This is a genomic window from Streptomyces capparidis, from assembly GCF_054782095.1.
In genome coordinates this window covers 57,164-103,765 of sequence record NZ_BAAGTD010000030.1, presented here as the reverse complement: position 1 = coordinate 103,765, position 46,602 = coordinate 57,164, and the positions used below count along the sequence as shown (strand labels likewise).

Here is a 46,602-nt window from a genome sequence, read left to right as displayed (position 1 = left end):
GAACCCGGAAGCTAAGCTCTACTGCGCCGATGGTACTGCGGAGGGGACTTCGTGGGAGAGTAGGACACCGCCGGACTCACTTTGGGAGCCCCTGGTTCCAGCGCTTGCGCCGGAACCAGGGGCTCTTTGTTGTGTTTTGGCCTGCGTACGCGCTTCCCCGCGCGTGCGAGAGAATGGCTGTAGTACCCGAAGACAGGAGTCACGTCCATGCCTAACCCATCCGAGCAGCGAGGGGGGCGCCCTGATCGCCCCGAGCGGCGTCCGGGCGGTGGCCGTCCCCATGGAGTGCGCGGGGGCGATGGTCGGCGTGACTTCCGTCGTGACGACCGCGACCGGGACAGCCGCGATCGGGACAGCCGAGACCGCGACAACCGGGATCGTGACAACCGGGACCGCGGTGACAACCGGGAGCGGAGCTGGGCCCCGCGTCGGGACGACCGCGACCGGGACAGGGACAGGGGCCGTGAGCGCCCCTGGGACCGGGACCGGGACCGGGAGCGCGGCCGGGACGGCGATCGCAATCGGCCCTGGGAGAACCGGGACCGGGGGAGCTTTCCCCGTCGTGACGACCGCGACCGCGACCGGGACCGCGACCGGGACCGTGGTGGGCGCGGTGGATACGGCGCTCCGCGCAGGGACGACCGGGCGCGCGACACCCGCGACCGGGACCCTCGTGACGCCCGCGACCGCGACAGCCGCGACCGCGACAGCCGGGACCGTGATCGGGACAACCGGGCCCCGGGCGGGTTCCGCAGGGAGCGGGACGGCGGGCGTGAGCGTCCGTGGGAGCGCGACCGGGATCGGGACCGCGGGGACCGGGAGCGGCGTGGTGGCTACGACGGGCCGCGCCGGGACTTCCGGGACCGGGACGGCAATCGGGACGTCAGCCGCGACCGTGACCGTGACCGCGGAGACCGTGATCGTGGAGACCGCGACCGTGGGGACCGTGAGCGCGGTGGGTTCCGGCGGGAGCGGGAGGGTTACCGCGGGCCCCGGCAGGACGAGCAGCGCGGCAGCGGGTTCCGGCGGGACCGCGACGGTGACCGTGACCGCGATCGGGACCGTGGGCCGCGGAGGGAGTTCCGCGATCGGGACGGCAACCGGGACCGGGACCGCGACGCCGGGCGGCGTGGCGGTGGGCGGCGGCCGCTGGTCGCGGGGCGCGGGCGGTTCGCGTCCGACGAGCGCGAGCACCGTCCGGAGCCGGTGCGCCGGCTGCCGATCCCGGAGGACGTCACCGGGCGTGAGATCGACGCCAGTGTGCTCCAGGAGCTGAGGAGCCTGCCGAAGACGCTCGCCGAGGACGTGGCCAAGAACCTGGTGATGGTGGCGCGGCTGCTGGACGACGAGCCGGAGCAGGCGTACGCGTACTCGCGGGTGGCGCTGCGGCTCGCGGCGCGGGTGGCCGCGGTGCGGGAGGCCGCGGGGTTCGCCTCGTACGTCACCGAGCGGTACTCCGAGGCGCTGACCGAGTTCCGGGCGGCGCGGCGGATGAGCGGCTCGAACGACCTGTGGCCGGTGATGGCCGACTGCGAGCGCGGGCTCGGCCGCCCCGAGCGGGCGCTGGCCATGGCCGGGGCGCCCGAGGTGCGGCAGCTCGACCGGGCCGGGCAGGTCGAGATGCGGCTGGTCGCGGCCGGGGCGCGCCGGGACATGGGGCAGCCCGACGCCGCGGTGGTGACCCTCCAGGGGCCGGAGCTGGCGTCGTCCGCGTCGCAGCCCTGGGCGGCCCGGCTGCGTTACGCGTACGCGGACGCCCTGCTCGAGGTCGGCCGGGAGGACGAGGCGCGCGAGTGGTTCGCCAAGGCGATCGAGGCCGACCAGGACGGGGCGACCGACGCCTCCGACCGGCTCGCCGAGCTGGAGGGGCTGAACTTCGTGGACGCGCTCGACCCGGAGGCCGAGGAGGCCCACGAGGGCGAGGAGCCTGAGGAGGCCGCCGAGGAGGCCGTCGGCGAGGTCGAGGAGACCGCGAAGGCGTCCGAGGAGGCCGCTGAGGAGGTCGCCGACGAGAGCGCCGACGAGGCTGCCGAGGTCGATGAGGCCGATGAGGGCGAGCAGGGCGCCGAGGACGGGCCGGAGGCCGGGAAGGCGGACGGGGCGGCGTTCCTCGCCAGCCCGTTCCTGGAGCCCGAGGCGGGCGAGGAGCCGGCGGACGACGACCGGCGGTAGGGCCTGACGGCACGCGGAAGGGGCGGCTCCCCGGGGAGCCGCCCCTTCGGTGTTTCCCGGCCTACTCCAGATCCAGGCTGCGCAGCACCAGCCCGGAGGCGGGCTTGGGGCCGAAGGAGGTGGACTTGCGGGGCATCATGACGCCGTCCCTGGCCAGGTCCAGCACGACGCTCTCCGGCACCGGGTGCATCAGCACGGCCGTGCCGCCGTGGCGTATCGCCTGGGCCTCGGCCGCCTCCGCGTCGTGGAGGTAGCCGATGTCGTCGGAGGAGTCCGGGATCTGCCACACGTGCCGCAGCAGCAGGTGGTGCAGGACCGTCGCGTCCAGGCGGCGCCACGGCTCGGGCTGGTCGCGGGGGACGTGCCGGGCCAGCAGCGAGGAGCCGGGGGACGTCAGCAGGTGGTGGGTGCCGTCGCCGGCGAGCAGGAACGCGTTGCCCGCGGCCGCGGCCTCGGCGAGGCGGGCCATGGCCCGGTGCAGGGGGCCGGGGACGCGGTGCACCCGGAAGGAGCCCGCGAGGGAGTCGAGGGCCCGCGCCACCGGGAGGTGGTGCAGCACGCGGTGGATGGCGCGGACCCGCAGCGGGTAGCGGGAGGTGTCCACCAGCAGGACGAGCCCGCGGTCCCACGGCGACGGGGACGGGTGCTCCCGGCGCAGCCGCAGATAGGTGGCCCAGCGGTGGTGGCCGTCGGCGATGAGCGCCTCGTGCCCGGACAGGCCGGAGGCGACGGCGGCGATCTCGCCGGGGTCGGCGATGGCCCACAGGCGGTGCGTGACGCCGTCCTCGGTGGTGAGGGTGAGCAGCGGGTCGCGCTCCGCGGCGCGGTCGACGGCGGCGGACGTCTCCTCGCGGCCCCGGTGGGCGAGCAGGATCGGCTCCAGGTTGGCGCAGGTGGCGCGCATCAGGGCTGCGCGGTCGGCGACCACGCCGGGCATGACGTCCTCGTGCGGCAGCACCGCGCTGTCCAGGGCGAGGGCGCCGATGACGCCGCGCTGCACCTCGTCGCCGTGGCGCTGCTCGTAGACGTACAGGGCGGGCTCGGGGTCGGGGGTGAGCACGCCCTTGGCCTGCCAGCGGCGCAGGGTGCGGGCGGCGAGCTCGTGCCGCTCCCTGGGGTCGGCGCTGGTGGGCAGGATGAGCCGGACGACGTTGTGCGGGTCGGAGGTCTGGAGGTGCCGTACCCCTTCGGGGCGGACGACCACGTCGTAGGGCGGTGACGTCACCGCCGCCAGGCCGCTGACCTTGTCCGGTGAGTAGCGCAGGCCCCGGAACGGCTCCAGGGCGAGTCCCGTGGTGTTTCGCGCTGGATCGTGAATGGTCGTCACCCTGCGATGCTACGTGTCCGGGCGAAGAGCGAGAATCGCCGGGAAAGGTTGGTCGTCGACGGAGGGTGTGGATCGGATGCGGACCAGGCCGGGGAGCAGCGCGGGGGCGCTGTGCGAGGAGTACGACACCGCGTTGCTCGACCTCGACGGGGTGGTCTACCGGGGGCCCGTGGCGATCGACCACGCCGCGGAGGCGCTCCGGGAGGCGCGGGCGCGGCGGATGCGGCTGGCCTACGTCACGAACAACGCCTCCCGCCCCCCGGAGGCGGTGGCCGGGAACCTGACCGGGCTCGGCGTGCCGGCCCGGGCCGAGGAGGTGATCACCTCGGCGCAGGCCGTGGCGCGGCTGGTCGCGGACGAGGTGGCGCCGGGCGCGCCGGTGCTCGCCGTGGGCGGCGAGGGGCTGGTGCGGGCGCTGGAGGAGCGGGGGCTGCGGCCGGTCGCCTCGGCGGACGACGAGCCGGTGGCGGTGGTGATGGGGTTCGACCCGTCGGTGGGCTGGGAGCGGCTCGCCGAGGCGTCGTTCGCGGTGGGCCGCGGGGTGCCGTTCTTCGCGTCGAACACGGACCTGACCATCCCGACGCCGCGGGGCATCGCGCCGGGCAACGGGGCGCTGGTGCAGGTGGTGCGCACCGCCACCGGTGTGGCGCCTCGGGTGGCGGGCAAGCCGCTGCCACCGATGCACCGGGAGACGATCCTGCGCACCGGCGCTGAGCGGCCGCTGGTGGTGGGGGACCGGCTCGACACCGACATCGAGGGCGCGCACGCGGGCGGGGTGGACAGCCTGCTGGTGCTGACCGGGGTGACCACGGCGGCGCAACTGCTCGCGGCGCCGCCCGAGCACCGGCCGACGTACGTGGCGGCGGACCTGCGGGGGCTGCTGGTGCCGCACCCGGCGGTGGAGGACGCGGGGGACGGGTTCCGCTGCGGCGGGTGGACGGCGTCGGCGCGGGACGGCGCGCTGGAGGTCGCGGGCGAGGGCGACGCCCTGGACGGGCTGCGGGCGCTGTGCGCGGCGGCCTGGTCGGCGGCGGAGAGGCCGGCGGCGGAGGGGGCGGAAGGGGAGGGGGAGCCGTTGGAGGCCGGCAAGGCGCTGGAGGCGCTCGGGCTGTAGCGGCGGCCGGGGGGCCGGAGCAGGGGCGATCGTCGGGCCCGCAGACGGGTTAGGTTAACCTACCCTAAGGTTCGGCTGATCGATTCTGCGTCGATCGGCCTCGTACGGCGTTCGTGAACAGTGAGCGGAGTGGCCTGGGGTGACCCCGAGCAAGATCGACACCGAAGGGCCGCCCCGGGGCACCGCCGGGGCACGCGCCGCGGGCCTGGCCGCGTCCGCCGTGCTGCTGCTGGTGATGTGCGCCCTCAGCATCGCGGTCGGCGCCCGGCAGATACCCCTCGGCGACGTGTGGCACGGCCTGTTCCAGTACACCGGCACCGACAACGACGTCGTCGTCAACGACGTGCGGCTGCCGCGCACCCTCATCGGGCTGCTGGTCGGCGCCTCCCTCGGCCTGGCCGGCGCGGTGATGCAGGCCCTGACCCGCAACCCGCTGGCCGACCCGGGCATCCTCGGCGTCAACGCGGGCGCCGCCGCCGCCGTCGTCACCGCCATGTCCTTCCTCGGCGTCACCTCGCCGGCCACGCACATGTGGTTCGCGTTCCTCGGCGCCGGGGCGGTGTCCGTGGTGGTGTACGTGGTCGGCGGCGGGCGCGGCGCCACCCCGGTGCGGCTCGCGCTGGCCGGGACGGCGGTCAGCGCCGCCCTTTACGCCTACGTGTACGCCGTCCAGTTGCTGGACGGCGCGGCGCTGGACCGGATGCGGTTCTGGATCGTCGGCTCCCTGGCGGGCGCGGACGCGGACGTGCTGCCGCGCGTCGCCCCGTTCCTCGGCGTCGGGATGCTGCTCGCCCTCACCCTGGGCCGGCCGCTGAACGCCGTCGCGCTCGGGGACGACGCCGCGCGGGCGCTGGGCGCGAACCTGGGCCGGGTCCGCGCGGTCAGCGTCGTCGTGATCACCCTGCTGTGCGGGGCGGCCACCGCGGCGTGCGGGCCGATCGTGTTCGTGGGGCTGCTCGTGCCGCACATGGTGCGCGCCATCACCGGTCCCGACGTGCGCTGGATCCTGCCGTACTCGGCGGTGCTCGCGCCCGTGCTGCTGCTCGGCGCCGACGTCGTCGGGCGGGTCGTGGCCCGGCCCTCGGAGATCCAGGTGGGCATCGTGACCGCGTTCATCGGCGGGGTGCTGTTCGTCCATCTCGCCCGCCGCAGGAAGGTGGTGCGGCTGTGAGCAGGTATCTGGTGCTGCGGGACCGCTCCGGGCGGTCGGTGCGGTTCGCCGCCCGGCCCGCGCTGGTCGGCCTGGCGCTCACACTGGTCGCGGCGGCCATGTCGGTGCTCGCCATCGGCACCGGAGACTACCCGATGAGCCCGGTGGACGTGGTGCGCACCCTGGCCGGCTCGGGCGACCCGGCGCAGGAGTTCATCGTCAACGACCTGCGGCTGCCCCGGGTGGTCACCGCGCTGCTGGCGGGCCTCGCGCTCGGCCTGGCCGGAGCGGTGTTCCAGAACATCACCCGCAACCCGCTCGGCAGCCCCGACGTGCTCGGCTTCAGCCAGGGCTCCACCGCGGGCGCCCTCGTCGTCATCGTGCTCGCCGGCGGCAGCGGGCTCGCCGAGGCCGGGGGCGCGCTCGCCGGCGGCCTGCTCACCGGCGTCCTCATCTACGGCCTGGCCTGGCGGGGCGGGGTGCACGGGCTGCGGCTCGTCCTGGTCGGCATCGGCTCGGCGGCCGTGCTCCAGGCCGTCAACAGCTACCTGATGACCAAGGCCGACCTGCTGGACGCCACCCGCGCCACCCTGTGGCTGACCGGCAGCCTGAGCGGGCGCGGCTGGGAGCAGGCGGTGCCGCTGCTGTGCGTGCTCGCCGTGCTCGTGCCGGTGGTGCTCGCGCTGGCCCGCCCGCTGACGATGCTGGAGATGGGCGACGACGCCGCCGGGGCGCTCGGGGTGCCCGCGGAGCGGGTGCGGCTGGCGCTGCTGGCCTCCTCCGTCACCCTGACCGCGGTGGCCACCGCCGCCGCGGGGCCGGTGATGTTCGTGGCGCTGTCCGCCCCGCAGCTCGCCCGCCGGCTCACCCGCACCCCCGGCCCCAACCTGCTGCCCGCCGCGCTGATGGGCGCCGCGCTGCTGGTCACCGCCGACTGGGCGGCGCAGCGCCTGTTTCCGTCCCAACTGCCGGTCGGGGTGGTGACCGGTGTGCTCGGCGGGGTCTACCTGATCTGGCTGCTCGTCACCGAACGCAAGGCGGGACGGCTGTGAGCGCCGTCGCCGCCGGGCACCCCGGCCCGCACCCGCCCCGAACCGTCCCGCCCGAGAAGGAACCCAAGCCCATGAGCCGCCTGCGCGCGTCGGAGCTCACCCTCGCCTACGACCAGCGGGTCATTGCGGAGGGCCTGGACGTGGCCATCCCCGACCGCTCCTTCACCGTCATCGTCGGTCCCAACGCCTGCGGCAAGTCCACGCTGCTGCGCGCCCTGGCCCGCATGCTCAAGCCCGCGCACGGCACCGTCACCCTGGACGGGCAGGCGATCGCGACCCTGCCCGCCAAGCAGGTGGCGCGCCGGCTGGGGCTGCTTGCGCAGAGCTCCGTCGCCCCCGACGGCATCACCGTCGGCGACCTGGTGGCGCGCGGCAGGTACCCGCACCAGGGACTGCTGCGGCAGTGGTCGCCCGAGGACGAGCGGGTGGTGCGCGAGTCCATGGAGGCCACCGGGGTGGCGCGGCTCGCCGACCGGTACGTGGACGAGCTGTCCGGCGGGCAGCGGCAGCGGGTGTGGATCGCGATGGTGCTGGCCCAGCAGACGCCGCTGCTGCTGCTGGACGAGCCGACGACCTTCCTGGACATCGCCCACCAGCTCGACGTGCTCAACCTGTGCGCCACGCTGCACGAGGAGCAGGGCAGGACCCTGGTCGCGGTGCTGCACGACCTCAACCAGGCCGCCCGCTACGCCACCCACCTGATCGCGATGCGCGACGGGCGGGTGGTGGCCGAGGGCCCGCCGGGGCGGATCGTGACGGCGGCGCTGGTGGAGCGGGTCTTCGACGTCAGGTGCCAGGTGATCGAGGACCCGGAGACGGGGACCCCGCTGGTGGTCCCGGCGGCCAGGAAGGGCACCGCGAAGGCGGCGGCGGACGCGGGGAGCGGCGGGCCAGGGAACTGAACCCCGCGGCCGGGGCGGCCGGGACGCACCCGCCGCCCCGCGGGGTCACAGCAGCGAGCGCAGCCGGATCAGATCGCGGAAGCCCGCCTCCAGGCGGACCCGGCCGGACGCCCACGCCTTGGCGAAGGACAGCTCGCCCGCGACCAGCGCCACCAGGTCGTCGCCGGTCATGGCCAGCCTGATCTGCGCCTTCTGCACCGGGCCCGTGGCCAGCGCCATGTCCTGGACCCGGCCGTCGGCGAGGCGGCCCACGAACGTCACGCCCAGATCGGTGATCGTGCAGCTCAGCGAGCGGTCCAGCGCGGCGGCTCCGCGTACCTCGCCGTCCGCGTGCGCGAGGTTCTCGGCGAACCGGTCCAGGGCGGTGCGGCACTCGTTGAGCGTGGCCATCGCTGCGGTCGTATCTCCTGTTCGGGGCCGGGGGACTCGATCGACGGTACCCCAGGCAGCGGGTCCGGGGCGCGGAAGAGGGTAGCGTCGTGACCATGAGCGACGACGCGTCCAAGGCGAGGAGTGAGGACTATGCGTGACGCGCTTCGGGCCTGTCTCCAGATCGCCGGCGGGCTGACCGAGGCCACCCGTCAGCGTGCGGTGGCGGCGGCCCGCGAGCTGCTTGACCAGACCGGGGTCGATCTCGACACGGTGCAGCGCACAGTGGCCGAGCGGGTGCCCACGGAGGTGCAGGCGCTCGCCGACGAGCTGGTCGCGGCGGGCAGGGCCAATCGCGACGCGGTGCTGGGCATCGTGCGCCAGGAGATCGACAGGACGGTGGAGCGGGTCGGGCGGCTCGCCGACGAGCTGGGCCGGGTCGGCGACCTCGTCGAGACGCTGGACCGCCGGGTGCGGAACCTGGAGGAGCAGGACGAGCGGCAGGAGCGGCGGGCGCCCGCCGGGCAGGCGGAGGCCGAGGCCGGGCCGCCCGCGGGGCGGAAGACCGCGGCGAAGCGCACGGCGGCCAGGACGGCCCGGTCCGCCGACGCCGAGCCCGCGCCCCGCAGGACGGCGGGGAGGGCCGCGGCGGACAGGCCCACCCCGCCGAGGACCGCCGCCGAGGAGGCGGCCGTCCACGGGACGGAGGACCGCGGCACCCCGGCGCGCGGGACGGCCGCGAAGAAGGCCGCGGCCGGGCGCCCCGCGGGGCGGAAGACCGCGGCCAAGCGGACGGCGCGCAGGACGGGCGCCGCGCAGGGCGCCGCCGAGGCGCTGGAGACGGGCGGTTCGGCGGCGGGTGGCGCTTCGGCGAGCGGCGCGGACGGGGAGAAGGCGGCCCCGAGGGCGACCGCCGGGAAGAAGACCGCCGCGGAGAAGACCGCCGCGGAGAAGACCGCCGCGGAGAAGACCGCAGCGGAGAAGACCGCAGCGAAGAAGACCGGCGTGAAGAGGACTGCCGGGAAGAAGACGGCGGTCGAGGAGACCGCCGCGGAGAAGAACACCGCGGAGAGCACCGCGGCCGAGAAGAGCCCGGCCAGGCGCACGGCGGCGAAGAGGACGGCCGCGAAGACCGCTGCCGCGAAGACCGCGACGGCGAAGACCGCGACGGCGAAGTCGGAGACCGCGAAGTCCGGGACGGCCCGGACCAATACGGCCCGGACCAAGGCGCCGGAGACCGGAGCGGCCGAGACCGGCCCCGCGGAGAAGCCCGCGGCCCGGGGGGCGGCGGCCGGGAAGCGGACGGCGAAGAAGACCGCCGGGACCGCCGCCGCGAAGCCCGCAACCGGCGAGGAGCCGGCCGAGGGCGGGCCCGCGGGGCGGAAGACGGCGGCGCGCAGGACGACGGGCCGGAAGACCGCCGCCAAGAGGACCCCCGCCAAGAAGACCGCCGCGGAGCGGACCGGCGCGGCGGCCCCGCAGGACGTTCCCGCCGACTCCGCGGCCGCGCAGCGGCCCCCGTCCGCCCAGCCGTCCCCCGCGCGCGGCGACGGCGCCCCGGAGGCGGACCGTGGCTGACGCAGCGGTGCCCGTGCCCGCCGCGGACGGCACCGGGGACCCGCAGGTGGACGCCGTGCTGGCGCAACTGGACGCGGTCGCCGGGCTGGGGACCGGCGACCACGTCGCGGTCTTCGAGGACGTGCACGAGGGCCTGCGCGGCGTCCTGACCGCGCTGGACTCCGGTGCCGAGCAGGGCGGGAGCTGACCCGTCCGTGGCACGACACCGACTTGACGCGGAGCTGGTGCGGCGCGGCCTCGCCCGCTCCAGGGAGCACGCCGGCCAGTTGATCGCCGCCGGCCGGGTCGCCGTGGCCGGGACCACGGCCACCAAGCCCGCCACCCAGGTGGAGAAGGGCGCCGCCGTGGTGGTGCGGGAGGACGAGTCCGACCCGGGCTACGTCTCCCGCGGCGGGCACAAACTCGCGGGCGCGCTCGCGGTCTTCGGGCCGCGCGGCCTGCGGGTGGAGGGGCGGCGCTGCCTCGACGCCGGCGCGTCCACCGGTGGGTTCACCGACGTGCTGCTGCGCGGCGGCGCCGGGCACGTCGTCGCCGTGGACGTGGGCTACGGGCAGCTCGCCTGGTCGTTGCAGAGCGACCCGCGGGTCACCGTGAAGGACCGCACCAACGTCCGCGAACTGACGCTCGATCACATCGGTGAGCCGGTGGACCTGGTCGTCGGCGACCTGTCGTTCATCCCGCTCGGCCTGGTGCTGCCCGCGCTGGTGCGCTGCGCCCGGCCGGACGCGGACTTCGCGCTGATGGTCAAGCCCCAGTTCGAGGTCGGCAGGGAGCGGCTCGGCAGCGGCGGCGTGGTGCGCAGCGCGGCGCTGCGCGCCGAGGCGGTGCGCACCGTGGCGGAACAGGCGTGGGGCCTGGGCCTGGGGACGCGCGGGGTCACCGCGAGTCCGCTGCCCGGGCCCGCGGGAAATGTCGAGTACTTTCTCTGGCTGTCCGCCGGGTACCCGCCAGTGGACCCGGCTGACGTGGACCGTGCTGTCGCGGAGGGGCCTTAAGTGAACGAGCACAGCGAGCGGACCGTTTTCCTGCTCACCCACACCGGGCGGCCCGCCGCCGTGCGCAGCGCCGAACGCGTGGTGCGGGGCCTGCTCGGAGCGGGCATAGGGGTGCGGCTGCTGGCCGACGAGGCGGCGGACCTGTCGCTGCCCGGCGGAGTGGCCGGCGTCGCCGCGGAACCGCACGCCGCCGACGGCTGCGAGCTCATCGTCGTCCTCGGCGGCGACGGGACGCTGCTGCGCGGCGCCGAGTTCGCGCACAGCTCGGGCGTGCCGATGCTGGGGGTGAACCTGGGCCGGGTCGGCTTCCTCGCCGAGGCCGAGCGGGACGACCTGGACAAGGTCGTGGACCGGGTGGTGACCCGCTCCTACGACGTAGAGGAGCGGATGACCATCGACGTGGTGGTCCGCACCGACGGCACCGTGTGCCACACCGACTGGGCGCTGAACGAGGCGTCGGTGGAGAAGGCGGCCAGGGAGCGGATGCTCGAGGTCGTCGTGGGCGTCGACGGGCGGCCGCTGTCCGGGTTCGGCTGCGACGGCGTGGTGTGCGCGACCCCGACCGGGTCCACCGCGTACGCCTTCTCCGCGGGCGGCCCCGTGGTGTGGCCGGAGGTGGAGGCCCTGCTGCTGGTGCCGAACAGCGCCCACGCGCTGTTCTCCAAGCCGCTGGTGACCTCCCCGAACTCGGTGCTCGCGGTGGAGGTGATGGAGAGCGGGCACCACGGGGTGCTGTGGTGCGACGGGCGGCGCACCATCGACCTGCCCGTCGGGGCCCGCGTCGAGGTGCGGCGCGGCGCCTCGCCGGTGCGGCTGGCGCGGCTGCACCGCCCGCCGTTCACCGACCGGCTGGTGGCGAAGTTCGCGCTGCCGGTCGCGGGCTGGCGCGGCACGCCGCACTGAACCGGTGACGCCGCGGGCGGTGCGTCGCGAAGCGTGCCCCGAACCTCGTAAGGTCGTGTCCGTGCTTCAGGAAATGCGCATACGGTCCCTGGGTGTCATCGACGACGCCGTGGTCGAGCTGTCCCCCGGGTTCACCGCGGTCACCGGTGAGACCGGGGCCGGCAAGACCATGGTGGTCACCAGCCTCGGGCTGCTGCTCGGCGGGCGCGCCGACCCGGCGCTGGTGCGGGTCGGCGCGAAGTCCGCGGTGGTCGAGGGGCGGATCGAGGTCGGCGAGGACTCGCCGCTCGCCGCCCGGGTGGCCGAGGCGGGCGGCGAGCTGGACGAGGGCGCGCTGCTGGTCAGCCGCACCGTCTCGGCCGAGGGCCGCTCCCGCGCCCACCTGGGTGGCCGCTCCGTGCCCACCCGGCTGCTCGCCGAGCTGGGCGAGGAGCTGGTCGCCGTGCACGGCCAGACCGACCAGCAGGGCCTGCTCCGCCCCGCGCGGCAGCGGCAGGCGCTGGACCGGTACGCCGGGGACGCGGTGGCCGAGCCGCTGGCCGCCTACTCCATGGCGTACCGGCGGCTGCGCGAGCTGAGCGCCGAGCTGGAGGAGCTGACCACCCGGGCGCGCGAGCGGGCCCAGGAGGCCGACCTGCTGCGGTTCGGCCTGGAGGAGATCGCCGCCGCCGAGCCGCGCCCCGGCGAGGACGCGGAGCTGGCGGCCGAGGCGGAGCGGCTCGGGCACGCCGAGGCGCTGGCGTCGGCGGCGACCACCGCGCACACGGCGCTGCTCGGCGACCCGGAGGCGCCCGAGGGCGTGGACGCGAACGCCTTGGTGGCCGGGGCCCGCCGGGCGCTGGAGGCGGTGCGCTCGCACGACCCGGCGCTGGCCTCGCTGGCCGACCGGCTCGGCGAGGTCGGCTATCTGCTGTCCGACGTCGCCGCCGACCTCGCGGGCTACGCCGGCGACCTGGACGCCGACCCGCTGCGGCTGGCCGCCGTCGAGGAGCGCAGGGCGCAGCTCGCGCACCTGACCCGCAAGTACGGCGACACCATCGACGCCGTGCTGGCCTGGGCCGAGCGGGGCGCGGCGCGGCTCGCCGAGCTGGAGGGCGACGACGACCGGATCGGCGGGCTCACCGCGGAGCGGGACGCGCTCCGCGCCGAGCTGGCCGGGCTCGCGGAGAAGGTCAGCGTCGAGCGGGCCGCGGCGGCGGAGCGGTTCGCCGAGGCGGTCACCGCGGAGCTGGCCGAGCTGGCGATGCCGCACGCCCGGGTGTCGGTGGCGATCCGGCAAGGCGAGGACCCGGAGGGCCTGGAGATCGGCGGCCGCACCCTGGCGTTCGGCCCGCACGGCGTGGACGAGGTCGAGCTCCAGCTCGCCCCGCACCCCGGCGCCCCGCCCCGGCCGATCGCCAAGGGCGCCTCCGGCGGTGAGCTGTCCCGGGTGATGCTCGCCGTGGAGGTGGTGTTCGCCGGCTCCGACCCGGTGCCCACCTACCTGTTCGACGAGGTGGACGCGGGCGTGGGCGGCAAGGCCGCCGTGGAGGTCGGCCGGCGCCTGGCCAGGCTCGCCAGGACCGCGCAGGTCGTGGTCGTCACCCATCTGCCGCAGGTGGCCGCGTTCGCGGACCGGCACCTGGTCGTGGTCAAGACCAACGACGGGTCGGTCACCCGGAGCGGTGTGCAGGTGATGGAGGGCGAGGACCGGGTCCGTGAGCTGTCGCGGATGCTGGCCGGTCTTGAGGACTCCGAGCTGGGCCGGGCCCACGCCGAGGAGCTGTTGCAGGCGGCGCGGACGCCCCGCTCCTGAGCGCCCTTCCCGCACCCCCGCACCCGGGTCCGCGCGCGGCGGCCCGGGTGCGGCCCGTGGGGCGGGGTTGGGCTACGGTGGGCTGTGTGACGGCCACGGTCCGTGGCGGTCCTGTCCGAGTGCCGCCGCGAGGAGACGGGGGAGCGAGTTGGGGGCGTGCCACACCGTCCGGTCCGGCTCCGCCGGGGGCGGCCGCGCGGCGGTGCCCACCGGCCCGTCCGCCGCGGCCCGGCAGGTCCACGCGCGCCAGGGGGGCCTGTGAGGAGCGCGCCGACACCTGCGGGAACGTCGGTGCCGCCTGGCATCCTTGGCTCAGCGAGGGACGATCCTGGAGCACGTTTGCGGGTGAACACCACCACGGGCGCGGGGCCCGGGACGATGCACGCCGTGCAGGTGCTGGACGACGGCACCGGCTGCGGCGCGGGCGCGCACGTCGGCTCCCTGGCGCGCGGCCTGGTGGCGCGGGGCGTGGAGGTCACGGTGTGCGGCCCGATGCGCACCGACGCCGCCTACGGGTTCACCAAGCAGGGCGCCCGCTTCCGCACCACCGAGATCGGCGGCTCGGCCGGCGCGCGCGACGAGGCGGCGGCCCTGGCCGTGCTGCGCTACGTGTCCGGCTCCGCCGGGGTGGTGCACGCGCACGGGGTGCGGGCCGGGGTGATGGCCTCGCTGGCGCTGCGGGGCCTGCGCCGCCGCCGGGTGCCGCTGGTGGTCAGCCTGCACAGCAGCGTCACCGCGGTCGAGCCGGGCAGGCGGCTGCTGGCGGTCGCCGAGCGGCGCGTGGTCTCCCGCGCCGACCTGGTGCTGGGCATCTCGTCCGACCTGGTGGCCAGGGCCAGGTCGCTCGGCGCGCGGGACGCCAGGCTGGCGCCGGTGGCCGCGCCCCGGCCGGAGGCGGACTTCGACCCGGGGCCCGCCCGGCGGGCGGTGCGGGCCGAGCTGGGGGCGGGGGAGCGGCCGCTGCTGCTGGCCGTCGGCCGCCTCGTCCCCCACAAGGGTTACCGGCTGCTGCTGGACGCGGCACGGGCCTGGCGGGAGCTGGAGCCGCGGCCGCTGCTGGTGATCGGCGGCGAGGGCCCGGAGCGGGCCGTGTTGCAGGATCGTATCGACGCCGAGGACCTGCCGGTGCGGCTGCTCGGCGCGCGGCCCGACGTGCCCCGCCTGCTCGCCGCGGCCGACCTGGTGGTGCTGCCCAGCCGGTGGGAGGGCCGGCCGCTGATGGCGCAGGAGGCGCTGCGGGCGGGCGTGCCGCTGGTGGCCACGGCCGTGGGCGGCGTCCCCGAGCTGGTCGGGGACGCCGCGGTCCTGGTCCCGCACGGCGAGGCGGGCGCGCTCGCCCGCGCCGTCGCCGGCCTCCTCGCCGACCCGTCCCGCCGCGCGGCGCTCGCCCAGGCGGGGCCCGCGCAGGCGGCCACCTGGCCGGAGGAGGACGACACGGTGGCGCAGATCCTGAGCGTGTACGACGAGCTGGCGCTCAGCCGCTGAGGGCTCCGCCCCGGGCCCCCGGTCGGGGGGGCGGCGGGCCCTGCGGTGGTCAGGGGGCTCGGCCCCCGGGCCCGCGCGGGGCCCGGGGGCGGAGGCCGCGGTCCGTCGCCGTGCCGGTGGGGTCGTGGCCGCCGTGCGGCCCCCTCAGCCCCCGTACGCCCCCGACGCCGTCAGGCGCAGGGCGGTGTCGATCAGGGGGACGTGGCTGAACGCCTGGGGGAAGTTGCCCACCTGGCGCTTGAGGCGGGGGTCCCACTCCTCCGCGAGGAGGCCGAGGTCGTTGCGCAGGGAGAGGAGCTTCTCGAACAGCTTGCGGGCCTCCTCCACCCGGCCGATCATCGCCAGGTCGTCCGCCAGCCAGAACGAGCAGGCCAGGAACGCGCCCTCGTCGCCGGGCAGGCCGTCCACGTTCTGGCCGTCCCTGGTGGTCGGGTAGCGCAGCACGAAGCCGTCCTCGGTGCTCAGCTCCCGCTGGATGGCCTCGATGGTGCCGATCACCCGCTTGTCGTCCGGCGGCAGGAAGCCCACCTGCGGGATCAGCAGCAGCGACGCGTCCAGCTCCCGGGAGCCGTAGTACTGGGTGAACGTGTTGCGCTCCGGGTCGTAGCCCTTCTCGCACACGTCCCGGTGGATCTCGTCGCGCAGCTCGCGCCAGCGGTCCACGGGGCCGTCCAGCGGCGTCTGCTCCAGCATCTTCACGGTGCGGTCCACCGCGACCCAGGCCATCACCTTGGAGTGCACGAAGTGGCGGCGCGGGCCGCGCACCTCCCAGATGCCCTCGTCCGGCTCGTACCAGTGGTTCTCCAGGTAGCTGATGAGCTTCATCTGGAGCAGGCTCGCGTAGTCGTTGCGGGCGAGCCCGGTCATGTTGCCCAGGTGCAGCGCCTCGGTGACCTCGCCGTACACGTCGAGCTGGAGCTGCTGCGCCGCCCCGTTGCCGACCCGCACCGGCGTGGAGCCCTCGTAGCCGGGCAGCCACGTCAACTCGGTCTCGCCCAGCTCCCTTTCCCCGGCGATCCCGTACATGATCTGGAGGTTCTCCGGGTCGCCCGCCACCGCGCGCAGCAGCCACTCCCGCCACGCGCCCGCCTCCTCGCGGTACCCGGTGCGCAGCAGCGACGACAGGGTGATGGCGGCGTCCCGCAGCCAGGTGAACCGGTAGTCCCAGTTCCGCACGCCGCCGATGTCCTCCGGCAGGGAGGTGGTGGGGGCGGCGACGATCCCGCCGGTCGGCGCGTAGGTCAGCGCCTTGAGGGTGATCAGCGAGCGCACCACCGCGTCCCGGTAGGGGCCGTGGTAGGTGCACTGGGCGGTCCACTCGTCCCAGAAGGACTCGGTGGCCGCCAGCGACTCCTCCGGCTCGGGCAGCGGCGGCGCCGGGCGGTGGGACAGCTCCCAGCTCAGGGTGAACGCCATCCGGTCGCCGGGGCCGACGGTGAAGTCGCTGTAGGTGGTCAGGTCCTTGCCGTAGGTGTCCGCCTCGGTGTCCAGCCACACCGAGTCGGGGCCCGCCACGGCCACGGTGCGCCCGTCGACCTTGTGCACCCACGGCACCACCCAGCCGTAGGAGAAGCGCATCCGCAGGCTGGAGCGCATGGGCACCCGGCCGCTGACGCCCTCCACGATCCGGATGAGCTGGGGCGCGCCGTCGCGCGGCGGCATGAAGTCGATGACCCGCACGGTGCCCCGCGGCGTGTCCCACTCGGACTCGAGCACCAGGGAGTCGCCGCGGTAGCGGCGGCGGGTGGCGGGCGGCGGCGTGCTGCCGCCCGGGTGGGCGGGGCCCATCCGCCAGAAGCCGTGCTCCTCGGTGCCGAGCAGCCCGGCGAACACGGCGTGCGAGTCGAACCGCGGCAGGCAGAGCCAGTCCACGGTCCCGTCCCTGCACACCAGTGCGGCGGTCTGCATGTCCCCGATGAGTGCGTAGTCCTCGATGCGCCCGGCCACGTGCATCTCCAGTCGAACTTTGGCCCCTCGAGGGCCCAGTGGTTGCGTGGTTTTTCGGCATGCTCGGCATCAAGCTATTGGTGGCCGGCCCCGAAGCGTCTGCTCGCGCTCGACGAGCCACTGCTCCGGTGCTCCGAAGTGCCCCGACCGTACCCGCCGCCGGTCGTGCGCGGTCGGATCGGTGCTAGGACGGCGAGGGTGAGCTTGGATTGCGCCGGTTCGCAGCGATGTCCGAGCAGAATACGACGCCCGCCGGGGATCCGGTGGACCGAATGGCGCGGCGGCGAACAACATCACACAGGACGCTGCGGAATCCCACCGTATGCCTTACAGACCGTATGCAGATGTGGTGTTTGCGTGGAGTTCACCAGGGGTCCGTCTCCCTCCGCACGCCCGGCGCCCACGCCCTCCACTCCGTCGGCGGCGTGCGCCCCTGGGCGCTGATACGCTGGTAGCCCGTGGACCGGTGGGACGCACCACTGCCCGCACCGACGGCGCCACCTCGCCCGACCGGCACTCCAGCACGAGTCACCGGCCGAGTGGGGCCCAGGCCGTTCCGCCCGAACAGCGACCACGGGAGCCCCCTGTTGGCAATGCCACCCAAGACCATGACGACCAAGCACCTCTTCGTCACCGGGGGTGTGGCGTCCTCGCTCGGCAAGGGTCTCACCGCGTCCTCGCTGGGCGCCCTGCTCAAGGCCCGGGGCCTGCGGGTGACGATGCAGAAGCTGGACCCCTACCTCAATGTCGATCCTGGCACGATGAACCCGTTCCAGCACGGCGAGGTGTTCGTCACCAACGACGGCGCCGAGACCGACCTGGACATCGGCCACTACGAGCGGTTCCTCGACGTCGATCTCGACGGCTCCGCCAACGTCACCACCGGGCAGGTGTACTCCACCGTGATCGCCAAGGAGCGGCGCGGCGAGTACCTGGGTGACACCGTGCAGGTCATCCCGCACATCACCAACGAGATCAAGTCCCGCATCCGCCGCATGGCCACCGACGACGTGGACGTGGTGATCACCGAGGTCGGCGGCACCGTCGGCGACATCGAGTCGCTGCCGTTCCTGGAGGCCGTCCGCCAGGTGCGGCACGAGGTCGGCCGGGACAACGTGTTCTTCCTGCACGTGTCCCTGCTGCCCTACATCGGCCCCTCCGGCGAGCTGAAGACCAAGCCCACCCAGCACTCGGTGGCCGCGCTGCGCAACATCGGCATCCAGCCCGACGCGATCGTGCTGCGCGCCGACCGGGACGTGCCGCAGTCCATCAAGCGCAAGATCTCCCTGATGTGCGACGTGGACGAGGACGCCGTCGTCGCCGCCATCGACGCCAAGTCGATCTACGACATCCCCAAGGTGCTGCACACCGAGGGCCTGGACGCCTATGTGGTGCGCCGCCTCGACATGCCGTTCCGGGACGTGGACTGGACCCGCTGGGACGACCTGCTGCGCCGGGTCCACCAGCCGGAGCACGAGGTGCGGGTCGCCCTCGTCGGCAAGTACATCGACCTGCCCGACGCCTACCTGTCGGTCACCGAGGCGCTGCGCGCGGGCGGCTTCGCCAACAACGCCAAGGTCCACATCAAGTGGGTCACCTCCGACGACTGCCGCACCCCGGCGGGCGCGGCCGAGCAGCTCGCCGACGTGGACGCGGTGTGCATCCCCGGCGGCTTCGGCGAGCGCGGCGTGGAGGGCAAGGTGCGGGCGATCACCCACGCCCGGGAGAACGGCATCCCGCTGCTCGGCCTGTGCCTGGGCCTCCAGTGCATCGTCATCGAGGCCGCCCGCACCCTCGCCGGGATCGCGGACGCCAACTCCACCGAGTTCGACCCGGCCACCGCCCACCCGGTGATCTCCACCATGGCCGAGCAGCTCGACATCGTCGCGGGCGAGGGCGACCTCGGCGGCACGATGCGGCTGGGCCTGTACCCGGCCAAGCTCGCCGAGGGCTCCCTGGTGCGCGAGGTGTACGGCGGCGAGGCGTACATCGACGAGCGGCACCGCCACCGCTACGAGGTGAACAACGCCTACCGGGCCGAGCTGGAGAAGAAGGCGGGCCTGGTGTTCTCCGGCACCTCGCCCGACGGCAAGCTGGTGGAGTTCGTCGAGTACCCGCGGGACGCGCACCCCTACCTGGTGGCCACCCAGGCCCACCCCGAGCTGCGCTCCCGGCCCACCCGGCCGCACCCGCTGTTCGCGGGCCTGATCGCCGCCGCGGTGCGCCGCAACCAGGAGCTCGCCGCCGCCGCGCCGGAGGACCCCGCCCCGCCCGTGGGCATCTGACACCGCCCGCGGGAACCCACGAGTACGACGGGAAGGACTGCACCAGCCCGATGGCCAGCGACCTGCGAGACGTCCCCGAGGAGTGGCCGGTCACCGGCACCGCCGTCCCGTTCACCGGCAACGTCACCGGTGTGCGCACCGACGAGGTGACCATGCCCGACGGCAGCACCGCCCGCCGGGACTACCAGACCCACCCCGGCTCCGTCGCGGTGCTCGCCCTGGACGACCGGCAGCGGGTGCTGCTGGTCCGGCAGTACCGGCACCCGGTGCGGCAGCGGCTGTGGGAGATCCCGGCCGGGCTGCTCGACGTGCCGGGGGAGCACCCGCTGCACGCCGCCCAGCGCGAGCTGTACGAGGAGGCGCACTGCAAGGCCGACGACTGGCGGGTGCTGATCGACCTGTACACCTCGCCGGGCGGCTGCGACGAGGCGGTGCGGATCTTCCTGGCCCGCGGGGTGTCCGACATCGAGGGCGAGCGCTTCGAGGTCGCCCACGAGGAGGCGGACATGGACGTGGCCCGCGCCCCGCTGGCCGACCTGGTCCGCGGGGTGCTCGCGGGGGAGCTGCACAACACCTGCCTGGCCGCCGGGGTGCTCGCCGCGCACGCGGCGCTCACCGGCGACGGCCTGGACGCGCTGCGCCCGGCCGACGCGCCCTGGCCGGCGCGGCCGTACTCGGCGTGACCGTACTCCGCGTGACCGCGCGCGGCCGCTCGGCCGGGTGAGGGGCGCCCGCCCGGAGGCGCCCGGCGGGCCAACCCGGTGACCTGCCCGGTGCCGGGCGGCGGGTTCCGGGTTCGCTGAACTACGCTCGGGCACGTCACATCCCGCCCGCGACCGCGGCGGGCCGCGTGCGTGGTGTTTCGGGAGTGTGCCCCGTGGCCGAACAGGCGTTGCAGTCGGGCGGGCCGGTGCCGGGCAGGCCGGCGCCCGCGCGGGAGCGGACCGCGCCCGAGGCCGTCGTGCCGCCGGCGCCCGCGCCCCCTGCGGAGGCCGGGCTCAGGCCGCCCGGCCGGGACGCGGCCCCGCCCCAGGAGCCGCCCGCCCGCGGCGGCGGCCCCGCCCGCGGCGAGCGGGAGCGCGCCGTCCGCACGGCCGCCCACCGCCTGCCGCCCGCCCCCGCCGTGTTCGTCGGCCGCCGCACCGAGCTGCGCGCCCTGCGCGGCGAGATCGGCCGCCCCGGCCTGGGCAGCCGCGACACCGAGCGCGGCCCCCGAGTGCTGCTGGTCGCGGGCCGCCCCGGCTCGGGGCGCACTGCGGTCGCCCTGCACCTGGCCCACCAGGTCGCCGACGCCTACCCCGGCGGCCGGTTCTTCGCCCGGCTCACCGGACCGGACCGCGAGCCGGTGCCGACGCGGACCACCGCGCGCGCCCTGCTGGACGCCATGCGGGTGCCCGTCCCGCCGGACGCCCCCACCGAGCGGCTCACCGCCGAGGTGCGGCGGGCCCTGGCCGGGCGCCGCGCGCTGCTGGTCCTGGACGACGCCGCCGACTCCGACCGACTGCTGCCGCTGCTGCCCGAGGGGCCCGGCTGCCTGGTCGTCGTCACCTGCGAGGGGCCGCTGACCGCGGTCGCCGACGCCCGCCCGTGCGTGCTGTCCGGCCTGGACACCGTCGCGGCCACCGGGGTGCTGGTGCACGCCGTCGGCTCCACCCGTGTCGCCTGCGACCCGCGGGCCGCCGAGACGCTGGTGGCGGAGTGCGGCGGCCACCCGGCGGCGCTGCGCCTGACCGCGGGGGCGCTGGCCGCCAGGCCCCGGATGTCGGTGGCGGACGCGGTGGCCAGGCTGCGGGAGCTGGCCGCCGAGCAGACCGGGCCCCCGTCGCCGCTCGCCGCCGCGTTCCGCCTCGCCCACGAGGGGATGCCCCCCGCCGCCGCCAAGCTGCTGCGGCTGCTGGTGCTCGCCCCGGCCGGGGTGGTGGACGCGCACGTGGCCTCCGCCCTGGCGGGCTGCTCGGTGCCCGAGGCGTCGGCCGCGCTGCGGGAGCTGGCCGGGCAGGCGCTGCTGTCCAGGGAGCCGGCCGAGGGCGAGTACCGGGTGCCCGGCTGCCTGTACGGCATGCTGCGCGAGCTGCACGAGCGCGAGGACCGGCCCGCCGAGGTGGCGCTGGCCCGCGCCAGGATGCTGGAGCGCACCGTGCGCCGGGTCGGCGCCTGCCGCTTCGCGCTCTCCCCGCCCGTCCCCGGCCGGGAGCAGCCGCCGCGCGAGCTGCGCTTCGCCTCCCCGGCCGCCGCCGCCGACTGGCTGCGCCGCCGCCTGCCGTCGCTGCTGGCCGCCGCGGAGACCGCCGCGTCGGACGGCGACCTGGACACCCTCGCCCGGCGGCTGGTCGCCGCCCTGGTGCGGGTGCTCGCCCTGCCGGCCGGGGTGGCGGCGCGCGGCGGCGAGTCCGCGCCGCTGTACCGGCTGCACGGCCTGGTGCTCGCCATGGGCAGGCGCAGGAAGGACCCGCGCGAACAGGCCGCGGCACTGGTCAACCTCGCCGACCTGGACGTGGCCTGCCGCCGCCCCCGCGAGGCCCTGGAGCGCTACCGGGAGGCCCTGTCCGCGGCGCGCGCGGACGGCGACGAGGCCGCCGTCGCCCGGATCCTGGAGGCGGTCGGTGACACCCACCTGGGGACCGGCGACCTGCTGCGCGCCGCGGACTGGTACGGCAGGGCGCTCGGGGTGCGCCTCGGCCGGGGCGACACCGCCGACACCGCCCGGCTGCACGGGCGGCTCGGCGTCACCCACGGCCGGATGCGGCGGTGGGAGGCCGCGGCCCGGGAGTGGCGGGCGGCGGCCGCGCTGCACCGCAGGGAGGGCGACCTCCCCGCCCACGTTCGAGCGCTGACCGAGCTGGCGCGCGTATGGGAGATGGCGGGGTACCCGGAGGAGTGCCTGCGCACCTGCCGGGAGGCGCTGCGCCGCGCGAGGTACGGCCGGGAGGTCCGGCTGGAGGCGGCGGTGCTGCTGCGGCTCGCCGACACCCTGGAGCGGCTCGGGGACCCGGCGGGGGCCCGCCTCCAGCGCGCGGAGGCGGAGCGCCTGCTGGCCGGCGCCGCCGAGGGGCCGGGCGGGTCCGGTGGGAGTGCCGGGAGCGCCGGCGGGCACGCGAGCACCGCCGGGCCCGGCAGCACCGCCGGGCCCGGCAGCACCGCCGGGCCCGTGGGCACCGCCGGGCGGGACACGGGGGAGGGCGGTGGGCGGCTGACGCCTGCCCGCCCACCGGTCACCTAAGAAACTCCTGCTCGATCTCTCCAAACAATTAACATTGCAAGGCTGGCATCTGGCTGCACCTTCATTACACTCGTTGATGTCGCCGCACGGCGGCCGGCGCCGGCCATCCCGGCCGCCGTTTTCGATGCCTGAGGAAACAGGGCCACTCCCACAAGGACTGTGATCGTCGTGAAGGTCGGCATACCCCGCGAGGTCAAGAACAACGAGTTCCGTGTCGCCATCACCCCCGCCGGCGTGCACGAGCTCGTCCGCCACGGGCACCAGGTGTTCGTCGAGCACGGCGCCGGTGCCGGCTCCTCCATCCCGGACGAGGAGTACACCGCGGCGGGGGCGGTGATCCTCCCCACCGCCGACGAGGTGTGGGCCACCGCCGACCTGCTGCTGAAGGTCAAGGAGCCGGTCGCCGAGGAGTACCACCGGCTGCGCAAGGACCAGACCCTGTTCACCTACCTGCACCTGGCCGCCTCCAAGGAGTGCACCGACGCGCTGCTGGACTCCGGCACCACTGCCATCGCCTACGAGACGGTGCAACTGCCGGGCGGGGCGCTGCCGCTGCTCGCGCCCATGTCCGAGGTGGCCGGGCGGCTCGCCCCGCAGGTGGGCGCCTACCACCTGATGGCGTCCGCGGGCGGCCGCGGCGTGCTGCCGGGCGGCGTCCCCGGGGTGGTCCCGGGCCGCGCCGTGGTCATCGGCGGCGGCGTCTCCGGCTGGAACGCGGCCCAGATCGCCGTCGGCATGGGCTTCCACGTCACGCTGCTCGACAAGGACCTGGGCAAGCTGCGCGAGGCCGACCGGATCTTCGGCACCAGGATCAAGACGATCACCTCCAACGCCTTCGAGCTGGAGAAGGCGGTGCTGGAGGCCGACCTGGTCATCGGCGCGGTGCTGATCCCCGGCGCGCGGGCGCCCAAGCTGGTGACCAACGACCTGGTGGCGCGGATGAAGCCGGGCGCGGTGCTGGTGGACATCGCCATCGACCAGGGCGGCTGCTTCGAGGACTCCCGTCCCACCACGCACGCCGAGCCGACCTTCCGGGTGCACGACACGGTGTTCTACTGCGTGGCCAACATGCCGGGCGCGGTGCCCAACACCTCCACCTACGCGCTGACCAACGCCACCCTGCCCTACATCGTGGCGCTGGCGGACCACGGCTGGCGCGAGGCGTGCCGCCGCGACCCCGCCCTGGCCAAGGGCCTCAACACGCATGAGGGCGCGCTGCTGTACGGCCCGGTGGGCGAGGCGCACGGCATCGCCGCCGCCGACCCGGCCACCGTCCTGGGCTGAGGTCCCGCGGCGGTCCTTCCCACCGTCAGCGACCTTGTGGACAAGGCGACTTGGCGGACCCCGGCAGCGCGTGGCGCCGCCTCCCGGCACTCCCGGTGAGGCGGCGCCACGCCGTCGCGGGGGTGAATGCGGCGCGCCGGTGCGCACCGCGTGTGAGAGGGCTCGCGGCGGTCTCACGGGGCGCCAAGTTGCGTGAAACGTTCCCTCTTTGGCGTTTCGCGCGTCTGTGAATCAACGCGGTTGAGCCCCGTACGCTCTTGACAGAAGCCTGTTCGGTTACCGACACATCGTGCCTTGTCCGCCGGATTGTGTTGCTGCGAACGCCCGACACGCCATAGAGTCGCCAACCGTCGGCATGGTGTCTCGCTGACCAATCTAGAAGTTTCCTGGTCACCAAGGAGGTAAGACGACTTGTGAATGAGTCGACATTTGCTCCCGAGGGTGGTCAACCAGGACTGCACGCCGTCGGTTCCGTCGCGATCCGGACATTCACCGCCCAGCAGAGCGTGGAACGTGTGAGCGCCGTCCCCGCCGACGCCCACCCCGGCGGCGAACACCCCGACCCCTTCGTCGACTACGACAGCGACCTCCAGGAAGGGCTGTACGACCCCGACGCGGAGTACGAGCCCGATCCGGAGTACGCGGCCACGCTCGCGCCCGACGCGGCCCGCCAGCGCCGCGAGCGGGTCGGCCCGACGGGCCGTCCCCTGCCGTATTTCCCGATCCCGGGCCCGGTCACCGACCACGGCCCGGCGACGATCATCGCGATGTGCAACCAGAAGGGCGGGGTCGGCAAGACCACCTCCACCATCAACCTGGGTGCCGCGCTCGCCGAGTACGGCCGCCGGGTGCTGCTGGTCGACTTCGACCCGCAGGGCGCCCTCTCCGTCGGCCTCGGGGTCAACCCGATGGAGCTCGACGTCACCGTCTACAACCTGCTGATGGAGCGCGGCCTGGCCGCCGACGAGGTGCTGCTGAAGACGGCGGTGCCGGGGATGGACCTGCTCCCCAGCAACATCGACCTGTCGGCGGCCGAGGTCCAGTTGGTCAGCGAGGTGGCCCGCGAGTCCTCCCTCCAGCGCGCCCTGAAGCCGCTGATCCAGGACTACGACTACGTCGTCATCGACTGCCAGCCGTCCCTGGGCCTGCTCACCGTCAACGCGCTCACCGCGGCGCACAAGGTGATCGTGCCGCTGGAGTGCGAGTTCTTCGCGCTGCGCGGTGTGGCGCTGCTCACCGAGACCATCGAGAAGGTCCGCGAGCGCCTCAACCCGGACCTGGAGCTGGACGGCATCCTGGCCACGATGTACGACTCGCGCACCGTGCACAGCCGCGAGGTGCTGGCCCGCGTCGTGGAGGCGTTCGACGACCACGTGTTCCACACCGTCATCGGCCGCACCGTGCGCTTCCCCGAGACCACGGTCGCGGGCGAGCCCATCACCACGTACGCCTCCAACTCCGTGGGCGCCGCCGCCTATCGCCAACTCGCCAGGGAGGTGCTCGCCCGGTGCCACGCCGAGTGAGTCTCCCGGGGGCCGACGAACTGTTCCGTACCACCGGGGGAATGGCGTTGCAGCCCACGCAGCGCCAGCACAACGGCGAAGCCGGCCAGGCGGCGGGCGAGCGGCTGCGCTCCGTGCCCGAGTCTGCGGACGACAAGGGCGCGGGCCCGGGCGAGCAGGGCACGGCCGAGCACTCCGGGCGCGGCGCCGCGCAGGAGCCGGCCCCCGCGGCGTCCGCCGCCGCGCCGCGCAGGCGCCGCGGCGCGGCCCGCCGCCCCAGCGGGCGGGAGCGGCACGACGAGAAGATCACGGTGTACGTCTCGGCCGAGGAGCTGATGGACCTGGAGCACGCGCGGCTGGTGCTGCGCGGCGAGCACGGCCTCGCGGTGGACCGGGGCCGGATCGTGCGCGAGGCCGTCGCCGTGGTGCTGGCCGACCTGGAGTCGCGCGGCGAGGCCAGCATCCTCGTCCGCCGGCTGCGCGGCCGCTGAGCCCCATGTCCGAGCACCACCCGCCCCGCCGCCGCCTGGCCTTCGGCCCGGGCGCGACCCCGCCGCGGGAGGCGGCCCCGCCGACGCCCGAGCCGCCCGAGCCGCCCGCCGCCCCGGACGCGCCCGCGGACCCCGCCGGACCCGCTGCCGACGCGCCCGACGCCCTCCCCGGCGCCCGGGACGAGCCCAGGCCCCGCCGCCCGCTCGCGGCACCGCCCAGGCCCCGGCCGCCCGGCGCCGCCGACCCGCCGCCCGCCGACCCGCTGCCCGCCGAGGGGCCGCCCGCGCCCGCCCCGCCCCGGCACGGCGGCCCGGACAGCGGCGGCCCGGATACCGGCGGCCCGGATACCGGCGGCCGGGACGACGCGGTGCCCCGCCAGCGGCTCGCCGCGCCCCCCGGCGACGCCCACCCGCGGGCCGCCGCCCCGCCGGCCGCCGCCCCCGTCCTGCCGGCGCAGGCCGGCACCGGCACGCTGCTCGCGGACCCGCCCGCCACCGCCGGGGACGCCCCCGCCGCGGGAAGCCCCGCCCCGCGGGAGAGCCCGGCGGAGGACGGCGCCGCACCGGACGGCACGCGGTTCCAGGTGCGGCTCGACAACTTCGAGGGCCCGTTCGACCTGCTGCTCCAGTTGATCGGCAGGCACAAGCTGGACGTCACCGAGGTGGCGCTGTCCCGGGTCACCGACGAGTTCATCGCCCACATCAGGGCCATGGGCCCCGACTGGGACCTGGACCAGGCCACCGAGTTCCTCGTCGTCGCCGCCACCCTGCTCGACCTGAAGGCGGCCCGGCTGCTGCCCGCGGCCGAGGTGGAGGACGAGGAGGACCTGGCCCTCCTGGAGGCCCGCGACCTGCTGTTCGCGCGCCTGCTCCAGTACCGCGCCTACAAGAAGGTCGCCGGGATCCTCGCCGACCGCTGGGCCGCCGAGCTGCTGCGCCACCCCCGCACCGTCGGCCTGGAGCCCCACCACGCCGACCTGCTGCCCGAGGTGGTCCTCACCATCGGGCCCGAGGGCCTGGCCCGGCTGGCCGCGAAGGCGATGGTGCCCAAGCCGAAGCCCGAGGTGTACGTCGAGCACATCCACGCCCCGCTGGTCAGCGTCCGCGAGCAGGCCGAGGTGGTCGTGGCGAAGCTGCGGCGACTGGGCTCGGCGACCTTCCGCACCCTCACCGACGACGCCCCCGACACCCTCACCGTCGTGGCCCGCTTCCTGGCCCTGCTCGAGCTGTACCGTGAGCGGGCCGTCGCCCTGGAGCAGGAGCTCGCCCTCGGCGAGCTGCTGGTGAGCTGGACCGGCGACGGCGGCTCCCCGCCGGTGGTGACCGACGAGTTCGACAGGGAGCCGTCCCCCGGCGACGGCGCCGGCGACGGCGAGGACAAGCCCCGTACACGAAGGACGCGCGAGCGACGATGACGACGGTAGCCGAGCTCGAGTTGAGGCCCGCGCTCGAGGCGGTGCTCATGGTGGTGGACGAGCCCGTCACCGAGGAGCACCTGGCGAGGATCCTGGAGCGCCCGCGCCGCGAGGTCGCCGCCGCCCTGCGCGAGCTGTGCGAGGAGTACGCGGTGCAGGGCCGCGGCTTCGAGCTGCGGCTGGTCGCCGGCGGCTGGCGGTTCTACACCCGGCCCGCGTACTCCCTGGCCGTGGAGCGGTTCGTGCTGGACGGCCAGCAGGCCAGGCTCACCCAGGCCGCCCTGGAGACCCTCGCCGTGGTCGCGTACCGCCAGCCGGTCAGCCGCTCCCGGGTCTCGGCGATCCGCGGCGTGAACTGCGACGGCGTGATGCGGACCCTGCTCCAGCGGGGGCTGGTGGAGGAGAGTGGGACGGAACCCGAGACAGGTGCGATCCTGTACAGGACGACCAACTACTTCCTGGAGCGGATGGGCCTGCGCGGCCTGGACGAGCTGCCCGAGCTCGCCCCGTTCCTCCCCGAGGCGGACGCAGTGGAGGCCGAGTCCCAGGAGGGCTCGGCGGTGACCGCGGCGCTCGCCGGCATCGCCGACCTCGACGGGGCAGACCCCGAAGGGGCGGGCGACGACGGGACACCCGGCCGGGACGGCCGGCAGGCGGACGGCTCCGGGGAGGGGGTGGCGTCCGAGACAGGCGAACACCGGCACTCGACGACGGACATTTGATGCGAAGCAGTGGCAGCGGCAGGAACAGCGGCGGCAAGGGGAATCCCCGGGGCGGCGCGGGCAGGCAGCAGGGCGCCGGAGGCGCCAAGGGAGGGGCAGGCGCCAACGGAGGGGCGGGCGCCAGGGGAGGGGCGGGCTCCCGAGGCGGAGGTGCCGCCGGCGCCCGGGGCGCGGGCGGCGGCGCGAAGAAGCGCACCGGCGCCCCCCGCCCGGAGGAGCGCACCTACGGCGCGCCCGGCGGCGGCAGGAGCGGCCGCGGCGGGCAGGCGCCCCGGCAGGGCAGGCCCGGCCCCGCGCGCTCGCGCGACTACGAGGCGCGGCTGGAGGAGACGGCCCGCGCCCGCCAGGCCAAGGGCGACTCCGCCCCCCGCCCGCCGAAGACCTTCGACGAGCCGGAGGGCGTGCGCCTCCAGAAGGTGCTGGCGCAGGCGGGCCTGGGCAGCCGCCGCGCCTGCGAGGAGCTGATCGACGCGGGCCGGGTCGAGGTCAACGGCAAGCGGGTGCGCGAGCAGGGCCTGCGCGTGGACCCCGACCGGGACGAGATCAAGGTGGACGGCCTGACCGTCGAGACCCAGGGGCACCTGTTCTTCGCGCTGAACAAGCCCGAGGGCGTGGTCTCCACCATGGAGGACCCCGACGGCCGCCAGTGCCTGGGCGACTACGTCACCAACCGGGAGACCAGGCTGTTCCACGTGGGCCGGCTGGACACCGAGACCGAGGGCATCATCCTGCTCACCAACCACGGCGAGCTGGCGCACCGCCTCACCCACCCCCGGTACGGCGTCACCAAGACCTACCTGGCCGCGATCACCGGCCCGATCCCGCGGGACCTGGGCAAGCGGCTGAAGGAGGGCATCGAGCTGGAGGACGGCTTCGCCCGCGCCGACAGCTTCCGGGTGGTGCAGAACACCGGGAAGAACTACCTGGTGGAGGTGGCGCTGCACGAGGGCCGCAAGCACATCGTGCGCCGGATGCTGGCCGAGGCGGGCTTCCCCGTGGACCGGCTGGTGCGCACCCGGTTCGGCCCGATCGCCCTCGGCGACCAGAAGCCGGGCTGGCTGCGCCGGCTCACCAACACCGAGGTGGGCATGCTGCTGCGCGAGGTGGGCCTGTAACCGGGGCGCGTCCGGTCACGGCCGTCCGGTCACGGCCGTCCGGTCACAGCCGGTCCTGGTCCGCGGGGATGTGCACCGCCTCCTCCTCGGCGGACAGGCCGGACTGGGGGTCGCGGTGCGAGAACATGTCCTGGTTGCGCGCCCGCGGCGAGTCCGGGTCGTCGCTGAGCAGGCCCGTCTCCTCGTCGGCGACCTCGTCGCTGGCGTCCTCCTCCGTCAGGTCCGGCTCCTCCTCGCGCAGCCGCTCGTCCAGGGACTCGGGGTGCTGCTGCTCGAAGGGGGTCGTCCCCCAGCGGTTCGCCGCCGTCGGCTCGTCGCCGGGCACCGGCATCTGCTGGGGGTCGCTGGCCCGGTACTGCTCGGGGGAGCCGTCCTGGAGGTCGGGGATGCCCTCTTCCTCGGGGTTCCTGCCTGGGTCGTGGCCTGCCATGGCGAGCCTCCCACCGGTCGCTGGTCTGGTTCCCTGCACCGGCACGCGTACCCGTCGGGGCTCGGCTCACACCGCGGTCAGCTCCACAGGGCCAGGCGGACGGCGCGGCCCTCGTCGTCCCGCACCAGCTCCATCATCCCGACGACCGCGTCGCGGTTGATCGGGCCGTGGACGTGCGGGAACAGCGTCCCCGGAGCGCAGCCGGGCGGCGGCTCGGGCACCGCCTCCTCCCACCGCACCTCGGGGTCGAGGGTGTCCTCGTCCACGAGCAGCACCATCAGCGGGCCCGGCGTCTGCCGGTAGAAGGCGTCGGCGATGGCGAGGAGGGTGGCCTCGTCCGGGGAGCAGTGGACGAAGCCGTCGGTGGCCAGCGAGGCGGGGGCGTACGGCCGGTCGGGGTCGCGCAGCCAGTCGTCCAGGGGCAGCAAGTGATACAGCATGAGGGCCAGTGTCCACCGTGGCCCGGCGGCGCCCGGCGGCGGGTCCGCGCGGACGCCGGACCGTCTCGTCCCGTGGGCGCCGGTCCGCGCCCGCGCCCGCACTGGCTAGGCTGGACGGGCACGACGCGAGTGAAGACCAGAAGGAGCGTGGCCCAGTGGCGGTACGGGCAGTCCGCGGAGCCGTCCAGCTCGGGACGGACGACGCCGAGCACATGCACGAGCAGGTGTCCGAGCTGCTCACCGCCATGATCGAGCGCAACGGCCTGTCGGTGGACGACCTGATCAGTGTGATCTTCACCGCCACCCCCGACCTGCACAGCGACTTCCCCGCGGTGGGCGCGCGGAAGATAGGGATCACCGATGTGCCCCTGATCTGCGCCCAGGAGATCGACGTGCCGGGGGCGATGCCCAGAGTGGTGCGCATCCTGGCCCATGTGGAGACGTCGCTGGCCAAGGGCGACATCGCGCACGTCTATCTGGGCGCCGCCGCCGAGCTGCGGCGGGACATCGCCCAGTAGCGACCGCGACGACCCCACCAGGGACGGACTCGACCCCATGCGCACCGCCGCCGTCATCGGCACCGGACTGATCGGCACCTCCGCCGCACTCGCCCTGTCGGCGCGCGGTGTCACCGTCCACCTGCTCGACCACGACCCGGACAACGCCCGCACCGCCGCCGCGCTCGGCGCGGGCACCGACGAGGAGCCGGCGGGCCGCGTGGACCTGGCGATCGTCGCCGTCCCGCCGGCGCGCACCGCCCGGGTCCTCGCCGACGCCCAGGCCCGCGACCTGGCCCGGCACTACCTGGACGTGGCCAGCGTCAAGGGCGGGCCGCGCCGCGAGCTGGAGGAGCTGGGCTGCGACCTGGGCCGCTACCTGGGCACCCACCCCATGGCGGGCAAGGAGCGCTCCGGGCCGCTGGCCGCCACCGCCGACCTGTTCGAGGGCCGCCCCTGGGTCCTCACCCCGACCCCGGCGACCGGCACCGAGACGCTCAACATGGCGCTGGAGCTGGTGGCGCTGTGCCGGGCGGTGCCCGTGGTGATGGACGCCGACGCCCACGACCGGGCCGTCGCGCTGGTCTCGCACACCCCGCAACTGCTGGCCAGCATGGTCGCGGCCCGGCTGGAGCACGCCGACGACGCCGCGGTGCGGCTCGCCGGGCAGGGGATCAGGGACGTGACCCGTATCGCCGCGTCCGAGCCCGGGATGTGGCTGGACATCCTCGCCGCCAACCCGGGGCCGGTCGCGGACGTGCTGGCCGCGGTCGCCGCCGACCTGGACGAGGCCGTGGGCGCCCTGCGGTCCCTCCAGTCGGCGGACGAGGACAAGCGGCGCGGCGGCGCCGCGGCCGTGGAGCGGCTGCTGCGCCGGGGCAACGCGGGCCAGGCCCGCATCCCCGGCAAGCACGGCACCGCGCCCGCCGCCTATGAGACCGTGGCCGTGCTCATCGGGGACCAGCCGGGCGAGCTGGCCCGGGTGTTCGCCGACGCGGGCCGCGCCGGGGTCAACATCGAGGACGTGCGGATCGAGCACTCCACCGGCCAGCAGCAGGGCCTGGTGCAGCTCATGGTCGCCCCGGCCGCGGCACCCGCCCTGGCGGGCGCGCTGCGGGAGCGGGGCTGGCAGGTGCGGGCCTGAGGAGGCCCCGGGGCCGCGGGCCGGACCGCCCCGGGCAACCGCCCCTTCGGTTGCCAGTAACCTTGGACGTCGAGATCGCGCGCCATTCACCCGTACGGGTGATGGTCATCGGGTCGGCCCCATGGGACACACAAGGAAGGTCACGCACGTGGAAACTGCCGGTCGGCCGCGGGACGCGGTCGTCGTCGCCATCGACGGACCGTCGGGGACGGGCAAGTCCAGCACCTCCAGGGCCGTCGCGGTCAGGCTCGGCCTGCGCTACCTGGACACGGGCGCCATGTACCGGGCGATGACCTGGTGGATGCTGAGCAACGGGATCGACCCCGCGGACGCCGCGGCCGTCGCGACCGCCGCGGGCAAGCCCGTGGTGGTCTCCGGCACCGACCCGCAGGCCCCCACCATCACGGTGGACGGCGTGGACGCGTCCGGGCCGATCCGCACCCAGGAGGTCACCGCGGCGGTCAGCGCGGTCAGCGCGGTGCCCGAGGTGCGCGCCCGCCTGGTGGAGCTCCAGCGCGCCGTGGCGGCCGCGGCCGACGGCGGCATCGTCGTGGAGGGCCGGGACATCGGCACCACCGTGCTCCCGGACGCCACCGTCAAGATCTTCCTGACCGCCTCCCCCGAGGCGCGGGCCGCCCGCCGCAGCGGGGAGCTCAAGGGCGAGCAGGCCGTCGGTGTCGAGGCCACCCGCGAGGCCCTGGTCCGCAGGGACGCCGCCGACTCCAGCCGCAAGACCTCGCCGCTGGCCAAGGCCGACGACGCGATCGAGATCGACACCACCGAGCTCACCCTGGAGCAGGTCGTGGAGTCGGTGGTCACGCTGGTCGAGCGGGCGCGCGGGGAGCGGGAGCAGGCCGCCGGGTGAGCGGAAAGCACGTGGACGACGCCGTCCCCGGCACCGTCGGGGTGGCGATCGGGCGGCGGATGGCGATCGGGGTGATGTACGGCCTGTGGCGGCCGCGCGTGCTCGGCGCGTGGCGGGTGCCCGCGTCCGGCCCGGTGATATTCGCCGCCAACCACTCGGCGGGCATAGACGGCCCGCTGCTGTTCGGCACCACGCCGCGCCCGGTGCACTTCCTGGTCAAGCAGGAGGCGTTCGTCGGGCCGCTGGACCCGTTCCTGCGCGGCGTCGGTCAGGTCCCGGTGGACCGCAAGGGCGCGGACCGGGCGGCCGTCACCGCGGCGCTCGGCGTGCTCGACCGCGGCGGGGCGCTCGGCATCTTCCCCGAGGGCACCCGGGGCGACGGCGACTTCACGTCGCTGCGCGCGGGCCTGGCGTACTTCGCGGTGCGCTCGGGCGCGCCCGTGGTGCCGGTGGCCTGCTTCGGCACCGGTGAGCGGGGCCGCCTCGTGGGCTCCCTGCCGCCGGTGGGCGCCAGGGTGGACGTCGTCTACGGGGACCCGTTCGACGCGCGGGACGGCGAGGGGCCGCGCACCCGCAAGGCCCTGGACGCGGCCACCGAGCGCATCCAGGCGCGGCTCACCGCCCACCTGGAGCAGGCGAGGGCCGCCCTGGGGCGCGGTTAGCCTTCTTCACGTCCGCGCGCGGCGCGGGCGACCGGACTTTTGAGGAAAGACGGACTTCATGGACAACGATCACAACTCCGGCTCCGGCGAGCACGGCGAGCTGGGCCAGGACGAGTACGCGGAGTTCATGGAGATCGCCGCGGAGGAGGGCTTCGACCTCGAGGAGGTCGAGTCGGACCTCGACGCGGCGGGCCACGGCCCGCTGCCGGTGGTCGCCGTCGTCGGCCGCCCCAACGTCGGCAAGTCCACCCTGGTCAACCGGATCATCGGCCGCCGCGAGGCGGTGGTCGAGGACCGGCCCGGCGTCACCCGGGACCGGGTGACCTACGAGGCCACGTGGAGCGGGCGCCGGTTCAAGCTGGTGGACACCGGCGGCTGGGAGCGCGACGTGCTGGGCATCCACGCGTCCGTGGCCGCGCAGGCGGAGTTCGCCATCGACACCGCCGACGCCGTGGTCTTCGTGGTCGACGCCAATGTGGGCGCCACGGACACCGACGAGGCCGTGGTGAAGCTGCTGCGCCGCGCGGGCAAGCCCGTGGTGCTGTGCGCCAACAAGGTGGACGGCCCGTCGAGGGAGGCCGACGCCCACGCGCTGTGGAACCTGGGCCTGGGCGAGCCGTACCCCGTCTCCGCCCTGCACGGGCGCGGCACCGGCGACATGCTGGACGCCGTCCTCCGGTCGCTGCCCGAGGCGCCTGCGCAGTCCTTCGGGACGCCCGTGGGCGGGCCGCGGCGGGTGGCGCTGCTCGGGCGGCCCAACGTCGGCAAGTCCAGCATGCTCAACAAGATCGCCGGCGAGGAGCGGGTGGTGGTCGACCCGCTGGCCGGGACCACCCGCGACCCGGTGGACGAGCTGGTCGAGCTCGGCGGCAAGACGTGGAAGTTCGTGGACACCGCGGGCATCAGGCGCCGCGTCCACCACACCGAGGGCGCCGACTTCTACGCGTCGCTGCGCACCGCGGCGGCGCTGGAGAAGGCGGAGGTCGCGGTGGTGCTGATCGACGCCAGCGAGACCCTGGCCGAGCAGGACACCCGCATCGTGTCCATGGCCGTGGAGGCCGGGCGGGCGGTGGTGATCGCCTACAACAAGTGGGACCTGCTGGACGAGGACCGCCGCTACTACCTGGAGCGGGAGATCGAGCGCGACCTGGTGCAGGTGCAGTGGGCGCCCCGGGTCAACGTCTCGGCGCGCACCGGGCGGCACATGGAGAAGCTCGTCCCGGCCATCGAGACCGCGCTGGCCGGGTGGGAGACCCGGGTGCCCACCGGGAGGCTGAACTCCTTCCTCGGTGAGCTGGTCGCCGCGCACCCGCACCCGATCCGGGGCGGCAAGCAGCCCCGCATCCTGTTCGGCACCCAGGCCGGGACCAGGCCGCCGCGGTTCGTGCTCTTCGCCTCCGGGTTCCTGGAGGCGGGCTACCGCAGGTTCGTGGAGCGGCGGCTGCGCGAGGAGTTCGGCTTCACCGGCACGCCCATCCAGATCTCGGTGCGGGTGCGGGAGAAGCGCGGCGGCCGCAAGGGCGGCAGGAAGAAGTAGCCCGGCGGGCGGTCACGCGGGCCCGGCGGGCGTCACGCGCCGTGCGGGCGGCCCGCGTGGCCGCCGTCGTGCGTCCCCGGCGGCAGCGCGGGCTGCCCGCCCCGGCGCTGGTCCTCGCCCCAGGACGGGTGCGGCTGCGGCTGGGGCGGCCCGAAGCCGGTGAACCGCAGCTCCTCCTCGCCGGACCTGTCGCCGGGCAGGGCGCGGAACAGCCTGCGGTACTCGGAGTAGAGCGCGTCGTAGATCGGCGTGCTCGATCTGCGCTCCTGGACCTCCTGCGGCGGGCGCATCGCCGGAATCGCGGCCGGATAGGGGGAGCGGGAGGGGATATCGAAGGTGTGCACGTATCCGCCAACGAGCGGGGCGGGTCGTCGGATACGGGCGTATGAGCCGGAATATCCGTTCTCCGGGTGTTGGTCCCTCTGCTGGGACAATGGGCCGCGAATGGCTTATTAAGCTGAATGTCGTGGTTGTGATGAATGGGTTTTCCGGGCTCCCGTAAGTCCCGGGGTGCCGGGAAGTGCCGGGCGGTGGGCTGGGGCGGTCGTGCCGGAGAGGCTTCCGCGCCCTTCCGCGCCCCGCGCACGCGTGCGCCCGTGTCCGGAGCGGGCTCGGGGCGCTCCGGACACGGGCGGGGGAGGGGCCGGGCGGCGCCGGGGTCAGGTGCCCGTGAGGGGCATGACCGCGCCGAGCAGGACGCCCTGCTCGGCGGCGCGTTCCATCGCCTCGCGCAGCAGGTCCTCGCGGGGCTGGCGGCCGATCGCGCCGACGGGGGCGGCGTAGACCAGGACCCGGTTGGTGCGGTTGGCCGTCTCGCGCCACGTCTCGGAGACCTGGAGCGGCTGGTGGGCCTGCCACCAGGTGGTCTGGCCCGCGCCCCGCGGATCGGGCTGGAGCACCGCGTGCAGCTTGCCCATGGCCAGCAGCACCGACCAGGCGGGCAGCTCCGTCGGCGCCCGCTCCACGTCGTGCACGGGGGTGAAACCGTGCTCGATCAGCAGCGGCAGGAACTCGTCGGCGCCCCCGGTGCTGCCCGGCCTGACCACCGGCCCGGACGGCTCCACCACCAGCGCGGGGCGGCTGGTGCCCTCGCACAGCACCAGGCCGCAGGTGATGTTGAGCACGCCGGGCCGCGGCGGCGCCGCGGCCCCGGGCGGCGGGGAGACCACGGGGATGGACACGGGCGCGGGGGGCGGCCCGGCGGGGGCGGGCACCCCGGCGGGGACGGCGGCGGCCTGCTCGGCCTCCCGCCCGGCGATGCTCCGGACGGCGCCCCGCAACTGCTCCTCGGTGACCTGCACCACCTGCGAGGCCACGCACGCGGCGTGGGCGAAGGCCAGCACGGCCGTCTCCTCGCCGACGAACAACACGGTGCTGGTGCGCTCGCGGGCGGCGTCCCCCGGACTGCGGCAGGACGTGCAGTCGTAGGTGTCCGGAGCGCCGTCGCCGGCGAGCAGGCGGTCGGCCTCCTCGTCGCCGATCTCGGCGCGCACCTCGTCGCTGACATCGAGCATGGACGGCACGGACGGCTCCTGGTTTCTCCGGCGCCGGGCCTCTCCCGGCTTTGTCACAGACAACGGGCCGCCGGGGGCGTGGTCACGGGGCGCGACCCCGGCGCGCCCGCCTTCCGCCGTTCGGGCGGTGGTTCCGGCGCGCCTTGCAGGAAAAGCTCATAAATATCTGTAACACCCGCATAAATTGACGAAATGCGACAACTCATTTTGTGTAACAAAAGGACTGTCGTCTCCTTGGCGGGTGCAGCTTTGGCAACCGTTCTGCTCTTGCCGCAGAACACCGCGCGCGCGGAATCACGGCCCGGTGTGTGGGACCGGATCGCGCAGTGCGAGAGCAACGGCAGATGGAACAGCAACACCGGCAACAACTACTACGGCGGACTTCAGTTCCGGCACCCCACCTGGGTCGCCTTCGGCGGGCTGCGCCACGCCCCGCGCGCGGACCTGGCCAGCCGCGAGCAGCAGATCGCGGTGGCCGAGCGGGTGCTGCGGGTGCAGGGCTGGGGCGCCTGGCCCACCTGCGGGCGCCGGGCGCTGGCCGGGGCGCCGGCGGAGGCGGGCCGGTCCCGGGCCGGGACGGCCGAGCCGCGGCAGGCCGCCGCGAGCGGACAGGGGACGCAGCGGCGGACCCCGCGCCGGGAGGGGGCGCGGGTGGGCAGGCCGTCCCCCGAGACCGCGCGCGGCGGCGCCCGGCACGGCACGGCCCGCGGGGACGAGGCCCGCCCCCGGCAGCGGGAGCGCACGCGCCCGGCCGCCTCCCGCCCGGCCGCCTCGCGCACCGCGCCGTCCCGCCCCGCCTCCTCGCCCACGGCCGCCTCCCGCGGGACCTTCTCCCGCGCGGCGTCCCCGCACGGTGAGTCCCGCCCGCGGCAGCCGCCCCCGCGGGCGGCCCGTGACGGCCGCCGGGCCGCGGTGGACGGCGCCCTGCACATCACCCGCGTCGCCGGCGGCCCGCCGGTCCGGCCCGCGCCGGGGCGCTCCTGCGGCCTGGTGACGCCGCTGCGCACCGCGCCGCCCCGCTGCGCGGCGCCCCGCGAGCGGCGGGCCGCGGATTCCGGCGGGTCGGGCGAGACCCTCGTCGCCGTTGCCGCGCAGGCCGGGGTGCTCGGCGGGCGCAGGCTGCGGCGCAGGGCGCAGCACGGGTCCCGCGCCGCCCGCCCGGGCCGGTGGCCCGCCGCCCGGTGAGGCCCGTGGCCCCCGCACGCCCGGCACGCGGGCGTCGTGCCCTGCGCGCCGCCGCGGTCCCGCCCGCGCTGCTGCTCGCGCTGTGCGGGTGTGGCGACGGAGCGGGGCGCGCCGCCTCGCCCGGGCGGAGCGCACCGGGCGCCGCGCCCTCGGACACCGGGACCGCGCGGGAGGAGGTGACCCGCGACTGGGAGCGGTTCTTCGACCCGGCCACGCCGCTGGAGGAGAAGGCGGCGCTGCTGGAGGACGGGGAGCGGCTCCAGTCGCTCGTCCAGGCGTTCGGCCGGGACCCGCGGGCGAGGCAGGTGCGGGCGCGGGTCCGCTCGGTGCGGTTCGCCTCGTCCACGCAGGCGGAGGTGCGGTACGCGCTGCGCCTGGAGGGCCGGACCGTGCTGCGGGACGCCCCGGGCATGGCGGTGCTCAGGGACGGCGTGTGGAAGGTGTCGTTCCGCACCGTGTGCGAGCTGGTGCGCCTGGACGGCGGCCCGCCGGAGGACCCCGCCTGCTGAGCGGCGCCGCGGTGCTCCCGCGGCCCGTGTCGCCCACCCGGGTACGGATGCCGCGCCCCGGGGCTGACCGGGCCCCTACGGGGTATCCGCATACGCGGTTGCCTGGCTCCGGTTACCGATTCCTTAACGTTTGAGGAACAGATTCATCAGATTGTCCGCAGTGCGCGCAACCTTTGCCGTGGATTCTCCGTCTGATGATCCGCAAGGCGGACGTGTGGGCCGCGCGGAGCAGGAACGGGGCAGGATGAAGATCTCACTCCTGATACACAACATCTATGGGATCGGGGGGACGATACGCACCACGATCAACCTGGCGAACAGCCTGGCGGACCGTGGCCATGACGTGGAGATCGCCACGGTCTTCCGGCACAAGGACAGACCGGCCTTCGACGTGGACCCCCGGGTGCGCCTCACCCCGCTGGTGGACCTGCGCGTGGAGAAGGACGACCCGCTGCACCAGCGCCCCGCCAAGGTCTTCCCCACCTCCGACCACCGCCACCACCAGTACAGCGAGCTCAGCGACCAGCGCATCGGCGCGTACCTGCGGGACACCGACGCCGACATCGTGGTGGCCACCCGCCCGGGCCTCAACGCCCACCTGGCGCTTCAGGGCTCGCGCCGCACCGTGCTGGTCGGCCAGGAGCACCTCACCCTGGACACCCACCCGGCGCAGCTCAAGCTCGACATCCGCCGGCTCTACCCCAGGCTGAACGCCCTCACCACGGTGACCGAGGCCGACGCCGCCGCCTACCGGCGCAAGCTGCGGCTGCCCGGGGTCCGCATCGACGCGCTGCCCAACAGCGTGCCCGAGCCGGGGATCCCCCCGGCGGACGGCAGCAGCAAGGTCGTCATCGCGGCCGGCCGGCTGACCAAGGTCAAGCGGTACGACCTGCTGATCAGGGCGTTCGAGAAGGTCGTGGCCGAGTGCCCGGACTGGACGCTGCGCATCTACGGCGCGGGCAAGGAGTCCGACCGGCTGCGCAAGGTCATCGAGGACCGCGCCCTGTACAACAACGTGTTCCTCATGGGCCCGGCCTCGCCGATCGAGGCCGAGTGGGCCAAGGGCTCCATCGGCGCCGTCACCTCCAGCTTCGAGGGCTTCGGCATGACGATCGTGGAGGCCATGCGCTGCGGCCTGCCCGTGGTGAGCACCCGGTGCCCGCTCGGGCCGCCCGAGATCATCAAGGACGGCGTGGACGGCAGGCTCGTCAAGCCGGGCAGCGCCGACGCCGTGGCCAAGGCGCTGCTGGAGCTGATCCGCGACGAGGACCTGCGCCGCAGGATGGGCAGCGCCGCCCGGGTGAACGCCGCCAGGTACGACCCGCTGCCCGTGGCGGAGAAGGCCGAGCGGCTGTTCACCGAGCTGCTGGAGCAGCACCGGGGCGGCCGGGTGCTGCGGCACCGGATCGGCGCCGCGCTGCTCGCCGGCGCCTACGCGGCGAAGGACAGGGTGGCGGCGCGGCGGCAGGCCGCGGGCCGGCGGGCCGGGGCGGCCGCCGGGGCCCTGACGGGGAAGAAGGCGACGACATGACGACACAGCACGAGCGGACGGCGGGGGCCGTGGGGCGGGAGACGACGGCGGTGAAGGTCGTGGAGGGCCCGCGGGCGGAGTGCACCGCGACGGCGGACGGCGGCCTGGTCTTCGACCTGGAGCCGGGGGACGCCGCCGACCCGAGGCTCCTGCTGAAGCTGCGGGACAAGGGCGACGGGGCGGAGGAGCGGCTGGTGGAACTGCCGCTCACCGCCGTCGAGGGCGGCCACCTGCGGCGTGCGGTGCTCCCGGCCGACGGCGAGGCGCTCGCCGAGGGCCGCTGGGACGCCTTCGTCCTGGACCGCCCCGGGGACGCCGTCCGGCGACGGGTGCGCTCCGGCCTCAACGACCTGCGCACGCTCCTCGGCCACCGGCCACCGCAGGGGCGGCCGGTCGCCGTGCGCGTCCCGTACCGGACCAAGGAGGGCAACCTCACGGTCCGCGCCTGGCTGCGGCAGGAGCACGCCGAGGCGGGCGCCCTCCAGGTGCGCGAGGCCGCGGTGACGGTGCGGGCCGAGCTGTTCAACGCCGTGCCGGGACCGGGCGGGGCGGCCGTGGCGCGCTGCCGCGAGCAGCGGGGCCTGACGGTGGAGAGCCCGGTGACCGCGCTGGCGGGCGGCGGGGTGTCGTTCTCCGTGGACTACGGGAGCCTGCTGGACGCGAGGCCGGGCGCCCCCTGCGCGTGGGACCTGTTCGTCCGCCCCGCCGAGGGCGCCGCCCTGGTCCGGGTGGCCCGGCTGCTCGACGACGTCGCGGACCGCAAGCAGGTCTTCCGCTACCCCGCCCGCACCGTGGAGGGCGCCACCGTGCGCCCCTACTACACGATCAGCAACGAGCTGTCGCTCGAGGTCACCGTCTGACCTCGGGCGTACCCGTCCGCCGCCCCCGTCCGCCGCCCGCGGACGGGGGCGTCACCGGTTGGGCTGGGCGGAGCTGATGTCGGCGAGCGTGGACGACGGGTCCTCCACACCGGCCAGGTCGCCGATGGTGATGATGCCCACCGGCCGGCCGTCCTCGTCCACCACGGGCAGCCGCCGGATCGCGAACTCCCGCATCATCCGGGCCGCCGACTCCGCGTCGTCCTCGGGCGAGACCGTCTCCGCCGGGCTGCTGCACACCGACTCCGCGGTGGCCAGGTGCGGGTCCGCGCCCTCGGCCACCGCGCGCACCACGATGTCCCGGTCGGTGACCACGCCCAGCACGTCGTCGCCCCTGGCCACCACCACGTCCCCGATGTCGTGGTCGCGCATCAGCCGCGCCACCTCGGTCAGGGACGCCTGCGGCCTGACCGCCGTCACACCGGCCGTCATCAGGTCGCGCACCATGTGAGCCATCGTCGATAACCTCCTGCCTGGCCCCCTGCCTGGCACCGTTCCGCGGTACCCGCGACACGCGCGGCCCATGCCGCGGGGCCCCTTGCCGGAGGCGTTTTCCCCGCGACACCCCGGGTACTCCGGGCGCATGACCGATCAGGTGGCCGAACCGGCGCGCGTGGTGCGCATCGAGGAGATGGTCAAGGAACTGCTCGGAGAGGCCCGGGCGCGCCCGCCGGACACGGCGGGCCGGGCCTGGCTGCGCGCCAGCCTGCGCAGGGCCGTCGGCGAGCTCGAGGACGCGCTGGCCCCCGAACTCGTCGCCGAGCTGCGGCGGCTGGCCGAGCCGTTCGCCGACCCCGAGGCGCCGAGCGACTCCGAGCTGCTGCTGGCCCAGGCCCAACTGGTCGGCTGGCTCGACGGTCTGTGGGCGGGCATCCGCACCGCCATGACGCTGAAGAAGGCCGCGGCTCCGCGGCCCTCCCTGGGCACGGGGCCCGACGGGGGAAGCTACCTGTAGCGGCCGCCCGGAGGCCACGCGCCGCCGCGTCCGCCCGCTCCGGGGGCGGACGCGGCGGCGCGTGCTCACCGCCCTTCGCCCAGGTGGTCCACGACGCTCTGCAACCGGTCGAACCGCGTCCCGCCCGGGAGGGTCTCCAGCAGCTCCACCCAGCGGTCCGGGGCGTGCCGCTCGCGCAGCGCCCGCACCAACTGCTCCCGGTCGGCGGGGAAGTCGGCGCGCCGGAACAGCCGGGCCAGCTCGACGCGGACGTCCGCCACGGCCTGGAAGAGCTCGGGGTCGTCGTCGGCGGGCGGCTCCGGGTCGTTCCACTCCTCCACGTGCGTGGAGTGGTTGGACCGCAGCATCCCCTGGAGCTGGTGCTTCATCTCCTCGTCCCGCGCCGGGCCGAGGCGGTCACTGCCTCGCTCCATGACCATGGTCCTCCTCCTGCCTGCCGGTCACCGGCTCTCGTCGCTCCAGCGGAGCACCGCGCCCACACCGCCCGCGGGCGCGACCGTGCCCTCCGGCAGCACCAGCACCCGGGCGTCCGTGGCCGCCGCCGCGCGCAGCAGCGCGTCGTCCGCGCGCGCGGCCCGCGGCGCCTCGACGCCCATCGCCTCGATCTCCTTGCGCCGCACCGCGACGTGGTCGGGCAGCGGGCCGATCCACACCTCGCGCCCGCCCTGGAGGGCGTCCGGCCGGACCAGCAGCGTGTCGATCTGGTGGCGCCGCGCCGCGTCCAGCACCGCGGGCACCCCCTCGGCCGCGGGGCCGGGGCCGCTGCCCTCGTGCCGGTCGCCGCCGGGCCGGCGGCGACCCGACTGGAAGCGGTCGAGCGCGGCCTCCAGCCGGGCCCGCTGCCACCGGTCGTGCGCCCGCGCCAGGTCCTCCTCGCGCGGCTCGGGCCCGGTCTCCAGGGCGATGTCGGCCAGCCGCGCGGGCAGCCGCTCGTGCACGTACCTGCGCTCGCGGGTGCCGCCGGCCAGCACGATCAGGTCGACGTCCGTCTGCCCGCACAGCCGTTCCAGTTGCTCGGCGACCAGGCCCGCGTTGTGCTCCCAGCGGTCCTCGATCTTGTAGTCGGAGTGCTTCGAGGACCAGTCGGCGCGTTTGGCCCGGTGCAGCAGGTGCTCCTCGCCGCGGACCTCGCCCTTGTCCTCCCGCTCCAGCAGCCGCCACAGCTCGAACCGGGCGCCCTTGCGGTCCAGGTGCGCGACCAGCAGGGCGGGCTCGTCCCCGGCGAGGGTGACCAGCGGCGCCAGGTGCGGCAGCGCGGACCAGCAGGCGTCCACCCCGGCCGGCGGGTGCGCCAGCGGCTGGTCGACGACGACCTCGCCGTCCGCGGCGAACAGCGCCCTGCCGGGCGGCGCACCGGAGGCCGGCATGCGGGCCAGCGCGTCCAGCAGCACCTGGACCGTGCGCGGATCGGCGCCCTGCTCCTTGAGCCGGTCGGCCACCGCACGCGTCCGCAACCGGGACAACTGCCGCGCGTCCTCCGTCTCGCGGGAGGTGTCCACGTAAACCGAGGCCCACGGTCCCGGCCGGTCGAAGAGGGGCTTCAGTGACGAGAGTTCCATGAGCGTCCTCGACTGCGTAGGGGGCATGGTCACCGCTGGGGTGACACCCGGTGCCCGGGTCCGCGTACCCACAGGAAGCGGGGCGAATGCCGGCGCAGCACCAGGAATGCGGCGCGACGCGCTGGGTACCCGAGGACGGCATGGACGAAACGAGGAGCGCGCCGGGACCCGCGGCCCCCGCCCGCCTGCGGGAACGGCTCCGGTCGAGGCTGCGCAGGGAGCGGGCGGCGTACACGGGCGGCACCGAGCGGCCGCTCGGCGGCTACCTGGCCTCGATGACCGGCTACGGCGCCTACGCGGCGGCGCTGTCCGCGCTCGGCCGGTGCACCGGGCGGCGGGCGCCGGACCGGGTCGAACCCTGGGACCTGGCCCTGGTCACCGTCGCCACGTTCCACCTCAGCCGGCTGCTCGCCAAGGGGCCGGTGACCAGCCCGCTGCGGGCGCCGTTCACCCGCTACCAGGGGGTGCGGGCACCGGCGGAGCTGGCGGAGGAGGTGCGCGGCACGGGGCCGCGCAAGGCGCTGGGGGAGCTGGTCACGTGCCCGTTCTGCCTGGGCACCTGGGTGGCGACCACGCTGGTGGCGGGCCTGGCGCTGTGCCCGAGGGCGACCCGGCTCGCCGCGGCGTCGCTGACCGCGATGGCGGGCTCGGACGCGCTCCAGTTCGGCTACGCGTCCCTGGCCGGGGCGAACGACCCGCCGGAGGACCACGAGGACGGCGGCGACCGGCCGGGCGCGGCGCCGGAGCGGAGGGAAGACGCCTGAGGAGGGACGGGTGACGACCACACCGAACAGCACCCCGGGAGGGGCGACGAAGGAGGAGGCCATGTCCGCGGACGGGATCGACCCGGCGGAACTCGACGACAGCGTGCTCATCCGGGAGCTGGAGACCATCCACCGCACCCGCCACGAGACGCTGCTGCACGGCACCGTGCAGGCGCTGAACGCGCACAGCGAGCGGATGGCGGCACTGGAGCGCGAGTACCTGCGCAGGCACCCGGCGCGCATGGTCTCGGCCGACCGCACCCGTGAGGGCGCTCGGGCGCGGGCGGGGCAGCCGCTGGACTGAGGGTGGCGGCCGCCGCGTCCCGGACGCGGCGGCCCGACGGGCGACGGAGCGCGAACGGCGGACCGCGAGCCGCGAGCGGACGGCGAGGGTGCGACGGCGGGCACGGCAGGGCGGCGGCCCCGCGTGCCGCGGCGGCCGTGCGGGGCCCGGGGCGAGTACCGCCCCGGGCCCCGTCTCAGTGCTGCCCGTGCGGATGTCGTCGGCGGTGGGTCAGGACCGCCAGGTCGGCCAGGGCGGCCGCGGTCAGGGCGGCGCACAGGGCGGCCAGGACGGCGTACCGGGTGAACCGGCCCGGCGGGGCGTCGCCGGCGGCCAGGGAGAACCCCGCCGCGCCCACCGCGAACAGGGGGGCGTACACGGCGCTGAGCAGCATCCGCAGGCCCACGGCGCTGCGCGCGTTGACGGGCTCGGTGCCGGACCGGGAGCGCCGGGGCGCGGCGTGGCGGGGCGGGCGGCGGCCTTCGGCCCGGCGGGGCCCGGTGGGGGAGGAGGGCTCCCCGGGGTCGCCCGGGAGGCCGGGGCGGATCGGGTAGGGGCTGCGCCCGGTGGCGGCGGAGCCCCGGCGGAACGGGCGCCAGTGTGCGTTCATGGCTCCTCCTGCCTCCAGTCTGCGCCCGCGCGCGCCCTTCCGGAGCATGTCTTTCCGGGAAGGGGGTTTGCCGGACCGAGGGCCGGGCAGCAGCGAAGAGCCGAGAGGTCGGCACGGGTTGGTGAAGGGCCCCGGGCGCGGTCCGGTGACGGGCGGCGCCCGGGGGCTGAGCGTGTGCACTGTGGTAGCGCCGCCCGGGGGTTCGGTGGACCCCCGGGCGGCGCGGTGCGTTCAGTCCCGCTCCGGTCTCCGCCCCGTGCGCTCGCTCTTCTCGCCCAGTTCGGGCCCGCCCAGGACGTCGGCGAGCGGCGGCTCGTTGCTGTGCGGCTCCTCCAGCGCCGCCACCTCCGGGTGGTGCAGGTCGAACGCGGGGGAGTCCGACCTGATCTTCGGCAGGGTGACGAAGTTGTGCCGCGGCGGCGGGCAGGAGGTGGCCCACTCCAGCGAGCGGCCGTAGCCCCACGGGTCGTCCTCGTCCACCCGCGGCCCGTACCGCGCGGTGCGCCAGACGTTGTACAGGAACGGCAGGGTGGACAGGCCCAGCAGGAACGACCCGATGGTCGAGACGGTGTTCAGCGTGGTCAGGCCCTCGGAGCCCAGGTAGTCGGCGTACCGGCGCGGCATGCCCTCCGCGCCCAGCCAGTGCTGGACCAGGAACGTGGTGTGGAATCCGGCGAAGAGCGTCCAGAAGTGGATCCTGCTCAGCCGCTCGTCCAGCTTCTTCCCGGTGAACTTCGGCCACCAGAAGTGGAAGCCGCCGAACATCGCGAACACCACGGTGCCGAACACCACGTAGTGGAAGTGGCCCACCACGAAGTAGGTGTCCGAGACGTGGAAGTCCATCGGCGGCGACGCCAGGACGACCCCGGTCAGGCCGCCGAAGAGGAAGGTGACCAGGAAGCCGATCGCCCACAGCATGGGGCTTTCGAAGCTGATCGAGCCTTTCCACATCGTGCCGATCCAGTTAAAGAACTTGATGCCGGTCGGCACGGCGATGAGAAACGACATGAATGAGAAGAACGGCAGCAGGACCGCTCCGGTCGCGAACATGTGGTGCGCCCAGACCACCACGGACAGGCCGGTGATCGCGATGGTCGCGCAGACCATCCCGAGGTAGCCGAACAGGGGCTTGCGGCTGAACACCGGGACGATCTCCGTGATGATCCCGAAGAACGGCAGGGCGATGATGTACACCTCGGGGTGGCCGAAGAACCAGAACAGGTGCTGCCACAGCAGCGCGCCGCCGTTCTCCGGGGCGAACACCTGCGCGCCGAACCGCCGGTCCGCCTCCAGCGCCAGCAGCGCGGCGGCCAGCACCGGGAAGGCGATCAGCACCAGCACGGACGTGAACAGCACGTTCCAGGTGAAGATCGGCATCCGGAACATGGTCATTCCCGGCGCGCGCATCCCGATGATCGTGGTGATGAAGTTGACCGCGCCCAGGATGGTGCCGAACCCGGACAGCGCCAGGCCCATGATCCACATGTCGGCGCCCACACCCGGTGTGCGCACCTCGCCGTTCAGCGGCGCGTAGGCGAACCAGCCGAAGGACGCCGGGCCCTGCGGGGTGAGGAAACTGCCCAGCACGATCAGGCCGCCGAAGAGGAACAGCCAGTACGAGAACATGTTCAGCCGTGGGAACGCCACGTCGGGGGCACCGATCTGCAACGGCATGATCTCGTTCGCGAACCCGGCGAACAGCGGCGTCGCGAAGAGCAGCAGCATGATCGTGCCGTGCATGGTGAACGCCTGGTTGAACTGCTCGTTCGACATCACCTGCGTGCCCGGCCGGGCCAGCTCGGCCCGCATGAACAGCGCCAGCAGGCCGCCGATCAGGAAGAAGCAGAAGGAGGTCACCAGGTACAGGTGGCCGATGACCTTGTGATCGGTGGTGGTCAGCCAGCCCACCAGGAGCCGCCCTCGCCCTCGGGCCGGCGGTGGTGCGGACACGTGCGCTGAGGAGGTGCCGGCGGCCATGGGCGCTCCAATCACCGATCGGTCGCGTTCCGCGCGTACGACTCCTTTCCCCGGGTACTCACGCCGCATGCGTCACTCCCGTACCGGCGGGCGCCGCGAGGCCCCGGACATGGGCGAACCGGCCACCGTCCGTCCGGCGAACGGGTGAACGCCGCGCGGGGCGACCGGCGGCGGGCGCCCGAGCCCCGGCGGGCCCGCGCGGGGGGGCGGGGCCGCGGTGCGCCGGCCGGGGTGCCGGGCGTCTCGACGTGCGGGCCGTGCCCGGCGCGGTCATAGTGGGAAAACCGGGCCTCGCGAGTGCGTTCGGCGCTCGCGGGAGCTGCCCGGAACCGGAATCTCCGGCTCCGAATTCCCCTCGAGGGGCCGTTTACCCCCGGGGCCGGGGGGCAGGCGCTCAGCGGTGCTTCGGACCAGAGGCACGTTTCGTTGGAGAGGTCTT

General features: G+C 75.2%; 44 protein-coding genes and 1 rRNA gene. 33 read left to right on the top strand and 12 right to left on the bottom strand.

Going from position 1 to position 46,602, the window contains the following annotated elements; all coding sequences use genetic code 11:
* Positions 1-76 (top strand): 5S ribosomal RNA (rrf, locus tag ACYVO2_RS23620); the annotation flags it as partial.
* 1,130 nt (positions 77-1,206) lie between these two features.
* Positions 1,207-2,172 carry a tetratricopeptide repeat protein gene (locus ACYVO2_RS23615; protein WP_461009947.1) on the top strand — a complete coding sequence of 322 codons (966 nt, stop codon included), beginning with the start codon at positions 1,207-1,209 and terminating at the stop codon, positions 2,170-2,172.
* 61 nt (positions 2,173-2,233) lie between these two features.
* On the opposite strand, the gene ACYVO2_RS23610 is transcribed toward ACYVO2_RS23615, so the two are convergent.
* Positions 2,234-3,499 (bottom strand): DUF1015 family protein, encoded by a 1,266-nt coding sequence (locus tag ACYVO2_RS23610; RefSeq protein WP_461009946.1) that lies wholly within the window; start codon positions 3,497-3,499, stop codon positions 2,234-2,236.
* Between the two features lie 76 nt (positions 3,500-3,575).
* Here ACYVO2_RS23610 and ACYVO2_RS23605 point away from each other — a divergent pair, with 76 nt between their 5' ends.
* The 4 genes from ACYVO2_RS23605 to ACYVO2_RS23590 all read left to right on the top strand — a co-directional run bounded on the left by ACYVO2_RS23605 (position 3,576) and on the right by ACYVO2_RS23590 (position 7,717).
* Positions 3,576-4,613 (top strand): HAD-IIA family hydrolase, encoded by a 1,038-nt coding sequence (locus ACYVO2_RS23605; RefSeq protein ID WP_461009945.1) that lies wholly within the window; start codon positions 3,576-3,578, stop codon positions 4,611-4,613.
* Between the two features lie 139 nt (positions 4,614-4,752).
* The gene (locus ACYVO2_RS23600; RefSeq protein WP_461009944.1) at positions 4,753-5,784 is read left to right on the top strand and encodes a FecCD family ABC transporter permease; all 1,032 of its coding nucleotides are present in this window, start codon (positions 4,753-4,755) and stop codon (positions 5,782-5,784) included.
* Positions 5,781-6,815 carry a FecCD family ABC transporter permease gene (locus tag ACYVO2_RS23595; RefSeq protein ID WP_461009943.1) on the top strand — a complete coding sequence of 345 codons (1,035 nt, stop codon included), beginning with the start codon at positions 5,781-5,783 and terminating at the stop codon, positions 6,813-6,815. Before ACYVO2_RS23600 ends, ACYVO2_RS23595 begins: the two co-directional genes overlap by 4 nt.
* 71 nt (positions 6,816-6,886) lie before the next feature.
* Positions 6,887-7,717, top strand: coding sequence for an ABC transporter ATP-binding protein (locus ACYVO2_RS23590; RefSeq protein ID WP_461009942.1), 831 nt, complete (start codon positions 6,887-6,889; stop codon positions 7,715-7,717).
* Positions 7,718-7,762: 45 nt separating this feature from the next.
* On the opposite strand, the gene ACYVO2_RS23585 is transcribed toward ACYVO2_RS23590, so the two are convergent.
* On the bottom strand, positions 7,763-8,107 hold the full coding sequence (locus tag ACYVO2_RS23585; RefSeq protein WP_461009941.1) for a sterol-binding protein: 345 nt from the start codon (positions 8,105-8,107) through the stop codon (positions 7,763-7,765).
* A 132-nt stretch (positions 8,108-8,239) separates the two neighbouring features.
* Here ACYVO2_RS23585 and ACYVO2_RS23580 point away from each other — a divergent pair, with 132 nt between their 5' ends.
* The 6 genes from ACYVO2_RS23580 (at position 8,240) to ACYVO2_RS23555 (ending at position 14,842) form a co-directional block, all read left to right on the top strand.
* Positions 8,240-9,664: a histone H1-like repetitive region-containing protein gene (locus ACYVO2_RS23580; protein WP_461009940.1), complete on the top strand. Its 1,425-nt coding sequence runs from the start codon at positions 8,240-8,242 to the stop codon at positions 9,662-9,664.
* Positions 9,657-9,851, top strand: coding sequence for a hypothetical protein (locus ACYVO2_RS23575; protein ID WP_461009939.1), 195 nt, complete (start codon positions 9,657-9,659; stop codon positions 9,849-9,851). The genes ACYVO2_RS23580 and ACYVO2_RS23575 overlap by 8 nt, the downstream gene beginning before the upstream one ends.
* Positions 9,852-9,858: 7 nt before the next feature.
* Entirely contained in the window at positions 9,859-10,659 is an 801-nt protein-coding gene (locus ACYVO2_RS23570; protein WP_461009938.1) for a TlyA family RNA methyltransferase, read from the top strand.
* Positions 10,660-11,562, top strand: coding sequence for an NAD kinase (locus ACYVO2_RS23565; protein WP_461009937.1), 903 nt, complete (start codon positions 10,660-10,662; stop codon positions 11,560-11,562). It begins immediately after the preceding gene.
* A gap of 73 nt (positions 11,563-11,635) precedes the next feature.
* Positions 11,636-13,357 (top strand): DNA repair protein RecN, encoded by a 1,722-nt coding sequence (gene recN / locus ACYVO2_RS23560; protein ID WP_461009936.1) that lies wholly within the window; start codon positions 11,636-11,638, stop codon positions 13,355-13,357.
* Between the two features lie 345 nt (positions 13,358-13,702).
* On the top strand, positions 13,703-14,842 hold the full coding sequence (locus ACYVO2_RS23555) for a glycosyltransferase family 4 protein (protein ID WP_461009935.1): 1,140 nt from the start codon (positions 13,703-13,705) through the stop codon (positions 14,840-14,842).
* Positions 14,843-14,986: 144 nt separating this feature from the next.
* Here the strand turns inward: ACYVO2_RS23555 and ACYVO2_RS23550 are convergent, their stop codons facing one another.
* Positions 14,987-16,789 carry a glycoside hydrolase family 15 protein gene (locus tag ACYVO2_RS23550; protein ID WP_461009934.1) on the bottom strand — a complete coding sequence of 601 codons (1,803 nt, stop codon included), beginning with the start codon at positions 16,787-16,789 and terminating at the stop codon, positions 14,987-14,989.
* A gap of 593 nt (positions 16,790-17,382) precedes the next feature.
* On the opposite strand from ACYVO2_RS23550, the gene ACYVO2_RS23545 reads away from it, so the two are divergent.
* From ACYVO2_RS23545 to ACYVO2_RS23505, 9 genes are all read left to right on the top strand, one after another.
* Entirely contained in the window at positions 17,383-19,074 is a 1,692-nt protein-coding gene (locus ACYVO2_RS23545; RefSeq protein ID WP_461009933.1) for a CTP synthase, read from the top strand.
* A 50-nt stretch (positions 19,075-19,124) separates the two neighbouring features.
* Complete coding sequence (locus tag ACYVO2_RS23540; RefSeq protein WP_461009932.1) at positions 19,125-19,757, top strand: NUDIX domain-containing protein; 633 nt, start codon at positions 19,125-19,127, stop codon at positions 19,755-19,757.
* Between the two features lie 194 nt (positions 19,758-19,951).
* Complete coding sequence (locus tag ACYVO2_RS23535) at positions 19,952-22,294, top strand: tetratricopeptide repeat protein (protein WP_461009931.1); 2,343 nt, start codon at positions 19,952-19,954, stop codon at positions 22,292-22,294.
* Positions 22,295-22,453: 159 nt separating this feature from the next.
* Positions 22,454-23,578 (top strand): alanine dehydrogenase, encoded by a 1,125-nt coding sequence (gene ald, locus ACYVO2_RS23530; protein ID WP_461009930.1) that lies wholly within the window; start codon positions 22,454-22,456, stop codon positions 23,576-23,578.
* Positions 23,579-24,177: 599 nt separating this feature from the next.
* Entirely contained in the window at positions 24,178-25,101 is a 924-nt protein-coding gene (locus tag ACYVO2_RS23525; protein ID WP_461009954.1) for a ParA family protein, read from the top strand.
* Positions 25,086-25,571, top strand: coding sequence for a hypothetical protein (locus ACYVO2_RS23520; RefSeq protein ID WP_461009929.1), 486 nt, complete (start codon positions 25,086-25,088; stop codon positions 25,569-25,571). The genes ACYVO2_RS23525 and ACYVO2_RS23520 overlap by 16 nt, the downstream gene beginning before the upstream one ends.
* 5 nt (positions 25,572-25,576) lie before the next feature.
* A complete protein-coding gene (locus ACYVO2_RS23515) occupies positions 25,577-26,986 on the top strand; it encodes a segregation and condensation protein A (RefSeq protein ID WP_461009928.1) in 1,410 nt (469 codons plus the stop codon).
* Entirely contained in the window at positions 26,983-27,708 is a 726-nt protein-coding gene (gene scpB / locus ACYVO2_RS23510; RefSeq protein ID WP_461009927.1) for an SMC-Scp complex subunit ScpB, read from the top strand. The genes ACYVO2_RS23515 and scpB overlap by 4 nt, the downstream gene beginning before the upstream one ends.
* Positions 27,708-28,823: a pseudouridine synthase gene (locus tag ACYVO2_RS23505; RefSeq protein ID WP_461009926.1), complete on the top strand. Its 1,116-nt coding sequence runs from the start codon at positions 27,708-27,710 to the stop codon at positions 28,821-28,823. The genes scpB and ACYVO2_RS23505 overlap by 1 nt, the downstream gene beginning before the upstream one ends.
* 43 nt (positions 28,824-28,866) lie before the next feature.
* On the opposite strand, the gene ACYVO2_RS23500 is transcribed toward ACYVO2_RS23505, so the two are convergent.
* Positions 28,867-29,253 carry a DUF5709 domain-containing protein gene (locus ACYVO2_RS23500; protein WP_461009925.1) on the bottom strand — a complete coding sequence of 129 codons (387 nt, stop codon included), beginning with the start codon at positions 29,251-29,253 and terminating at the stop codon, positions 28,867-28,869.
* A 77-nt stretch (positions 29,254-29,330) separates the two neighbouring features.
* Positions 29,331-29,693 carry a DUF952 domain-containing protein gene (locus ACYVO2_RS23495; RefSeq protein ID WP_461009924.1) on the bottom strand — a complete coding sequence of 121 codons (363 nt, stop codon included), beginning with the start codon at positions 29,691-29,693 and terminating at the stop codon, positions 29,331-29,333.
* A 155-nt stretch (positions 29,694-29,848) separates the two neighbouring features.
* On the opposite strand from ACYVO2_RS23495, the gene aroH reads away from it, so the two are divergent.
* The 5 genes from aroH (at position 29,849) to der (ending at position 34,398) form a co-directional block, all read left to right on the top strand.
* Positions 29,849-30,211, top strand: coding sequence for a chorismate mutase (aroH, locus tag ACYVO2_RS23490; RefSeq protein WP_461009923.1), 363 nt, complete (start codon positions 29,849-29,851; stop codon positions 30,209-30,211).
* 37 nt (positions 30,212-30,248) lie between these two features.
* Positions 30,249-31,334 (top strand): prephenate dehydrogenase, encoded by a 1,086-nt coding sequence (locus ACYVO2_RS23485; protein WP_461009922.1) that lies wholly within the window; start codon positions 30,249-30,251, stop codon positions 31,332-31,334.
* A 121-nt stretch (positions 31,335-31,455) separates the two neighbouring features.
* On the top strand, positions 31,456-32,199 hold the full coding sequence (cmk, locus tag ACYVO2_RS23480; RefSeq protein WP_461009921.1) for a (d)CMP kinase: 744 nt from the start codon (positions 31,456-31,458) through the stop codon (positions 32,197-32,199).
* Between the two features lie 59 nt (positions 32,200-32,258).
* Positions 32,259-32,861, top strand: coding sequence for a lysophospholipid acyltransferase family protein (locus ACYVO2_RS23475; RefSeq protein ID WP_461009953.1), 603 nt, complete (start codon positions 32,259-32,261; stop codon positions 32,859-32,861).
* A gap of 58 nt (positions 32,862-32,919) precedes the next feature.
* On the top strand, positions 32,920-34,398 hold the full coding sequence (gene der / locus ACYVO2_RS23470) for a ribosome biogenesis GTPase Der (RefSeq protein ID WP_461009920.1): 1,479 nt from the start codon (positions 32,920-32,922) through the stop codon (positions 34,396-34,398).
* A 32-nt stretch (positions 34,399-34,430) separates the two neighbouring features.
* Here the strand turns inward: der and ACYVO2_RS23465 are convergent, their stop codons facing one another.
* Positions 34,431-34,742 (bottom strand): hypothetical protein, encoded by a 312-nt coding sequence (locus tag ACYVO2_RS23465; protein ID WP_461009919.1) that lies wholly within the window; start codon positions 34,740-34,742, stop codon positions 34,431-34,433.
* Between the two features lie 315 nt (positions 34,743-35,057).
* The gene (locus ACYVO2_RS23460; RefSeq protein WP_461009952.1) at positions 35,058-35,912 is read right to left on the bottom strand and encodes a hypothetical protein; all 855 of its coding nucleotides are present in this window, start codon (positions 35,910-35,912) and stop codon (positions 35,058-35,060) included.
* Between the two features lie 267 nt (positions 35,913-36,179).
* On the opposite strand from ACYVO2_RS23460, the gene ACYVO2_RS23455 reads away from it, so the two are divergent.
* From ACYVO2_RS23455 to ACYVO2_RS23440, 4 genes are all read left to right on the top strand, one after another.
* On the top strand, positions 36,180-37,097 hold the full coding sequence (locus tag ACYVO2_RS23455; protein WP_461009918.1) for a transglycosylase family protein: 918 nt from the start codon (positions 36,180-36,182) through the stop codon (positions 37,095-37,097).
* 176 nt (positions 37,098-37,273) lie between these two features.
* Positions 37,274-37,606 carry a hypothetical protein gene (locus ACYVO2_RS23450; RefSeq protein ID WP_461009917.1) on the top strand — a complete coding sequence of 111 codons (333 nt, stop codon included), beginning with the start codon at positions 37,274-37,276 and terminating at the stop codon, positions 37,604-37,606.
* A gap of 244 nt (positions 37,607-37,850) precedes the next feature.
* A complete protein-coding gene (locus tag ACYVO2_RS23445) occupies positions 37,851-39,137 on the top strand; it encodes a glycosyltransferase family 4 protein (RefSeq protein ID WP_461009916.1) in 1,287 nt (428 codons plus the stop codon).
* Positions 39,134-39,997, top strand: a complete 864-nt coding sequence (locus ACYVO2_RS23440; RefSeq protein WP_461009915.1) for a hypothetical protein — start codon at positions 39,134-39,136, stop codon at positions 39,995-39,997. Before ACYVO2_RS23445 ends, ACYVO2_RS23440 begins: the two co-directional genes overlap by 4 nt.
* 51 nt (positions 39,998-40,048) lie before the next feature.
* On the opposite strand, the gene ACYVO2_RS23435 is transcribed toward ACYVO2_RS23440, so the two are convergent.
* Positions 40,049-40,471 (bottom strand): CBS domain-containing protein, encoded by a 423-nt coding sequence (locus tag ACYVO2_RS23435; protein ID WP_461009914.1) that lies wholly within the window; start codon positions 40,469-40,471, stop codon positions 40,049-40,051.
* Positions 40,472-40,598: 127 nt separating this feature from the next.
* Here ACYVO2_RS23435 and ACYVO2_RS23430 point away from each other — a divergent pair, with 127 nt between their 5' ends.
* Positions 40,599-40,970, top strand: coding sequence for a proteasome activator (locus ACYVO2_RS23430; protein ID WP_461009913.1), 372 nt, complete (start codon positions 40,599-40,601; stop codon positions 40,968-40,970).
* Positions 40,971-41,035: 65 nt separating this feature from the next.
* Here ACYVO2_RS23430 and ACYVO2_RS23425 read toward each other — a convergent pair whose 3' ends face one another.
* The gene (locus tag ACYVO2_RS23425) at positions 41,036-41,383 is read right to left on the bottom strand and encodes a DUF2795 domain-containing protein (RefSeq protein WP_461009912.1); all 348 of its coding nucleotides are present in this window, start codon (positions 41,381-41,383) and stop codon (positions 41,036-41,038) included.
* Positions 41,384-41,410: 27 nt separating this feature from the next.
* A complete protein-coding gene (locus ACYVO2_RS23420; RefSeq protein WP_461009911.1) occupies positions 41,411-42,529 on the bottom strand; it encodes a baeRF2 domain-containing protein in 1,119 nt (372 codons plus the stop codon).
* A gap of 140 nt (positions 42,530-42,669) precedes the next feature.
* On the opposite strand from ACYVO2_RS23420, the gene ACYVO2_RS23415 reads away from it, so the two are divergent.
* Together ACYVO2_RS23415 and ACYVO2_RS23410 are read left to right on the top strand one after the other, a co-directional pair.
* Positions 42,670-43,293, top strand: a complete 624-nt coding sequence (locus ACYVO2_RS23415) for a DUF1360 domain-containing protein (protein WP_461009910.1) — start codon at positions 42,670-42,672, stop codon at positions 43,291-43,293.
* 61 nt (positions 43,294-43,354) lie between these two features.
* On the top strand, positions 43,355-43,597 hold the full coding sequence (locus ACYVO2_RS23410; RefSeq protein ID WP_461009951.1) for a DUF6158 family protein: 243 nt from the start codon (positions 43,355-43,357) through the stop codon (positions 43,595-43,597).
* A gap of 175 nt (positions 43,598-43,772) precedes the next feature.
* Here ACYVO2_RS23410 and ACYVO2_RS23405 read toward each other — a convergent pair whose 3' ends face one another.
* Entirely contained in the window at positions 43,773-44,186 is a 414-nt protein-coding gene (locus ACYVO2_RS23405) for a DUF6343 family protein (RefSeq protein ID WP_461009909.1), read from the bottom strand.
* Between the two features lie 231 nt (positions 44,187-44,417).
* Positions 44,418-46,163 (bottom strand): aa3-type cytochrome oxidase subunit I, encoded by a 1,746-nt coding sequence (ctaD, locus tag ACYVO2_RS23400; RefSeq protein ID WP_461009908.1) that lies wholly within the window; start codon positions 46,161-46,163, stop codon positions 44,418-44,420.
* Positions 46,164-46,602 lie beyond the last annotated feature (439 nt).

Bases quoted from the DNA above. Each gene is read 5' to 3' on its own strand.
- ACYVO2_RS23605 (WP_461009945.1), top strand. From the start codon at position 3,576: ATGCGGACCAGGCCGGGGAGCAGCGCGGGGGCGCTGTGCGAGGAGTAC.
- ACYVO2_RS23590 (WP_461009942.1), top strand. From the start codon at position 6,887: ATGAGCCGCCTGCGCGCGTCGGAGCTCACCCTCGCCTACGACCAGCGG.
- ACYVO2_RS23585 (WP_461009941.1), bottom strand. From the start codon at position 8,107: ATGGCCACGCTCAACGAGTGCCGCACCGCCCTGGACCGGTTCGCCGAG.
- ACYVO2_RS23580 (WP_461009940.1), top strand. From the start codon at position 8,240: ATGCGTGACGCGCTTCGGGCCTGTCTCCAGATCGCCGGCGGGCTGACC.
- recN (WP_461009936.1), top strand. From the start codon at position 11,636: ATGCGCATACGGTCCCTGGGTGTCATCGACGACGCCGTGGTCGAGCTG.
- ACYVO2_RS23545 (WP_461009933.1), top strand. From the start codon at position 17,383: ATGCCACCCAAGACCATGACGACCAAGCACCTCTTCGTCACCGGGGGT.
- ACYVO2_RS23540 (WP_461009932.1), top strand. From the start codon at position 19,125: ATGGCCAGCGACCTGCGAGACGTCCCCGAGGAGTGGCCGGTCACCGGC.
- ACYVO2_RS23515 (WP_461009928.1), top strand. From the start codon at position 25,577: ATGTCCGAGCACCACCCGCCCCGCCGCCGCCTGGCCTTCGGCCCGGGC.
- scpB (WP_461009927.1), top strand. From the start codon at position 26,983: ATGACGACGGTAGCCGAGCTCGAGTTGAGGCCCGCGCTCGAGGCGGTG.
- ACYVO2_RS23505 (WP_461009926.1), top strand. From the start codon at position 27,708: ATGCGAAGCAGTGGCAGCGGCAGGAACAGCGGCGGCAAGGGGAATCCC.
- ACYVO2_RS23500 (WP_461009925.1), bottom strand. From the start codon at position 29,253: ATGGCAGGCCACGACCCAGGCAGGAACCCCGAGGAAGAGGGCATCCCC.
- ACYVO2_RS23495 (WP_461009924.1), bottom strand. From the start codon at position 29,693: ATGCTGTATCACTTGCTGCCCCTGGACGACTGGCTGCGCGACCCCGAC.
- ACYVO2_RS23485 (WP_461009922.1), top strand. From the start codon at position 30,249: ATGCGCACCGCCGCCGTCATCGGCACCGGACTGATCGGCACCTCCGCC.
- cmk (WP_461009921.1), top strand. From the start codon at position 31,456: ATGGGACACACAAGGAAGGTCACGCACGTGGAAACTGCCGGTCGGCCG.
- ACYVO2_RS23475 (WP_461009953.1), top strand. From the start codon at position 32,259: ATGGCGATCGGGGTGATGTACGGCCTGTGGCGGCCGCGCGTGCTCGGC.
- der (WP_461009920.1), top strand. From the start codon at position 32,920: ATGGACAACGATCACAACTCCGGCTCCGGCGAGCACGGCGAGCTGGGC.
- ACYVO2_RS23460 (WP_461009952.1), bottom strand. From the start codon at position 35,912: ATGCTCGATGTCAGCGACGAGGTGCGCGCCGAGATCGGCGACGAGGAG.
- ACYVO2_RS23445 (WP_461009916.1), top strand. From the start codon at position 37,851: ATGAAGATCTCACTCCTGATACACAACATCTATGGGATCGGGGGGACG.
- ACYVO2_RS23440 (WP_461009915.1), top strand. From the start codon at position 39,134: ATGACGACACAGCACGAGCGGACGGCGGGGGCCGTGGGGCGGGAGACG.
- ACYVO2_RS23435 (WP_461009914.1), bottom strand. From the start codon at position 40,471: ATGGCTCACATGGTGCGCGACCTGATGACGGCCGGTGTGACGGCGGTC.
- ACYVO2_RS23430 (WP_461009913.1), top strand. From the start codon at position 40,599: ATGACCGATCAGGTGGCCGAACCGGCGCGCGTGGTGCGCATCGAGGAG.
- ACYVO2_RS23425 (WP_461009912.1), bottom strand. From the start codon at position 41,383: ATGGAGCGAGGCAGTGACCGCCTCGGCCCGGCGCGGGACGAGGAGATG.
- ACYVO2_RS23420 (WP_461009911.1), bottom strand. From the start codon at position 42,529: ATGGAACTCTCGTCACTGAAGCCCCTCTTCGACCGGCCGGGACCGTGG.
- ACYVO2_RS23415 (WP_461009910.1), top strand. From the start codon at position 42,670: ATGGACGAAACGAGGAGCGCGCCGGGACCCGCGGCCCCCGCCCGCCTG.
- ACYVO2_RS23410 (WP_461009951.1), top strand. From the start codon at position 43,355: ATGTCCGCGGACGGGATCGACCCGGCGGAACTCGACGACAGCGTGCTC.
- ACYVO2_RS23405 (WP_461009909.1), bottom strand. From the start codon at position 44,186: ATGAACGCACACTGGCGCCCGTTCCGCCGGGGCTCCGCCGCCACCGGG.
- ctaD (WP_461009908.1), bottom strand. From the start codon at position 46,163: ATGGCCGCCGGCACCTCCTCAGCGCACGTGTCCGCACCACCGCCGGCC.